This is a genomic window from Pseudomonas sp. Sample_14, from assembly GCF_004307515.1.
Taxonomy (GTDB): domain Bacteria; phylum Pseudomonadota; class Gammaproteobacteria; order Pseudomonadales; family Pseudomonadaceae; genus Aquipseudomonas; species Aquipseudomonas atacamensis.
Window position 1 is genome coordinate 1 of record NZ_RCOC01000019.1, and the last position, 52880, is coordinate 52880.

Genomic DNA, 52880 nt, shown 5'->3' on the forward strand with positions numbered 1-52880 from the left:
ACCCTGTGGGAGCGAGCCTGCTCGCGAATGCAATGTGTCACTCAGCAGTCGAGTGTCTGACACACCGCTTTCGCGAGCAGGCTCGCTCCCACAGGTGCTGCGTTTCAGGTTAATGCCCGCTGGCAGCAGGCCCGGCCTTGGCGGCAAACGGCGGTTTCGCCAGCCATACAATCAAAATCAGCCCCATGAATCCCCACCCTAGCAACGTGAAGTAATCCACGGTCGAAAGCATGTACGCCTGGCTGGTGAGGATCTGATCCATCTGCGCATACGCCGACTGGCTCGCCCCGCCCAACTGATTCAAGGTCTCGCGGGTGGCTGGCTCGAACGTGCTGATGCTTTCGCTCATATACGCATGATGCTGATCGGCCCGGCGAATCCAGATCCAGGTGGTCAGCGAGGCCGCGAAGCTGCCGCCCAGTGTCCGCAGGAAAGTCGCCAGGCCTGCGCCGTCAGCGATCTGGCTCGGCGGCAAGTCCGACATCAGAATGCTCAGGGTCGGCATGAAGAACAGCGCCACACCGATACCCATGAACAACTGCACCAGAGCGATGTGCTGGAAGTCGACTTCGTTGGTGAACTCGGCACGCATGAAGCAGCTCAGGCCGATCGCCAAAAATGCAATGCCGGCGAGCAGACGCAGATCGAACTTGTGCGCGTATTTGCCGACAAACGGCGACAGCAGCACCGGCAGAATCCCGATCGGCGCCACGGCAAGTCCCGCCCAGGTCGCGGTGTAGCCCATTTGCGTCTGCAACCACTGCGGCAGAATCAGGTTGATGCCGAAGAAGCCGGCATAACCCAGCACCAGCACGAGCGTGCCGATGCGGAAGTTGCGATGGGCGAACAGGCGCAGGTTGACCACCGGATGGCGGTCGGTCATTTCCCAGATCACGAACACCGCCAGGGCGACCACGGAAATCGCCGCGCCGACAATGATGAAATTCGACTCGAACCAGTCCAGGTCATTGCCCTTGTCGAGGATCACCTGCAACGCGCCAACGCCAATGATCAGCGTGATCAGACCGACGTAATCCATTGGCTGGCGACTGGTCACCACCGGCCGTTTCGCCAGTTGCGAACGCACCACCATCACCGCAAAGATGCCGATCGGCACGTTGATAAAGAAGATCCACGGCCAGCTGTAACTGTCGGTGATCCAGCCGCCGAGAATGGGACCTGCAATCGGCGCGACCACCGTGACCATCGCCAACAGCGCCAGGGCCATCCCGCGTTTCGCCGGCGGATACACCGCGATCAACAGCGTCTGCGTCATCGGGTACAGCGGCCCGGCGACCAGGCCTTGCAGCACGCGAAAGCCGATCAGCTCAGGCATCGAAGTCGAGATACCGCAGAGAAACGACGCCAGTACAAACAGCATCGTCGCCCACAGAAACAGCTTCACCTCGCCGAAGCGGCGGCTCAGCCAACCGGTCAGCGGCAGCGCAATCGCGTTGCTCACGGCGAACGAGGTGATGACCCAGGTGCCCTGCTCCGAACTCACCCCGAGGTTGCCGGAAATCGTCGGCAACGCCACGTTGGCGATGGTCGTGTCGAGCACTTGCATGAACGTCGCCAGCGACAGGCCGATGGTGCTGAGCAACAGGCTGGGCGGCGTGAAAGAAGCGTTATTGCTCATTGTGAATCCTATGAAACCTGATGGTCGCTGCGGCCTGATGAACACAGCCGGCCCTGTGGTAGCAGGCCCTTGTGGCGAGGGGATTTATCCCCGCTGGGTCGCGAAGCGGCCCCTCTTTTGGCTCAGGAAAAGCGGGCCTGCTGCGCAGTCCAGCGGGGATAAATCCCCTCGCCACAGATAACCCCTCACCACAGAGCCTGCTTCTGATCCGGTGTGCTCTCAGCGCTGTGCGGTCTTGCCTGCTGCTGCGCTGTTGTCGTGAATCAACTGGGCAATCATCGCGTCCGCTTCGGCCAGTTGGCGGTCATACACATTGGTGCTGAACGAGGCTTTTTGCGGCGGTTGCTGGGCCAGCACCGGGCCGCTCTGGTCGTGCAGATTGACCTCGACATTGGTCGACAGACCGACACGCAGCGGGTGCTTGGCCAGTTCTTCGGCATTGATGTGGATACGCACTGGCACGCGCTGGACGATCTTGATCCAGTTACCGGTGGCGTTCTGTGCCGGCAGCAAGGCAAATGCGCTGCCGGTACCGGCGCCGAGGCTGTCGACGGTGCCGCTGTATTTCACGTCGCCGCCATAAATATCGGCCTCGATATCGACAGGCTGACCGATGCGCATGTCACGCAGTTGGGTTTCCTTGAAGTTGGCATCGATCCACAGCTGATCCAGCGGAATCACCGCCATCAGCGCGGTGCCCGGCTGCACACGCTGACCGAGCTGCACGGTGCGCTTGGCGACGTAACCGGTGACCGGCGCGATCAAGGTGCTGCGAGCATTGGTCAGGTAGGCCTGACGCAGATCGGCAGCCGCCGACATTACGTCCGGATGGGACGAGACCACGGTGTCGTCGACCAGTGCGCTGGTGGTTTTCAGTTGCTGTTTGGCGTTGGCCAGAGCGTTCTGCGCCGAGGTCAGGTCGTCGCGGGCGTGGGACAGCTCTTCCTGGGAAATCGCCCCGCCCTGGGCGAGATTTTTCCGCCGATTGTAGTTGTCCTGGGCTTTCTGCACTTCGGCCTGCTGCGCGTTGACCTGAGCTTTCATGCCGTCGACGTTGCTATACAGGCCGCGCACCTGACGCACGGTGCGCGCCAGTTTGGCCTTGGCACTTTGCAGGCCGACTTCGGCATCGTTGGGGTCGAAGTTGACCAGCACCTGGCCTTCCTGGACCAGATCCCCGTCATCGGCGCCGATGCTGACCACGGTGCCGGTGACCAGCGGCGTGATTTCCACGACGTTGCCATTGACGTAGGCATCGTCGGTGCTTTCGTTAAAGCGCCCGATGAACTCGTGATAGGCCCAGACGCCGGCAATGGCGAGCAGGACCACCACGGCGAGGGCCAGCAGCATCACCTTGCGTTTGCGCGGGTTGCCGGTGTCCGGTGTGTTGTCTTGAGCTTGGGTGTTTTCGGCAGTGGCCATGACAAATACCTTGAATTATGGGTGCGACGAGGCTGGGCTGGCGTTGGCTGCGTTCAGGTTTTCACCCTGAAAGCCGCCGCCCAGCGCTTGCATCAGTTGAATCGACAGGTCGATCTGCTCGGCATTGAGGGTCGCCAGCTGACGCTGGGCCTGGAGCAATTGCTGCTCGATGCTGAGCACGTCCAGGTAGTTGCCGATGCCGGATCCGTAACGCTGGACGACGGTGTTGTAAGAATCCTGAGCAATGTCGGTGGCGTGTTGCTGCGCGCCGATCTGCCGGCCGATATCGCGCAGCTGATTGATGGTATCGCCGACATCGCCGAGGGCTTTCACCAGACTTTTGTTGTACTGCGCCACCGCCAGATCGTAATCGGCGTCGCGCGCATCGAGGTTGGCGCGCAAGCGTCCGCCATCGAAAATCGGCAGCGACACGGTCGGCGCGATGTTGAAGAAGCGACTGGCCGAGCCGAACATCGCATCACCCAGCAACGACTCGGCGCCGGCCGAGGCCGACAGATTGAGGTTGGGATAGAAACGGGTTTTCGCCGCATCGATGTCTTTGCTCGCCGCCTCGACACGCCAGCGCGCCGCGACCAGATCCGGGCGGCGTCCGAGCAGTTCCGCCGGCAACACCGACGGCACCGCCACGGCGCTGGCTTGCAGGACTTTCGGTCGAGCGATTTCGTTGCCACGATCCGGGCCTTTGCCGAGCAATACCGCCAAGGCGATTTTCGCGCTGTTCAGGCGTTTTTCCGCGTCGATCAGGCTGGCCTGAGAACTGGCTTCCAGACTCTGGGTCTGCTGGAACTGGTACTGGCTGTCGATCCCCGAACTCAAGCGGCGCTGGCTGAGGTCGAGCATTTGCCGGGTGCGCTTGAGGTCTTCGCTGGCGAGGTCGTAAACGATGTGCGCCTGACCGAGATCGCTATACGCACGGGCGACGTCAGCGGCAAGTGTCAGCTGCGCGGCCTGACGATCGACTTCAGCAGCGCGAGCCTCGCCGAGGGCGGCTTCCCAGGCATCGCGCTGACCGCCCCACAAATCGAAGTTGTAATTGAAACCGGCGCTGACATTGCGCACCGTCGCATAGGCGCCGCCCTGCCCCAGCGGATCCTGATCACGAGCCAGCCGCGAACGGCTGATGCCGGCGCTGGCGTCGAGGGTCGGATAACGCTCGGCATCGGCGGCATGGGCGGCGGCACTGGCCTGATGGGCGCGGGCTGCGGCGATCTGCATGTCCGGGCTGTCGTGCAGGGCTTCGCGGATCAGGCCGTCGAGCTGCGGATCGCCGAGGCTGCTCCACCAATCGCTTTTCGGCCACGCCGCTGGCGACAGGGTGATGCCATCGAGAGACTGCGCTGTCTTCAGGCTCTTCGCGTCGAGGCGCTGGCCTTCGGTGTCGAGGCCGCTGTAATTGGCGCAACCGGCGAGGATCATCGCCGATAGCAACAGCGTCAGGCTGCTGCGCAAAGTGTTAGCGCTCATTGTGATCACCTAGACGCTGGATGGTGATCGGATCACCGGCGGCCAGCAGGATTTTCTTCAGGATGTATTCCAGGGTTTTCAGCTCTTCGCGGGAGATCGCGCCGGCCAGTTCATTCATCGCATCGGCACCGATGTGCGGCAGGCGATCAGCCAGTTGCTGGCCCTGCTCGGTCAGTTTCAACTGCACCTGTCGCCGGTCGCCTTCGCTGCGCTGGCGAATCAGAAAAGCCTTCTGCTCGAGGCGATCGAGCATGCGCGTCATCGACCCGCTGTCCAGCGACAGATGGCGGCACAGCTCGGCCGGGGTATCGACGCCGAACTGGGCCATGATGATCAACACCTTGAACTGCGCGGCGGTGATGCCGTGGGGTTCCATGTGGGTGTCGATGATCCGGTCCTTGAGCAACGCGGCACGGCCGAGCAACAGGCCGAGGTGGCAATGTTTGAATTCTTCCGGGGTGAAATGCTTCATGGGTCGACCTGATAACTGCCTAGGCAGTGAATGTATGTCGAGATGTTACTGCTTAGGCAGCGAATGTCAACGCAATAGTTAGGGGGCTTGGTAATTTATTGACAAGTGAACTGGGTTTTATTGCGTGCGCAACCGCATTCGCGAGCAGGCTCGCTCCCACAGGGAAAACGCGTTCCAATGTGGGAGCGAGCCTGCTCGCGAAGGGTGCGACTCGGTTCAAATGAGCAGGTGCGCTCTAGAAATCCCGCTTGTAGAAAATATCCAGCGAACTCGCCACGCCGCTTGCCGCTTCGACGTAGACCTTCTTGCTCAGCTTGTAGCGCAGGGCGATGGTGCTGGCCGGTTCGAAGACGCCGACGCCGTAGCGCAGGCTGAGTTTTTCCGAGATGTTGCCGCTGGCGACGACGCTGGTGTCGTTGCCGCTGCCTTGGGTGTCGAGTTGGAAGTCCTGAATACCCAGATCCTTGGCCAGGCCGCTGGTGATCCCGGCGCTGCCCATCAGACCCAGACCCAATGCCGCTTGCGCGAGCATGTTGTTGTCTTCGCCGCTGGTGCTCAGCGGACGGCCCAGCACCAGGTACGACAGCGCCTGTTCCTGACTCATCGCCGGTTCGGAGAAGATCTGCGTGGTTGGCTGTTCGGCGCTGCCGCTCAGGCGAATACCGGCGATGACGTCGTCGGTCTGGCGGATCGCTTCGATGTCCAGATACGGCTGGTCAATCGGGCCGGCGAACAACAGGCGCGCACGCCGCACCGTCAGGCGCTGGCCATAGGCGCGATAGCGGCCGTCGTTGAGCCAGAGTTCGCCACGGGTGTCCATGTTGTCGCCGATGTGCACCTGACCTTGCAGATTCGCGGTCAGGCCGAAACCGGCAAAGCTCAGCTTGTCCTGGCCGACGATCACGTTGATGTCCATTTTCATCGCGATCGGTGGTTTGCCCTCTTCGGTCTGCGCGCCAACGATGATCGTGTCGTCGGAGACTTTTACCGTCGATGGCGGCAGTTCGCGCACGGTGATTTCGCCTTTCGGCACCAGTACCTTGCCGGCAACTTTCAGCTCATCGCCGGCCATGGAAATCTTCAGGTCCGGGGCCATTTCCAGTTTGGCGTAGGGTTCGACGCTGACCGGCAATTGCGAGCCCTTGAGCGCCAGATCGACCACCAGTGCCTGACCCCAGGCGACGTTGCCGTTGAGGCTGCCCTTGCCAGTCTTGCCGCTGTTCCAGCCACCGTCCAGGCGCACCGATTCGCCGGCGATCGCTGCAGTCAGTTGCAGATTCTGCAGCTCCATCGGCAGTTCGGCGCCGGACACTTCGCCGTCGCTGAGCTGCACGGTGCCGTTGACCAGCGGTGCGAGCAGGCCACCGGAAATAGTGCCGCTGCCGTTGAGCCGGCCGGTGAGTTTTTCCACCATCGGCACGAACGGCCGCGCCACCGATAGATCGAGGCCGGAAAGGCGGAACGAGCCGCTCAGCGGTTTGTTTTTCGGCAGCGGATTGAGCTGCGCCTGGACCAGCAATTCGCCGAGTTTGCCGCCGACAAAATTGAGCTCGGTGTCAACGCGCTTGGGCGTGAGCTTGCTGCTGAGTTTGAGGGTCTGGTAGGGGAAATCCAGCCACTGATCCTTGTCGCGCACGCGCAGGGTGCCGCCGCTGGCATCGACACTGACCACGCCGTTCGGGCCGCTCGCCGGCAAGTCCAGTTGCAGATCGGCGTTGAGTCGGCCCTGCCAGGCGAAGTCCTTGGGCAGCCACTGCGCAAGGCTTTCGATCGGGAATTGCTTGAGGTGATAACGCAGCTTCGGCTCGGGCATCAGGCGCTGGTCTTCGCCACACAGGCTGGCGTTGCCGGACAGCCAGCAATGCGCGCCGAAATTGATCTGGCCGTCCGCCAGGCGTTCCAGCTTGGCCGGGCTTTGCAGCTTCCAGTCCTGACCACCGGCCTGAATGTCGCCACTGGCCAAGCGTCCGCGCCAGTTGCCCTTGTCGAGATTGCCGTCCAGACCCAGCGCCAGTTTCAGCTTCGGTCCGATCAGGTCGAGGTTGAGTTTCTGGCTTTTGATATCGCCCTGAGCACTGGCGGTCAGGGTGCCGAGCGAGGTGTCGCCGGTCTGAATGCCGCTGCCTTTGAGATTGATCTTCGCCCGCTGCGCGCTGTCGAGCGTGGCGTCGAGGTTGAGGCTTTGCAGGCGATTGTCCTGGAAAGCCAGTTGCGAACCTTGCAGATCAAGCTTGCCCTGTGGCGCCTTCAGCGTACCGGCGACGTTGACCTGACCGTTGACCTGCCCGCGCAATTGCGGCCAGAGCTGGGCCAGACGCGGCAGCTTGATGTCGATCTGCCCGCCGAGTTTGTCCTGCAGGCTGCCCTTGCCGTTGATGCTGTTATCGCCGAGGCGGATCTGCAGAGCGTTGAGGTTCCAGCGCTCGCCCGCGCCGTCAGCCTTGGCCTGCAGAATCGCCGGTTGGCCGCGCAGTTTGCCTTTAAGGTCGAGGTCGGCGCTGAGGCTGAGCTGATCATTCTTCATCTCGCCTTTGCTCTGCAACGGCCCGGCCAGCGTACCCGGCAGCTCCGCGACCCAGTACGCCGGGTTGAGCGCCGACAGGTCCAGCGCGGTATCCCAGGCGATGCCGTCGGCGAAGCGCACATTGACGTGCCCTTCGGCCTTGCCCTGCCCGGCCTGCATGACCAGTTGCGGCAAGGCGATCTGTTCCAGACTGCCGCTGAACGGACTGCTCAGGGTGAACGCCCCCGCCGGGCCATCCAGCGCAGCGTCGAAATTACCGAGGTACTGGCCGTCGGTGTAGGACACTTCGCCGGTGAAGGTACGCAACATCACTTGCGGCTCGTCGATTTCCGGATAAAGCCGATGCCACGGGAAGTCTTGCCAGTTGATATTGGCCTGAGCGCTGAGGCCCTTGCTCCAGTCGACGTTGCCGGTGAGCTTGAGGCTTTGCTTGTCGTTGGCCGTCAGATCAAGACCGGCGATCTGCGCACCATTGGCGTCGACCTTGCCTTTGAGCAGCAGCGCCACTGGCGATTTTTCGGCGGGCAGCGTGGCGTTGCCGAGCAGTTGATAACCGTTTTTCAGGTCGCCTTCGCCCGTGAGCACAAGCTGATTGAATTGCAGGGTGTCCGGCAGATCGGCGCTGGGTTTGAACGCGTCGCTGGTGATGCGCACCTTGGCCGGCAGGTTTTCCGCCAGCGCTTGCAGTTCACCGTTCAACTGGCCGTCGAGGTAGCCACGGCTGTCGGCGTGCAGGTTGAGGGTTTTCAGCAGATCGCCTTCAACTTTCAGCGCCAGCGTCCACGGCTCGCTGCCGGGAGACGGCAAAGTCAAATCGCCCTCAATCGTCAGCGGCCAGTTGCCGCTCGGTTGCAGCAGGCCGGACAGGTTCAGGCTGAGCTCGTCGCGCTGCAATTTCACGCTGTCGATCTGCAGGCCCTGAGCGGTCCAGTGCGCCGCCAGTTGCAAGCCCTTGAGCTGTTCGCTGCCGTTGAACAACAGGCTGCCGACTTCGACATCGCCCAGTTCAATGGCCAACGGCAATTGCAGGTCCGGCAGTGTGATCGGGCCGCTCTCGGTGGTTTCTTCGCTCGGCGGGAATTGCAGGATCACCTGCTCGGCCTTGAGCTGATCGATGCACAAGGTCATGCGCGTCAGGCACAGTGGCGACCAGGCGAAGATCGCCTTGTTCAGCTCGACTCGGCTGGTGTCCTGCTGCCACACCAGGTGATCGGCGCTCCATTGCCCAGCGAGGCGACCGTGGAAATTTTCCACGCTCAGGCCCGGCACCAGGCCCAGCGCCCAACGACTGCCGGCCTGCGTGCCAAGCAGTGCGGCCAGGCTCAAGACGATCAACAAGACCAGCGCCAACAAAGTCAGCGCTGTTATTTTCACACCACGCTTCACAGCTCAGGCCCCATGGAAAAATGCAGCCGGATGCCGCCGTCGTCGTCCAGCGCGTGGGCCAGGTCAAGGCGGATCGGCCCGACCGGCGAGACCCAGCGCACACCCACACCGACCCCGGTCTTGAGGTCGGGCAGTTCAAGTTTGTTGAAAGAGTTGCCCTGGTCGACGAAGGTCGCGACCCGCCATTTTTCGGCGATCGAGTATTGATACTCGACGCTGCCAGCCACCATGTAGCGACCGCCAATCCGTTTGCCATCGGAATTTGTCGGCGACAGGCTCTGATAGTCGTAACCGCGCACGCTCTGATCGCCACCGGCAAAAAAGCGCAGCGATGGCGGAATCGAGTTGTAGCCGTTGGTGGCGCTGCCGCCGACCTGCACGCGGCCGAGCAAGCGGTGCTTGTCGAACACCGTGGTCAGGCCTTTGACCAGCGCGGTGCCATATAAAAGGTTGTTGTCCGAACCGAGGCCTTCCTTGGCGACTTTGCTTTCGAAGCTCAGGCGATAGCCGTTGCGCGGGTCGATGCGGTTGTCGCTTTTGAGGTACGAATAACTGATGCCGGGCATCAGCAACGTGCTCAGGCCGGAGTCGTCGCCGAGTTCGTATTCTTCACGTTGCCATTTCAGCGAGATCACCCGCTGCCAGCCGCTGGGCAACTTGCTGTGCCATTCCGGGCCGAAGGTCAGCAGTTTGCTGAGGGTGTCGGAGCCTTCGATGTCTTCGAACTGATAGCCGCCGGCCCAGCGCAGTTTGTCGGTCAACGGCGGGTCGAGCGGAATATCATAGAACAGCCCGACGTTTTGGCGTGGCGCGGAAAGCTCGGCTTCCCAGCCATAGCTGTCGCCCTGCGGGTTGACCCAGTGACGCGTCCAGTTGGCCTTGATCCGTGGGCCGACGTCGGTCGAATAACCGAGGCCCAGGCCCATCGTGCGCGGCTTGCGCGTGTCGAGTTTGACGGCGACCGGAATCACATCGTTCTGCGCTGCCGTCGGTGCGGCATCGACGCGCACGCCTTCGAAATAGCCGCTCGATTGCAGGTCGCGATTAAGTTCGGCGATCAGTTCCGAATCGTAGGGTTCGCCTGCCTTGAACGGCACCATGCGTTGCAGCAGGTCTTCGTCGAACGGCGTGTCGCCCTCGAAACTGACTTTTCCCAGCGCATAACGCGGGCCGCTGTCGTAGATCAATTCGATGTCAGCCACGCCCGCGCGGGGATCGACCATGAGTTTCTGGCTGGTGAAATGACCGCTGAAGTAACCGAAGCGCGAGGCCTGGTTCTGGATCACCCGTTTGGCGTCTTCGTAACGGCCATGGTTGAGCACGGCGCCGGACTTGAGCAGGTCGCTTTTCGGTACGCGAAAGGATTTCAGCGAGGCCGCCGGGCCGTCGACGCGCACGGTGACGTTGCGCAGGCGAATCGGCTCGCCGGGATCGATGTTCAGCACCAGACGCGGTTTTTCCCCGCCCTTGACGTCACTGTCGATCTGCGGCTGATAGTAGCCCAGCGCCTGCGCCGCTTTGCGCGCCTGCTCTTCGGCACCGCGACTGAAACGCAGCAAGGCTTCTTCGTCGCGATCGCCGAGGCTGCCGATATAGCCTTCTATATTGGCCTTGAGTTCATCGTTGGACGGCTTGATCCGTACATCCAATTCACTTTGCGCCAGCGCCGCGCAGCTGGATAACAGCATCAGCACGCCGCTGGTAAATCTTCGTGGAAACTTCATAGGCGCGGATGCTATCACGGGCTCGGGAGCCTGATAGAACAGGTAATTTGTGAAGAAGTTCGATCGTTATCCCGTTGCTGTTTGTAACACCTGCGGATTGGTGTGGAAAAATACGTGTTCGCGCACCGGCCCGACGGCAACCTCGCCGATCTCCTGATAACCCTGCCTTTTATAGAATTCCAGGTAGCGCGGGTTGCCGGTGTCGAGCACCACCCCTTGCGAGGTTTCATCGACCGCGCACCAGTTGTGCACGGCGGTGAGCAACTGTTCGCCGTAGTGCTTGCCCTGAAACTGCGGATGCACACCGAGCAACGGCAGCATGTGCACCGAGTCACCCGGCACGCATGCGGCGACGGCATCGTGGTATTCCAGATAACGCCGGGTGCAGCGAAAACCGGTGCTGAGCACCATGCGCAAGCGCCACGCCCAGCTTTCGGTAACGCCCAGGCGCCGTTGCGGCGGTGCGATCAGGGCAATGCCGATCAAGCGATCGTTGACCAACAGGCCGATCGCCGGCAGGTCCTGGAGAAAATGCTGTTTGACCAACTCGCGCACCGTCGCGCGCACGCGCTGTTCGTAGCCGGGACGCTCGGCTTCGAACAGGTAGCCGAAGGTCGGCTCGTGGCGATAGGCCTGATACAGCAACGAGCGGGCTTCGCGTGAATAGCCGCGGTCGAGCATGTGGATGTCGGCAACGGCGGACTGGGTTTCAGGCATTGCAGTGATTCTCCCCGGGGGCGCGCTCGGAGGCTGGCGCGCTTGTTGGTACGAACCTTGGGCGGGTGATGTGGTTCCCCTGACAGGTATAGACCAAGTCGGGATCTTCATCGATCTTGCCGGCCTCTTCGCGAGCAGGCTCGCTCCCACAGAGGCGCTGCATAGGGCATCACAAATCCCACAGGCCAAAATGATTTGTCCCACACTGGCCCATCTTCCCCATGTCAGCTAGCATCGCCCTTTTGCCAGGACTGCCGACCATGAAGATTGTTTCCTTCAACATCAACGGACTGCGTGCCCGTCCGCATCAGCTGGCAGCGCTGATCGAAAAACATCAGCCCGACGTGATCGGCCTGCAGGAAACCAAGGTCCACGACGACCAGTTCCCCCACGAAGACATCCGCGCCCTCGGTTACCACGTGCACTTCCATGGCCAGAAGGGCCATTACGGTGTCGCCCTGCTCTCGCGCAACGAACCGATCGCCATCCATAAAGGCTTTGCCACTGACGAAGAAGACGCGCAGCGGCGCTTTATCTGGGGCACTTTTGCCGATGCCAACGGCGTGCCGGTGACGATCATGAACGGCTATTTCCCACAAGGTGAAAGCCGTGACCATCCAACCAAATTCCCTGCCAAGGAGCGTTTCTACAGCGACCTGCAAGCGCTGCTGGAAAGCCAGTTCCACAATGAACAGCCACTGGTGGTGATGGGTGATGTGAACATATCCCCGGAAGACTGCGACATCGGCATCGGCCCGGACAACATGAAGCGCTGGCTGAAAACCGGCAAATGCAGCTTCCTGCCGGAGGAGCGCGAGTGGATGGCGCGCCTGAAGAACTGGGGCCTGACCGACAGCTATCGGCACCTCAACCCCGACGTGAGCGACATGTTCAGCTGGTTCGACTATCGCAGCCGTGGTTTCGAAGATGAGCCGAAGCGTGGCCTGCGCATCGATGTGATTCTGGCGTCCCATGGCCTGCTGCCACGGGTCAAGGATGCCGGCGTGGACTACGAACTGCGCGGCATGGAAAAACCATCGGACCATGCGCCGATCTGGCTTGAGCTGGCCTGATCCGCGAGTTGCCTGAGATCCCTGTGGGAGCGAGCTTGCTCGCGAAGGCGGAGTGTCAGTAATCAGATATGTTGCTGATACGCCGCCTTCGCGAGCAAGCTCGCTCCCACAATTGATATTTACACCCTTCAACCCCTGTCATATTTCGGTCACGCGCCTGACTTAATCTCCCCGGCAATCCCCTTGGCTTGATTCGGTGCCGGCATGACCCTGCGTGTTCTCTGCGTTTTCCTGTTGAGTGGCTGGCTGTCGGTGTCCGCCGCCGCCCTGCCGATCCCCGAAAACGGCCCGGCATTACGCATTCAGGGCTCCAACACCATCGGCGCCGAACTCGGCCCGGCGCTGGTCGAAGGCCTGTTGCAGGAACAAGGCCTGCTGAAAATCCACCGCGAAACCCCGGACACCGCCAACGAACAACGCATCGTTGGCCAGACCGCACAAGGGCAACGCGTGATCATCGAAGTCGCCGCCCACGGTTCCAGCACTGGCTTCACTGCATTGAAAAACGCCAGCGCCGATCTGGCCGCCTCTTCCCGTGAGATCAAGGACAGCGAACTGCTTGCCCTGCAAGCCCTCGGCGATCTGAAAAGCCCGGCGGCCGAGCAAGTCATTGCCATCGACGGCCTGGCGATCATCCTCAACCCGGCCAACCCGCTTGAGCAGTTGAACACCGAGCAACTGGCGCGGATTTTTGCCGGCGAAGTGAAAACCTGGGAAGAGCTCGGTAGCCGTGGCGGCGCCATTCATTTATATGCGCGGGATGATCAGTCCGGGACGTACGACACGTTCAAGGAACTGGTCCTGAGCCGGCGTGGGAAAAGTCTCAGCAGCGCGGCGAAGCGTTTCGAATCCAGCGAGCAGTTGTCCGACGCGGTCAGCGCCGATCCGCAAGGTATCGGCTTCATCGGCTTGCCTTACGTGCGTCAGGCCAAAGCCGTGGCGATTGGCGATGGCGCCTCGCAAGCGATGTTGCCGCTGAACAGTCTGATCGCCACCGAAGATTATCCGCTGTCGCGGCGCTTGTTCTTTTATCTGCCGCCGGACAGCCGCAATCCGTGGGCGCAGGCGTTGGCAACGTTCGCGCAAAGTCCACAGGGTCAGGGGATCGTCGCGACTAGCGGTTTTATCAGCCAGACCGTACAAGCCATGAGCGTGACGCCGAATGCGCTGATGCCCGAGGGTTACCAATCCCTCAGCCGGCATGCTCAGCGTCTGACAGTGAATTTTCGTTTTGCCGAGGGCAGCGCCAGTCTGGACAACAAGGCGCGGCAGGATCTGGCGCGGGTGCTCGACTATATAAAGCACAATGGCAAGACCGAGCGGGCGGTGACGCTGGTGGGGTTTGGTGATTTGAAGGATGACCCGGCGCGGGCTGATCTACTGTCGAAGCTGCGAGCAATGGCGGTGCGGCGCGAGCTGGTCAAAAACGGTGTGGTCATGCGCGAAGTACGCGGCTTTGGTGCGCTGATGCCGGTGGCGACCAACAGCGCGGATGAAGGGCGGATCAAGAATCGGCGGGTTGAGGTTTGGGTGTATTGATCCTGACGCCTGATCGTTCCCATGCTCCGCGTGGGAACGATCAGACTGAGGGGAATGCGAATGAGGCTACTCGGTATTACTGGCCGCTGCGCAGCATCTCCTTCGGCACATACTTGCCGATCTCGAACTTGCCAATCGCCGCGCGGTGCACTTCGTCCGGGCCGTCGGCCAGACGCAGGGTGCGCTGCATGGCATACATATAGGCCAGCGGGAAATCGTTCGACACCCCTGCCCCGCCGTGCATCTGAATCGCCCGGTCGATCACCCGTAAGGCCACGTTCGGCGCGACGACTTTGATCTGCGCAATCTCGCTTTTCGCCACTTTGTTGCCGACGGTGTCCATCATGTACGCCGCTTTCAACGTCAGCAGACGCGCCATGTCGACTTCCATCCGCGAGTCGGCGATCTTGTCGATGTTGCCGCCCAGACGCGCCAGCGGTTTGCCGAATGCGGTGCGACTCACCGAGCGTTTGCACATCAGTTCCAGCGCACGTTCGGCCATGCCGATCGAACGCATGCAGTGGTGAATCCGCCCTGGGCCAAGGCGACCCTGGGCGATTTCGAAGCCGCGTCCTTCACCGAGCAGGACGTTTTCGTACGGCACCCGCACGTTATCGAACAGCACTTCGGCGTGACCGTGCGGTGCGTCGTCGTAACCGAACACCGGCAGCGGCCGGACGATCTTCACCCCGGGGGTATCGACCGGCACGAGGATCATCGAGTGCTGGGCGTGACGCGGCGCGTCGGGGTTGCTCAGGCCCATGAAGATCAGAATCTTGCAGCGCGGATCGCAAGCGCCGGAAGTCCACCATTTCTTGCCGTTGATTACCCACTGATCGCCGTCACGCACAGCTCGGGCGGCCATGTTGGTTGCGTCGGAAGACGCCACATCCGGCTCGGTCATGGCGAACGCGGAACGGATCTCGCCGCGCAGCAGCGGCTCGAGCCAGCGCTGTTTCTGTTCTTCATTGGCGTAGCGCACCAACACTTCCATGTTGCCGGTGTCCGGCGCCGAGCAGTTGAACGGCTCCGGCCCCAGCAGGGAACGGCCCATGATTTCCGCCAATGGCGCATATTCGAGGTTGCTCAGGCCGGCGCCCAGCTCGGACTCAGGCAGAAACAAATTCCACAGCCCTTCAGCCTTGGCCTTGGCCTTGAGCTCTTCCATGATCGCGGTCGGCTGCCAGCGATCGCCCTCGGCGACCTGGCGTTCGAACACCGCTTCGGCCGGGTAAACGTAAGTGTCCATGAACGCAGTCACGCGCTCACGCAGTTCCTGAACCTTGGGCGAATAAGCGAAATCCATGGGTAGTTACCTTCTCGGGCAGAGGTTGTTCAAGTCATGCAATCGATGCTAGAACAGCGCTGATCATTTACCTAGCCTATTCTCGGCGTGTATAAACATTCATCACCAATATATGATCCGCTGATCGTCAGCCCAAAACACTTGCACTTAATAACAAGAGAAGCCGCGTTATGAATCTGAGCAAGGTCGACCTGAACCTTTTCATCGTCTTCGACGCGATCTACACCGAAGCCAACCTGACCCGCGCCGGGCAGATTGTCGGGATCACCCAGCCGGCGGTGTCCAACGCGCTGGCGCGGTTGCGCGAAACTTTCAACGACCCGCTCTTCGTGCGTACCGCTCAGGGCATGGTGCCCACGCCGATGGCGCAGAACATCATCGGCCCGGTGCGCAACGCCCTGTCGCTGCTGCGCGTATCGGTGCAGGAAAGTCGCATCTTCAACCCGGCGCAGGCGGTCAAGACCTACCGCATCAGCATGACCGACCTGACGGAAGCAATCATTCTGCCGCCACTGTTCCAGCGCCTGCGCCGCCTCGCGCCAACGGTGATCATCGAAAGCTTTCTGTCGAAACGCCGGGAAACCACCAAGGAACTCGCGGCCGGGCGTCTGGATTTCGCCGTGGATGCGCCGCTCAACACCGACCCGCAGGTGCGCCACGTCAAGCTGATGGACGACCGTTACGTCTGCGCCATGCGCAAGGGCCACCCACTGGCGGGCAAGGAAAAACTCAGCCTCGACGACTACCTGTCGCTGACCCACATCCATATTTCCAGCCGCCGCAGCGGTCTGGGTTATGTCGATCTGGCGCTGGGCAAAATGGGCATCCAGCGCAAGATCGCCCTGCGCTCGCAGCACTATTTGATGGCTTCGCAAGTGATGCAGCAGACCGACATGGTCATGACCGTGCCGGAACGCTTCGCCCGCCGCCATGATTTGCAGTCGTTCAATTTGCCGGTGAATGATGTGCCCTCGGTGGAAACGCATTTGTACTGGCACGAAAGCACCGACCAGGACCCGGCCAACCGCTGGATGCGCGAGCAGATGATCGAGTTGTGCCAGCAGGTGACGGCGCAGGAGAAGAAGCTGGAGAAGGTGTAGGGCTTTTTTACCGCGTTATCGTTCTTCGCGAGCAGGCTCGCTCCCACAATGAATTGCATTTCATCTGAAGGAACGCGGTCGAATGTGGGAGCGAGCCTGCTCGCGAAGAGGCCTGTACAGACACCCCAAAACCATCCCGCTTGACGTAAACGTAAACCACCGATTAGCTTAGCGCCATGCCCCTTTTCCGAGCGCTTTCATGAGCAGTCAGACCTACAGCATTTCCGACCTCGCCCGCGAGCTGGACATCACCACCCGGGCGATCCGTTTTTATGAAGAGCAAGGCCTGCTCAGCCCCGAGCGTCGTGGCCAGGAACGGATCTATTCGCCGCGCGACAAGGTCACTCTGAAGCTGATCCTGCGCGGCAAGCGCATCGGTTTTTCCCTGGCCGAATGCCGCGAGCTGATCGAACTCTACGACCCGTCCGGCGGTAACACCAAACAGCTCAACAGCATGCTGGCGAAAATCAGCGAACGTCGCGAACAGCTCGAACAGCAGTTGCTCGATATCGAACAGATGAAGCTCGAGCTGGACACAGCCGAAGAGCGCTGTGTGCAGGCGCTGGAGCAGACGCTCAAGAGCCAGCAGGCGATCTAGCAAATATTGGTGCCCCTGTGGGAGCGAGCCTGCTCGCGAATGCATTCTGTCATCCAACATTAACGGTGACTGATCCACCGCTTTCGCGAGCAGGCTCGCTCCCACAGGGTTCTTCGTGAACTCAAAAAACAGGCAGGTCCCGCCCATGTCCCTCCCCTCCCAAGTACGCCTGATCGAAGTCGGCCCGCGCGATGGCCTGCAGAACGAAGCCCAGCCGATCAGCGTCGCTGACAAGGTGCAACTGGTCGATGCCCTGAGTGCCGCCGGGCTTGGCTACATCGAAGTCGGCAGTTTCGTCTCGCCGAAATGGGTGCCGCAGATGGCCGGATCCGCCGAAGTGTTCGCGCAGATCCAGCGCAAACCCGGCGTGACCTACGGCGCACTGGCGCCGAACCTGCGCGGCTTTGAAGACGCGCTTGCCGCCGGGGTCAAGGAGGTCGCGGTGTTCGCCGCCGCCTCCGAGGCGTTCTCGCAGCGCAACATCAATTGCTCGATCAGCGAAAGCCTGGCGCGGTTTGCGCCGATCATGGAGGCGGCGAAACAACACGGCGTTACCGTGCGCGGTTACGTTTCCTGTGTGCTGGGCTGTCCGTATGAAGGCACGGTCGCGCCGGAGCAAGTGGCGATGGTCGCGCGCGAACTGTACGCGATGGGCAGCTATGAAGTGTCGCTGGGCGACACCATCGGCACCGGCACGGCCGGCGCGACCCGGCGCCTGTTCGAGGTGGTCTCGGCGCAGGTGCCACGGGACAGACTCGCCGGGCATTTCCACGACACCTATGGCCAGGCCATGGCCAACATCTACGCCAGCCTGCTCGAAGGCATTGCGGTGTTCGACAGCTCTATCGCCGGCCTCGGCGGCTGCCCGTACGCCAAAGGCGCGAGCGGTAACGTTGCCACCGAGGACGTGGTGTACCTGCTCAATGGCCTGGGCATCGAGACCGGTATCGACCTGGACGCCTTGATTGCCGCGGGCCAGCAGATCAGCGCAGTGCTTGGCCGCCCGAGCGGTTCGCGGGTGGCGAAGGCGCGCAGCGCGCAGTGAGGTGTTACCGCTGCGTCAGCGATGTGGGCAAAAGCGAGTAACACGGAAACAAATTGTCTGGCTTTGCCTGGAGTCGAAAAAGCCTGAAAAAGTTAAGCCATTGATTTTCAAAGGTTTTTAAAAGTTGGCACGACACCTGCTATCTCTATCGCATAACAAGAATAAAAAGCCGCAAACCAATAAAAACAAGACGAAACGACTCTGACATAACAAGAACAACACGGCAGAGACGCAGCTAACAGATTTTTTTGGAGAAGGTGTGCTTTTCAGGGTGCTCTCAGGAGTGACCCGCAACCGGGCAGAGAACAATAAAACTACCTTCAGGTAGCTCCCGAATCGGTTGGATCGTTAAACGAGAAAGCAGATCAGCGCTCAAAAAAATACGTTTGCTCTTGACCCCGGATGGGGGTCGCCAAAAAGCTGTACAGGGCCACGGTTGCCAAAAACAACAACAGACCGACCCTCAATAATAAAAAGAGCACGCAACGACAAATTAAAGGGGAGCTTCGGCTCCCCTTTGTGCTTTCTGCGATTCGTCTCTCTATCACTGCACCCCTGTGGGAGCGAGCCTGCTCGCGAAAACGGTGTGCCAGACACATTTGCGCTGAATGACACACCGCATTCGCGAGCAGGCTCGCTCCCACAGAAGTTTTGTGATTATCCCTCGATTGTTTTCAGCTCCTCGATACTGATCTCGCGCATCCTGAATTTCTGGATCTTCCCCGTCACCGTCATCGGAAACGCGTCGACGAATTTGAAGTAACGCGGTGTCTTGAAATGGGCGATGCGTTCCTTGCACCAGGCTTGCAGCTCCAGCTCCGAGGCGCTATGGCCGGGGTGGAATTTGATCCAGGCGACGATTTCCTCACCGTAGCGCGAGCACGGAATACCGATCACCTGCACGTCGGCCACCGCCGGATGGGTGAAGAAAAACTCCTCCAGCTCACGGGGATAAACATTCTCGCCGCCACGAATGATCATGTCCTTGTTACGCCCGGCGATGTTGACGTAACCCTCCTCGTTCATGCTCGCCAGGTCGCCGGTGTGCATCCAGCCGGCCTCATCGATGGCTTCGGCGGTGGCCTGCGGGTTGTTCCAGTAACCGAGCATCACGCTGTAACCGCGCGTGCACAATTCGCCAATGGTGCCGCGCGGCACGAGGTTGCCGGCGGTGTCGATGATCTTGCTTTCCAGTTGCGGCTGGGTGCGCCCGACCGTGGTGACGCGCAATTCCAGCTCATCCGCCGGCCCGGTCTGCAACGATACCGGACTGGTTTCGGTCATGCCGTAGGCGATCTGCACTTCGCTCATGTGCATCTCGTTGATCACCCGGCGCATGACCTCGATCGGACAAGTGGCGCCGGCCATGATCCCGGTGCGCAGGCTCGACAGGTCGAAGGTCTGCCGCTGCGGCTGATCGAGCATGGCGATAAACATGGTCGGCACACCGTACAGCGCCGTGGCTTTTTCTTCGGCCACCGCTTGCAGGGTCAGCGCCGGATCGAAAGCGTCGTTGGGGTAAATCATCGTGCTGCCATGGGTGACGCAACCGAGGTTGCCCATGACCATGCCGAAGCAGTGATACAGCGGCACCGGAATCACCAGACGATCGGCAGCCGTCAGGCCGAGGCTTTCGCCGACCATGTAACCGTTGTTGAGAATGTTGTAGTGACTGAGGGTCGCGCCTTTGGGGAAACCGGTGGTGCCGGAGGTGTACTGGATGTTCACCGGTTGATCGAAATGCAGGCTGGCACTGCGTTCACGCAATTGATCGGGCGAGACGCTGACCGCCAGATCGCTGAGCTGCGACCACGGCAGAAAACCGGGCGGCGGATTGGCATCGAGGCTGATCACGCCGCGCAGCTCCGGTAGGCGTTCGCTGCGCAGCTGACCGATGGCGTGCTCGGCAAATTCTGGCGCCAGGCTCTGGAGCATTGCGTGATAATTCGAGGTCTTGAACGCTCCGGCACAGACCAGCCACTGGCAGCCGGATTGCTTGAGCACGTACTCGAGTTCGGAGCTGCGATAGGCCGGATTGATGTTGACCAGGATCACGCCGATCTTCGCCGTGGCGAACTGGGTAATGCACCACTGCGCGCAATTCGGCGCCCAGATGCCGAGGCGCTCGCCGGTCTGCAAGCCCAGTGCGAGCAAGGCCCTGGCCTGCTCATCCACCGCGTCGGCCAGTTGCCGCCACGAATACCGCAGCCGTTGATGGCGCACCACCAACGCCTCGCCGTCCGGGTGTTGCGCGACAGTCTGATCGAAGCGCTGACCAATGGTCATCGCCAGCAGGGCGTGGTCCTGAGAGCCACGGCTGTAGCTGCGCTGCGGGTTTGCACTGGGTTGATCCATGACGACCCCTATTGTCTTTATTAGTGGGTTTTCCCGGTTTTGAATCCCTGTGGGAGCGAGCCTGCTCGCGAATACGCTGCGTCATTCACCCTTTAGGGCGACTGATACAGCGCTTTCGCGAGCAGGCTCGCTCCCACCAGAAACAAACCGATATCTGATCCTGAACTGCCCTTACTCTCGCCCAAGTTGACGCTTACGTAAAGCCGATTGACAGTCCAACTGTGGAAGCTTTACGTTAACGTAAAGCTGAGCGCCGATTCGTCGTGCGCTCCACCCGATAAAAAAGCCAAAAGGTGCCACATGAGCTATCCATCCCTGAATTTCGCCCTCGGTGAAACCATCGACATGCTGCGCGATCAGGTGCAGTCCTTCGTCGCCGATCAGATCGCCCCGCGTGCCGCGCAGATCGACCACGACAACCTGTTCCCCGCCGACATGTGGCGAAAATTCGGTGACATGGGCCTGCTCGGCATCACCGTGCCGGAAGAGTACGGCGGCGCGGGTCTGGGTTATCTGGCGCACGTAGTGGCGATGGAAGAAATCAGCCGTGGCTCGGCGTCGGTGGCGTTGTCCTATGGCGCGCACTCCAACCTCTGCGTCAACCAGATCAACCGCAACGGCAACCACGAACAGAAAACTAAATACCTGCCGAAGCTGATCAGCGGCGAGCACGTCGGCGCGCTGGCGATGAGCGAGCCCAACGCCGGTTCCGACGTGGTCTCGATGAAACTGCGCGCCGACAAACGCGGCGACCGCTTCGTCCTCAACGGTAGCAAAACCTGGATCACCAACGGTCCGGACGCCAATACCTACGTGATCTACGCCAAGACCGACCTGGAAAAAGGCCCCCACGGCATCACCGCGTTCATCGTCGAGCGTGACTGGAAAGGCTTCAGCCGCAGCAACAAGTTCGACAAGCTCGGCATGCGCGGCTCCAACACCTGCGAGCTGTTTTTCGATGACGTCGAAGTACCCGAGGAGAACATTCTCGGCGTGCTCAACGGTGGCGTGAAAGTGCTGATGAGCGGCCTCGATTACGAGCGCGTGGTGCTCTCCGGCGGCCCGACCGGGATCATGCAGTCGTGCATGGACCTGATCGTGCCGTACATCCACGACCGCAAGCAGTTCGGCCAGAGCATCGGCGAATTCCAACTGATCCAGGGCAAAGTCGCCGACATGTACACCCAGCTCAACGCCAGCCGCGCTTATCTGTACGCGGTGGCCCAGGCCTGCGAGCGCGGCGAAACCACGCGCAAGGACGCGGCCGGAGTGATCCTCTACACCGCCGAACGCGCCACGCAAATGGCCCTCGACGCGATCCAGATTCTCGGCGGCAACGGCTACATCAACGAATTCCCCGCCGGCCGCCTGCTGCGCGACGCCAAGCTCTACGAAATCGGCGCCGGCACCAGCGAGATCCGCCGCATGCTGATCGGCCGCGAACTGTTCAACGAGACGAAATGAATTTCGTCAGCTGCAAGGCGCAAGCTACAAGCTGCAAGAGATCCACGCTCTTGCCCCAACTTGCAGCTTGCCGCTTGTAGCTAGAAGCTGCTTACGGAGTAAGCCCCATGATTCTGCACACTCAGCTCAACCCGCGTTCAGGGGAGTTCGCCGCCAACAGTGCGGCGATGCTCAAACAGGTTGACGCGCTGCACACCCTGCTCGCTCAAGTCGCGCAGGGCGGCGGTGTCAAAGCTCAGGAACGCCACACCTCGCGGGGCAAATTGCTGCCGCGCGAGCGCATCAATCGCTTGCTCGACCCCGGCTCGCCGTTTCTCGAAATCAGCCAACTTGCCGCCCATGCGGTTTACGGCGAAGACGTGCCGGCTGCCGGGGTGATCGCCGGCATCGGTCGCGTTGAAGGCGTTGAATGCATGATCGTCGCCAACGATGCGACGGTGAAAGGTGGCTCGTATTACCCGCTCACCGTGAAAAAACACCTGCGCGCGCAGACCATCGCCCAGCAGAATCGCCTGCCGTGCATCTATCTGGTGGATTCCGGTGGTGCCAACCTGCCGCGTCAGGACGAAGTGTTTCCGGACCGCGAGCACTTTGGGCGGATCTTTTTCAACCAGGCCAACATGAGCGCCATGGGCATCCCGCAGATCGCCGTGGTCATGGGCTCGTGCACCGCCGGCGGCGCGTATGTGCCGGCGATGGCGGACGAAGCGATCATGGTGCGCAACCAGGCGACGATTTTCCTCGCCGGCCCGCCGCTGGTGAAAGCCGCGACCGGTGAAGTGGTCAGCGCCGAAGACCTCGGCGGCGCCGATGTGCATTGCAAGACTTCTGGTGTGGCCGACCATTACGCCGAGAACGATGAACACGCCCTCGCCCTCGCCCGCCGCAGCGTCGCCAACCTCAACTGGCGCAAGCTCGGCGAGGTGCAGCAGCGCACGCCGATTGCGCCGCTGTACCCCAGCGACGAGTTGTACGGCGTGGTTCCGGCTGACGCCAAGCAGCCATTCGATGTGCGCGAAGTGATCGCGCGGCTGGTCGACGGTTCGGTGTTCGATGAATTCAAAGCGCTGTTCGGCACCACGCTGGTCTGCGGTTTCGCGCACTTGCACGGCTACCCGATCGCGATTCTGGCAAACAACGGCATCCTCTTCGCCGAAGCCGCGCAGAAAGGCGCGCACTTCATCGAACTGGCCTGCCAGCGCGGCATCCCGCTGCTGTTTCTGCAGAACATTACCGGTTTCATGGTCGGCCAGAAATACGAGGCCGGCGGCATCGCCAAGCACGGCGCGAAACTGGTGACCGCGGTGGCCTGCGCCAAAGTGCCGAAATTCACCGTGATCATCGGCGGCAGCTTCGGTGCCGGCAACTACGGCATGTGCGGGCGCGCTTACGATCCGCGTTTCTTGTGGATGTGGCCGAACGCGCGGATCGGCGTGATGGGCGCCGAACAGGCCGCAGGCGTTCTGGTGCAGGTCAAACGCGAACAAGCCGAACGCAGCGGTCAGGCGTTCAGCGCCGAGCAGGAGACCGAGATCAAGCAGCCGATTCTCGATCAGTACGAAGAACAGGGTCACCCCTACTACTCCAGCGCGCGGCTGTGGGACGACGGCGTCATCGACCCGGCGCAGACCCGCGACGTACTGGCCCTGGCCTTGTCCGCGTCGCTGAACGCGCCAATCGAACCGAGCCGCTTCGGCGTGTTCCGGATGTGATGTTTTTTTGTGGGAGCGAGCCTGCTCGCGAATGCGCTCTGTCAGGCAGCGGATAGATCGACTGATACCCCGCTTTCGCGAGCAGGCTCGCTCCCACAAGAACCGTGGAGACGGATGAATATGAGCGACTTCAATACCCTCGAACTGCAAAACGATCCACGCGGTTTCGCGACGCTGTGGCTCAACCGCGCCGAGAAAAACAACGCGTTCAACGCCGAGATGATCCGCGAACTGATCCTCGCCCTCGACAAGGTCGCCAGCGATTCGAGCCTGCGCTTCCTGCTGCTGCGTGGGCGCGGCAAGCACTTCAGTGCCGGCGCCGATCTGGCGTGGATGCAGCAATCGGCAGAACTCGATTACCACACCAATCTTGACGATGCCCGCGAGCTGGCCGAGCTGATGTACAACCTCGCCAAGCTGAAAATCCCCACGCTGGCGGTGGTTCAGGGCGCGGCGTTTGGTGGCGCGCTGGGCTTGATCAGTTGCTGTGACATGGCGATCGGCGCCGATGACGCGCAGTTCTGCCTGTCGGAAGTGCGCATCGGCCTGGCACCGGCCGTGATCAGCCCGTTCGTGGTGCAGGCGATCGGCGAGCGGGCGGCGCGGCGTTATGCGCTGACCGCCGAGCGCTTCAGCGGGCAGCGGGCGCGGGAGATCGGCTTGCTCGCCGAAAGCTATCCTGCGGCGGAACTGGAGCAACAGGTCGAACAGTGGATCGACAACCTGTTGCTCAACAGCCCGGCCGCGATGCGCGCCAGCAAGGACTTGCTGCGTGAAGTCGGCAACGGCGCGCTGACCCCGGCCCTGCGCCGCTACACCGAAAATGCCATCGCGCGGATTCGCGTCAGCCCTGAAGGCCAGGAAGGCTTGCGTGCCTTCCTGCAAAAACGCCCACCGAACTGGCAAGCCGCATCAACCAAGGAGTCGCGTTGATGAGCGCACCTGTGATTACCACCCTGCTGGTGGCCAACCGCGGCGAAATCGCCTGCCGCGTGATGCGCACCGCCAAGGCTCTGGGCCTGACCACCGTCGCCGTGCACAGCGCCACCGACCGTGATGCGCGGCACAGCCGTGAAGCCGATATCCGTGTGGATCTGGGCGGCAGCAAGGCTGCCGAGAGTTATCTGCAAATCGATAAATTGATCGCCGCCGCCAAGGCCAGCGGTGCCCAGGCGATTCATCCCGGCTACGGCTTTCTATCGGAAAACGCCGGATTCGCCCGCGCCATCGAAGGCGCCGGGCTGATCTTCCTCGGCCCGCCCGCCTCGGCCATCGATGCGATGGGCAGCAAATCCGCCGCTAAGGCGCTGATGGAAAAGGCCGGCGTGCCACTGGTGCCGGGCTATCACGGCGAAGCGCAGGACCTCGACACCTTCCGCGAAGCCTGCGAACGCATTGGTTATCCGGTGCTGCTCAAGGCCACCGCAGGTGGTGGCGGCAAAGGCATGAAAGTCGTCGAGGATGTCAGCCAACTCGCTGAAGCCCTCGCCTCGGCGCAGCGCGAAGCGCAATCATCGTTTGGCGACTCGCGGATGCTGGTGGAAAAGTATTTGCTCAAGCCGCGTCACGTGGAGATTCAGGTGTTCGCCGATCAGCACGGCAACTGCCTGTACCTCAACGAGCGCGATTGCTCGATCCAGCGTCGGCACCAGAAAGTCGTCGAAGAAGCCCCGGCGCCGGGTCTGACGCCCGAGTTGCGCCGGGCAATGGGCGAAGCGGCTGTGCGTTCGGCGCAGGCGATCGGTTATGTCGGCGCCGGCACCGTGGAGTTTTTGCTGGATGCGCGCGGCGAGTTTTTCTTCATGGAGATGAACACGCGGCTGCAAGTCGAGCACCCGGTGACCGAAGCAATCACCGGGCTGGATCTGGTCGCCTGGCAGATTCGCGTCGCCCGTGGGGAAGCGCTGCCGATCACCCAGGCGCAGGTGCCGCTCAATGGTCATGCGATCGAAGTGCGTTTGTATGCCGAAGATCCGGCGAATGATTTCCTGCCGGCCACCGGGCGTCTGGACTTGTACCGCGAATCGGCGCAGGGACCGGGGCGGCGGGTAGACAGCGGCGTTGAGGAAGGTGACGAGATATCGCCGTTCTACGATCCGATGCTCGGCAAACTGATTGCATGGGGTGAAGATCGCGAACAGGCGCGCTTGCGTCTGTTGAGCATGCTCGACGAGTTTGCGATTGGCGGGCTGAAGACCAACATCAATTTCCTGCGCCGGATCATCGCGCATCCGGCGTTTGCGGCGGCAGAGCTGGATACCGGGTTCATTCCGCGCTATCAGGAGCAATTGCTGCCAGCGCCGGGCGCGTTGAGCGATGAGTTCTGGCAAGCGGCGGCGCAGGCGTTTGCGCAGAGTCTGCCGAAGCATGCGCGGGCGGATGATCCCGCCTCCCCCTGGTCTTGCAGCAGTGGTTTGCGCGCAGGTTTGCCGGCGCAAATCACCTTGCACTTGAGCTGCGAGGGACAGGATCGCGCGTTGACCTTGAGAACTGCGGCCCATGCAAAACTGCTGGGCGAGGCGCTGACCATCGAGCATGACGGCGTGCGCCGCACATTGCGGGCGATTCGTCAGGGTGGCGCGTTGTATCTGGAATGGGACGGCGAGTTGCGGCGCATCGAAGCGTACGATCCGATCAGTGCCGTTGAAGCCAGCCACAGCCATCAGGGCGGTCTGACCGCGCCAATGAACGGCAGTATCGTGCGCGTGCTGGTCGAAAGGGGACAGTCGGTTGAGGCCGGGGCGCAACTGGTGGTGCTGGAAGCCATGAAGATGGAACACAGCATCCGCGCGCCGCACGCCGGTGTGATCAAAGCGCTGTATTGCCAGGAAGGCGATATGGTCAGCGAAGGCAGCGCTTTGGTTGAACTGGAAGAGGGATGAAATAAAAGGATCGACCCTCGCCTTGAGCGAGGATCGATCCGCTCAGTAACGCGCCGTTGCCTGAACCACCACGCCGATGATCCGGCATTCATCGGTGAGCAGGGTTTTCGGCCAGGTCGGGTTGAGCGGCACCAGGTAGCGCTGGCCGGCCTGTTCGTCGAGTTTGCGGAAAATCGCTTCTTCGCTGTCCGGCCACTGGGCGATCACCAGTTTGCCAGGCACTGCCTCCAACTCTGGGTCAACCAGAATCAGCATGCCCTCGGCAATGCTCTGGCCGCTCGGCGCGGTCATCGAATCCCCCGTCACCGTCAGCCAGAACGCCGCACCGCCGCGAGCGTGGTAATCCGTCAGTTCGAAGCGCTGCTTCGCTGATGCTCCGGGATAGCTCGCCGCAGTGTCACGCACTTCGCACGGTGCACGCCAATCGCAGACCGGATAACGGAAGTACGGGTTGTACTTCTGCGCCAGCGGCATTTCGTCTTCCGGCGTCGGCTGCGGCTCGCGAATCACCAGAACGACTTCCAGGAAGTCCATTCCCAGCGCCTTGAGCACGCGGTTCATTTCGGTAACACCGGGTTCGCGACGCTTGTTCAGCCAATGACCGATCCCGCCCTGGGACATGCCGACGCGCTCTCCGAGCTCTGTTTGAGTGACTTTGAGTTCACTCATCTTGGCCTTGACCAACTCAATCCATTTATCCATGTGCCGCACCTTACGCGGACGTCTTCGACCGGCAAAACACATATTGTAGTATTTAAATCCTAGTCACAAATACAGGCGGTACTATCCTAGAGGAACGGACTTTCAATCGAACATGGAGTGACGTTTCATGATGAACATCAGCAGCAAAGACCTGCCCGATCTGCAAATCGACACCAGCTTCACCTCCCCTCAAGGCAATGCCGCCGCACAGCGCGCGCTGGACTACTACTTGAAACCGGCTGTTTCAGAACCCGAGACGGACGAACGTTTTTTCAATGTCAAAGGCCATCTCAGCGGCGAAGAAGCGCTGGTGCATGCCTCGGATCTGTTGCGATGTGCAGCCGCCACCGCGTTCAAGGCCGCAGAAAACCTGCAAGGCACCAATCGCGATCTGGCCTTTTCGGTGGTACACATGGTGGATATGGCGCGGGCGATGGTCGACCATTCGATCGACAACGACGAAGTCACGGCGGACAAGGTACGGGCGGGCAGGAAAGAATTTTCCCATCGCGCAGATAAAAACATTTGACTTGCAAATGATAATGATTATTATTGCAAGCAGCTGGTCGCGAGATCAGTCGATGGACCAGAGACCTTAGGTCGGTCTTCTGGACTATCTCCTCATCAGGCTAATCACGGTTTTTGACCCGGCTTTTTGCCGGGTCTTTTTTTGCCCGTTTTTCGGGCTTGTGTCTTCAGGCTAATGAAGTCTTTAGGTGCTGCAAATTCGATGGCGCGGATAATATCAAAAGAATATTGATTGGCAAGCCGAGCCCGGCCACATTGGGCAAAACTAATGGCAATCAGCACTTGAGAATCAATCGCATAGCCTCTAAGCTGCTGGCGCGTCACGGAAGACGCCCCCCCCGCTACACCCGCAATTCCCCTCGGTTTCAGCCCTGCCTGCGTGTAAAGTACCGGTCATAAAAATCCTGCTCTGGAAGCGATTATGACCGTGGCCAAATCTTCGTTCGACATCAGCGCCAATTTCGACAGCGGCAATATCCAAGTCATCGACATCAGCAACCCGCTCAATCCGGTTCTGGCCATCCGCCCGGACACCCGCAGCGCTCATTTTCAGTGGTTCCACTTCAAGGCCAGCGGCCTGCATGTGCATCAGGAACACTGGTTTCGTCTGGTCAATGCCAGCCAGTCCTCCTATAACAAGGCCTGGACCGGCTATCAGGCAGTTGCTTCCTACGACCACGTCAACTGGTTCCGCATCCCCACCAGCTTCGAAGGCGACAGCCTGCGCTTCTGCCTCGAAGCCGAACAGACCCACGCCTGGTTCGCCTACTTCGAGCCCTACAGCCGCGGCCGCCACGACTGGTTGATCGAACAGGCGCTGAGCAAGGCTGGCACCGAATTGCTGGCGACCGGCAAAAGTGTCGAGGGCCGGGACATTCAGCTGCTGCGCAAAGGCACCGGTGCCGAAGGCCAGCGCAAGATCTGGATCATTGCCCAGCAGCATCCGGGCGAGCACATGGCTGAATGGTTCATGGAAGGTGTGATTGAGCGTCTGGAGCGCCAGGACGATCCGGTATTGAACAAACTGCTGGCCAGCGCCGATCTGTATCTGGTGCCGAACATGAACCCGGACGGCGCCTTCCACGGCCACCTGCGCACCAATGCCATGGGTCAGGACTTGAACCGGGCCTGGCAGAACGCCAGCCAGGACATCAGTCCGGAAGTGCTTTTCGTCCAGCAGCAGATGGAAAAATATGGCGTCGATGCGTTTATCGACGTGCACGGCGACGAGGAAATCCCCCACGTCTTTACCGCCGGCTGTGAAGGTAATCCTGGCTTTACACCGCGCATCGAAAAGCTTGAAGAGCATTTCCGCAGCCATCTGAAGCACACCACCAAAGACTTCCAGACCACCTACGGCTACACCCGCGACGAACCGGGACAGGCCAACATGACCCTGGCCTGCAACAGCGTCGGGCAGAAATTCGACTGCCTGTCGCTGACCCTGGAGATGCCGTTCAAGGACCACGACGACCACCCGGACAAGATCACCGGCTGGTCGGGCAAACGTTCCAAGCAACTGGGCAAGGATGTGCTGACCACCCTCGCCGACATGGTCGACACCCTGCGCTGATCCCCTCCTCTGTAACGACAAAAGATCGCAGCCGACCTGCGATCTTTTGCGTTACAGGGTCAGCCGCGATCACGCCCGCGCAACATGCTGTCGAGCACTTCGTCACGGCGTACCCAGCCATGGAACAGCGCCGCCGCCAGGTGCAGCAGCACCGTCAGAAACAGCAGATACGCCAGATAGCCATGGGACTTGCGCAGCACCGCAAACAGTTGCGCGTCAGCCGGCACAATCGACGGCAGATGCAGCGACGCCGTGAGCATCACCGGCTCGCCCGAGGCACTGATCATCGCCCAGCCGAGCAGCGGCAACACCAGCATCAACGCATACAACAAGACGTGGGAAGCCTTGGCTGCCAGCACCTGCCAGCCCGGCAGATCATCCGGCAGTGGCGGTTGGCGGGTGGTGAAGCGCACCAGCAGGCGCACGATCACCAGCGCCAGAATCGCGATGCCCAGCGGCTTGTGCAAATGAATCAGCCATTCATGGCGAGACGACACCGAAGTGACCATGCCCGCACCGATAAACAGCATGGCGATGATCATCAGCGCCATCAGCCAGTGCAGCAGGCGCGCCAGCAAAACGAAATGCGTCGGTTGCTTGCTCATGGACGAACCTCCTGTTTGGCGGCGGGCAACTGGCTGACTTCGCTGGTGCGACGCAGGTAGGAATCGGCGTAGCCGGCAGAACGCGCGGCCAGCAGTGGATCTTCCGAGCCTTGAATCCCGGCCGGCAGCACCAGCGGGTCGTAGTTGATGTCGCGGCATTCACCGCTGAGCTGCGGCTGGGTTTTCTCCAGCACCAAAGTCCCGGCGTTCAGCACTTTGCGATTTGCGGGCCAGGTCTTGCTGGCATCGTTGACCGGGTCGTCGGCGTTGGCCAGGGTGATGTTCAACTGGAAGCGCAAGGGTGCGGCGGCCAGGCGTTGCACCAGGTCCTTCTCGAGAAAGTCCGCGCCTTCAGGGGCCGTGGCATCTGCCGCGTCCTGCGCCAACGGGGTCATGCTCCAGCGCACGGCCTGTTTTTTACCGTTGCCATCGACCAGATAGAACGCATTGATGCTGTTATAGGTTTCGGTGGCGTAGCTGGCCGAAGGCTTGGCGGTCTTCACCCACGTCAGAAACGGCACGGCTTCCGGATGTGCGGCAAAAAATGCCGGCACCTTCGTCGGGTCTGGCTTGCCGGTGGCTGGATCCGGCGACTGCGCCTGCTGCAATTGGTAAAACGCTTCAGGCGTGCCCACCGGAAACACCGGCATGCTGTTCATGCCGGTGCGCCATTGCTGACCGTTCGCCTGGGTGAAGCGCAGCGCCAGACTGCGGATCGGTACGGCGCTGTCCGGCGCATAGGGATTGCCGGCCGGCAAGGCAAAACGCCCCACCACCGGTGTCTGCGGCAGGTTGAACACTTGTGCTGTAGAGAATGCCCGCGCCTCGCCGCTGCTTTCGAAATGGCCGATCACGCACACGCCCTTGGCGTGATTGCGACGAAAGCCGGGATGCACGCCGTTGTTCTTTTCCAGCACATCAACCAACGCTTTTGGCGTCAATCGTTGTGGGTCAAGGTTGCCATGCACGTAGGCAAACGCCCCGGCCACGGCGGCGACAATCACAGCAATGGCGCCCAGACGTAAAACCAGGCTCGCGGCGCTCAGTGGCTGGCGCGGCGGCCTGCCGGGCGGTGCAGCGTTGGGGGACGAGCGATCAACCATGAATATCTCCAGGCCATCGGCCACAAGTGGAAAGAGTCAGCAAGACGCACCCCGTCCGGGTTTATTCCACGGCGCGGTATTTATTTTTGCGCACGGGGAATAACCTGCGCTGACGGGCGTCTTCCTAGTCCACAGCGTAGCGACCAGCAGAAATTCATGAGCGAATTCGACGAACAGTTGAGAGAAATCATTCCCAGATTGCGCCGCTTCGCCGTGTCGTTGACGCGCAACAGCAGCAGCGCTGACGATCTGGTCCAGGCCAGCCTCGAGCGGGCGCTGTCGGCCTGGGGCGAGAAACGCGCCGAAGGCGACTTGCGCGCCTGGCTATTCGCAATTCTCTATCGGCAATTTCTCGATGCGCACCGTCGCTCGCGGCGCTATGCGCGAATGCTGGAATTTTTCACCGGTCGCGACGATGCCGAGCCGTCGGTGGAACGTACGGTGATTGCCCAGTCGACCCTGCAAGCCTTCGAACGCCTGCCCACCGAACAGCGCGCTTTGCTGCTGATGGTCTCGGTGGAAGGTCTGTCCTATAAAGAGGTCGCCGAGATCCTCGGCGCCCCGATCGGCACCGTGATGTCGCGCCTGTCCCGCGCCCGCCAGGCCTTGCGCCAACTCAGCGACGGCGAAATCAGCAGCCCTTCCTTGCGGATACTCAAATGATCAGCCTGCCTCCCAGCGAACGTGATTTGCACGCCTACGTCGACCACCAGCTCAGCGACGCCGATCGGCGCGTACTTGAGACCTGGCTGGCCAGCCACCCTGAAGAAGCGGCTCAGGTGCGCGCCTGGCAACGCGACGCCCAGCAGTTGCGCGCAGCGCTGAGTGGCGCCTTGCAGCAACCGGCCAATCCGGCGCTCGACCCGATGATGATTCGCCAGCGCCGCCGCCAGCAGTCCCGTCGGCATCTGGCCAGCGCGGCGGTGTTGCTGATCGCCGTCAGCGTCGGCGGTTTCAGTGGCTGGCAGGCCCGGGAAATGACCCTGGCGCGCCCTGCGCAATTGCCGATGACTGACGCGTTGCAAGCCTATCGTCTGATCGCCCAGCAAGGCGTACTGCCCGCCGATTACAAGGTCGACAGCGATGGCGACATGCAGCGTTGGCTCGACCGCTACTTCAGCGGTGCCGGGCGCTTGCCGGACTTGAAAGCTGCCGGATTCGAGCCGGTCAGCGGGCGCTTGCTCAGCACCGATGAAGGCGCGGCGGCGATGGTGATGTATGAGGATGGCAGCGGTCACAAAGTGAGCTTTTACCTGCGTCCACCGGGGCCGAAAAACACCCTGCTGCCGCGTGGCTCGCGCAGCGATGGCGATCTGCAGGCCGATTACTGGTCAGGGCCGGGCTACAACTATGCGGTGGTCAGCCCGACCGACTCGCCGGCAGCGCAGTTGCTCAAGCAATCGCCACCGTTCTGATGATGATATTTCATGGAGCCGACGCCCGAGCTCTGGTTACACTGGGGCCACCGCGCTCGCTGGGGAGCCGGTCTGAGAAACCAGGAGCCTGTCCCGCGTGCCCGCCCGAACGCCGAAACGATCACGACTGAGCCAACGCTGGCCGTTGCTGCGCCGCCTGTTCGGCAAAGGCCTGCCCGCCAGCGCCGGGCACGATGCTCATGCCGCGACCATCCGCGATTATTTCCGCGACAAGGCCAAAAGCCGGGGCTACACCCTCAGCCGCAGTCAGCAGCAAGTCATCGACTGCATGGCGCAGCAAGCCAGCGTGCTGCTCGGCGACAGCGGCCACACACCGCCGAGTCTGTACCTGTACGGCGCCGTCGGGCGCGGTAAAAGCTGGTTGCTCGACGGTTTTTTCCAGGCACTGCCGATCACGCGCAAACGCCGCCTGCATTTCCATCAGTTCTTTGCCCGGTTGCACGACGGCATGTTCCGTCATCGCCAGGAGGAAGACGCGCTGGAAATCACCTTGGACGAACTGCTGGAAGATTGCCAGGTGCTGTGTTTCGACGAATTTCACGTGCATGACATCGGCGATGCGATGCTGATCACGCGGCTGTTCAAGGCCCTGTTCAAACGGCAGATCATGCTCCTGGTGACCTCCAACTATGCACCCGAGGGCCTACTGCCCAATCCACTGTATCACGCGCGCTTCAAACCGGTGATCGAGCTGATCAACACGCGCATGCAAGTGATGGAAGTCGGCGGCGCCCACGACTACCGCGCACTCAACCGCCAACACACGCATCAAGTGTTTACCCAAGGACATTACGTATGGCCGGCGACGGCAGCTCAACGTCAGACACTGGACCTGCCACCAGCCGACGCGCCGGCCCTTGCCCTCGAAGTTGGCAAGCGCCAGCTTCAGGCCCGTTTTTGCCAAGGCCGGCGAGTCGCGTTCACCTTCAACGATCTGTGTGAACAGCCAACGGCAGTGATGGATTATCTGCAACTGTGCCAGCGTTTCGACCAGTGGATCATCGATGACCTGCCGCAGCTCGGCGAATGTCCGATCGCCGTGCAGCAGCGCTTCATCAATCTGATCGACGTGCTCTACGATCAGGACAAACACCTGACCCTGCTCGGCCAACTGCCGCTGGGCCAGAGCCTGGAAGGTCACGCCATTGACCTGGCGCGCACGCGCAGCCGGTTGGGGCAGTTGCAGGAAATCCACGCTCCCAACTGACTCCCTACCCTGTGAGAGCGAGCCCCGTGAGAGCGAGCCTGCTCGCTCCCACAAGGTCCCGGGACAACTCAAAATCCGTTCAGCATCCGCTTTACCGCTATCATGTCGCCCATTCCAGCGCCCCCCGCGTCGCTCCACCGATCAATAGCGAAACCAGACATGCACACCCTTGCTCAACTACGCGCCGGCGAGCTGTCCGGCATCACCCGCCTCGACCTGTCTTGCGGGCTGACCGAATTCCCCAACGAAATTTTCCAACTGGCCGAGACGCTGGAAGTGCTCAACCTCAGCGGCAACGCGCTGAGCAGCCTGCCGGACGACTTGCATCGCCTGACCCGCCTGCGCGTGCTGTTCTGCTCCGACAACCAGTTCAGCGAACTGCCGGCCTGCCTCGGCCAGTGCACCGCGCTGACCATGGTCGGCTTCAAGGCCAACCGCATCGTCAATGTGCCCGCTGCCGCCCTGCCGCCGCAGCTGCGCTGGCTGATCCTCACCGATAACCGCATCGAAAGCCTGCCCAGCGAACTCGGTGAACGCCCCGCTCTGCAGAAGCTCATGCTCGCCGGCAATCGGCTGCAAACGCTGCCAGACTCCCTGCGCCACTGCCATCGGCTGGAATTGCTGCGCATCGCTGCCAACCAACTCAGCGAACTGCCGCAGTGGTTGCTGACCTTGCCGAGCCTGACCTGGCTGGCCTACGCCGGCAATCCGCTGGAGACCGAAGCCGATGCCGCTGCCCTTGAGGCCACGCCGCTGATCGACTGGTCGGCGCTGCGCCTGGAGCAGCAACTGGGCGAAGGCGCTTCCGGGGTGATTTCCAAGGCAGTCTGGCAGCGCGACGACGGCACGGCGCAGGCGGTTGCGGTGAAGCTGTACAAAGGCGAGATGACCAGCGACGGCTCGCCGTTGCATGAGATGAACGCCTGCATCACCGCAGGCCTGCACCCGAACCTGATCCGCGTCGAAGGGCGCATCAGCGGCCATCCCGATCAACAGCAGGGGCTGGTGATGCAACTGATTGATCCGAGCTTCGGCAATCTCGCCGGTTTGCCCAGCCTGGACTCGTGCTCGCGGGATGTTTATGCCGAAGGTTGCCGGTTCCCCGCCGAGGTCGCCCTGCGCGTCGCCAAAGGCATCGCCTCAGCGGCCGAGCACCTGCACCGCCAAGGCATCACCCACGGCGATCTGTATGGCCACAACATTCTGTTGAACGATCGTGGCGATTGTCTGCTCGGGGATTTCGGCGCGGCGTCGTTTCATGCCACCGGCGATGATGTGCAGACGCGCGCATTGCAGCGCCTGGAAGTCCGTGCGTTCGGTGTGTTGTTGGGGGAATTGCTGGAGCGTGTCGACTCAGGATTGAGTACGGAGCGGCGCGCGCAACTGGAGGCGCTGGAACGACGTTGCTGTCAGGCCGATGTGCTGGGGCGGCCGGGGTTTAGCGAAGTAATCGAGGTGCTGGAGAATCTTTGACCGCTGCGCAGTCATTCGCGAGCAGGCTCGCTCCCACAATGGAATGCATTGCAAATGTGGGAGCGAGCCTGCTCGCGAAGAGGTCATTACTGGCGCGAGAGATCAGCCAGCCAGACCGACGAACATGTCCTGCACGTCATCATGGTTGTCGAGGCCTTCGAGGAACGCTTCGACTTCAGCCATCTGCTCGTCGCTCAAGCCGCTGACCGGGTTCTTCGGCTGGTAGCCGAGCTTGGCCGAGAGCACGGTGAAGCCTTGTTCCGGCAGGGCTTTCTGCACGGCGTCGAGGTCGGTCGGGTCGGTTAGGAACAGCGTCGCGCCCTCTTCACCCGGCTCGAAATCCTGGGCACCGGCTTCGATCGCAGCCATTTCCGGATCGGCATCCGGGCTGTCCGGCGAGGCTTCGATCATGCCGACGTGGTTGAACATCCACGCCACCGAACCGGAAGCGCCCAACTGGCCCTTGCGGAACGCCACGCGGATTTCCGCGACGGTGCGGTTGATGTTGTCGGTGACGCATTCGACGATCAGCGGCACCTGATGCGGGGCAAAGCCTTCGTAGGTCACGCGATGGTATTGCACGGTTTCACCCAGCAGACCGGCGCCTTTCTTGATCGCGCGATCGAGGGTTTCTTTTGGCATCGAGGCTTTCTTCGCCTGCTCGACCACCAGACGCAGGTGTGCGTTGGTGGCGGTATCGGCACCGTTGCGTGCAGCAATGGTGATTTCCTTCACCAGTTTGCCGAAGATCTTCCCTTTGGCGTTGGCTGCCGCTTCTTTGTGTTTAACCTTCCACTGTGCGCCCATTACTCACTCTCTTGATCTGTGGCGCCGAGACATCTATTGGCCGACGCGTGGCGGCAAGTTTATACGGCCTAAAGTCGGCAATCGACCAAAAAAACAGCCGACGGAATCGACATCTTCACCAAAGCATGTAGGGGGATTCTGAAAAGCGCCTTTGACATGACCATTCAGGCCGACGGTTTCGTACCCTTGAAACCCCGTATCGCCTGACAGGGCCTGCTCGAATGCTCAATGACAAGGAAAGTCCATTCACCCTTACGCTGACCGACAGCGGATTGCGCCTGCCGGTGGTGCGTTTTCGCGGCGAGGAAGCGCTGAACCAGCCTTACCGTTTCGACATCGAACTGCTCGCACTTGCCCCGGCCATCGTCCCGGGATCCTTCCTGCACAGGCCAGCCTTTTTGCGGCTCAGTGAGCAGCACGGGTTCCACGGCGTCATTTCCAGCGCCAGCTGCGAACATCGCGGGACCCATCGGGTCGGCTATCGACTGATTCTGGTGCCGCATCTGCAACAACTGGCGCAAACGCACAAGCGCCGCGTGCTTACTCACCTGAGTACGCCGCAGATCATCCAGCAACTGCTCGAAGAACATGCCCTGCCAGCGCACAGCTACCGCATTGAAATGAGCGTCGGTCACTACCCGGCAAGGGCGTTTTGCATTCAGTACGAAGAAAGCGATCTGGCCCTGCTGCAGCGGCTATGCGAAGAAGAAGGCATCCACTATCACTTCGAACATGGGCCGGACGGACACGTCGTGGTGTTCGCCGACGACAGCCTGAGTCTGCCGCAGGAACCGGTCGAAATCCCTTTCAATGCTGATGAGCAACCACCATCGCCCTGCGTCAGCGCACTCTATCAACAACATCGCGCGGCGCCCGTGCCGATGCTGCATGCGGTGCGCAATCGTGGCCAGCCAACCGGCAACGCCGAAGCCGCCAACGAGGTCTCGACCGAGTTGCCGATGCCCGCGCGATCGCCGGAACGTCTGTACGCCGAACAGCGCAGCCGGCGCCATCTGCAACGCCAGCGCTGCCAGTTGCGTTCCATTCACGGGCGCAGTGATTGCAGCGATTTGCTCAGTGGCCGACTGCTGCTTGTGGCCGATCACCCGATCCATCATTTCAACGAACAATGGCTGATATGCGCCGTGCGCCACCAAGGGCAGCACCCTTCGATCCTTGATCCGACGCCAAGCGTTCAGCGTTATCACAACGACTTCACTGCGCAGCCCTGGTCGACCGATTTCCGTCCGCCACTCAAACAAGCTCGCCCGAATATTGCCGGTTATCACTTGGCGAAAGTCGCGGGTGCGCCTGGGCAACCTGCGCAAGTGGACGAAAACGGCTGCCTCGCTGTAAGCCTGTGGCCGTCTGCGGATAAATCCGCCAGCGACGCCCTGTGGCTGCCGATCGCCATGAGCCGGTTCAGCGGCCCCGTCGCCATCGATCAATTACCGCGTGCCGGCAGTGACGTGTGGGTGAGTTTCCTCGACAGCGATCCGGACCGACCGATCCTGTGCCTCAGCCACGCACGCCAGCCACCGGAGCGCGAATCAGCGCCCGCGCGCGACAGCCTGTTGCTCGACTGGCTGAGCCACCGCGCCGAGCATTGATCGGCGCCTCAGCCTTTGTCCGCCTTGCCCGCCGCCGCCGCGAATTTCGCCAGGCGCACGTCCAGATGCCGAGGCCGGCGCCCGTGATCTTCGGCGCGCTCCTTGCGGCGGATGGCGTTGCGCACCATCAGCGAGCCGAGGTAGCGAATCGGTTCCGGCGGGAAATAACCCAGCGGCCCATTGACCAGCGGAGAACGGGTCCACGGGTTATCCAGGCCCTGCACCAGCGCGGCGAGAATCTGCCCGCCCATGTGACACGGGCCGACGCCGCTGCCGGAATAACCGAAGCCGTAAAACACATTGCCCGCCGAGCTCATCTGGCCGAAAAACGGCAAACCGGTCACCGAACGATCCGATGGGCCGTTCCACGTCGCGTCGATTTTGACCTCGGCGAAGGCCGGGAAGAAATCCGCGAGACTGCGCTTGAGCAATCCGGCATAAGGCGACGGCTGATCGAACACCGGCAGCATCCGTCCGCCATAGGCGAAGGTGTTGCCGCCCTTGCCGAGCATGATCCGGCCGTCCGGGGTGTTGTGGTAGTAATGCACGAAAATCCGCGAATCGAGGACGCTGACGCCGCTGGTCAAACCGATTTGCTGCAGCAGGTCCGGGCGCGGTTCGGTGATCAGCATGTCACTGGAAACGATCGCCACACTGCGCTCGAACTGAGGAAACGCGCGGGCCATCCACGCATTCATCGCCAGCACCACGCGGTCGGCGATGACCTTGCCGCTGGGTGTGTGGATGCGTGCCGGGCGGCCCTCTTCCAGACCGGTCATCGCCGTGCCTTCATGTATCTTCACGCCCAATTGCAGCGCCACCCGGCGCAGACCGCGTACCAGCTTGCCCGGTTGCACGCTGGCAGCCGCCGGGGAAAACCAGCCCTCTAGGTGTTTTGCTGAGCCAGCCATGCGCTGCACATCGGCGAGCGGGCGCTGGCTGAACGAGTTGATGCCATTACGCTCCAGCGCCGCGATCACCGCATCAGTTGCGCCGACCTGGGCGCGATTGGTCGCGGTGTACAGCGTGCCGTCGAGGCGGTAGTCGGCATCGACGCCGTACTGCTCGCAGAACTCGCCGATCGCATGGATGCTGCGCTCCGATTCCCCGACCAGACGCACCGCTTCTTCGACGCCGAACAAGCGCTCCAGGGTGAAATACTTGGCCGACCATGACAGTGCGCAACCACCGTTACGGCCACTGGCGCCGGCACCGCAGATGTCCGCCTCGATCAGCAGCACCTCAAGCTCCGGGTTTTGCTGCTTGAGCATGATCGCCGTCCACAATCCGGTGTAACCACCGCCAACAATGCACACATCCGTGCGCACCTCGCCTTGCAGCGGTGGACACTGCTCGGATGGGTCGGCCTGCAAGGCTTGCTCGAGCCAGAACGGTCGCATGGGAAATCTCCAGTCAGAAAGCCACGACGCAGCCTGCCGCGCACCGCGCAGCAGGCCACGGGGCGAAGGGTTTCAGGAACGCAGCGGTTTGACGCTCAGCGGGCAGTTGGGGATCGCCGCGCGCGGCTCCATCACGCCGACCGGCCGACTGTTCCAGTGCGGAATCAGCACCAGCGCCGAGAACAGCGCGCATCCGGCGAAGACGATAAACACCGTCACCGAGTCGAAGTAGCCCGGCAGCAAACCGCCGAGCACCGCGCCAACGGAGCCGCAGCCGTTGACGAAACCGGCGGCGGTGGCGCCGGCCTTGGCCTTGCCGAAATCGATGGCCGCTGCACCGCTGATCATCGAGTCCGGGCCATACAACGTCAGGCCCATGACGAACAGCAACGCGACGACCAACAACACGCTGCCGGTGTTCAGCGCGGCCATGAACAACGCCAGCGTCACGGTCAGCGCCAGCAGACTCAGCACGCAGGCCGGCATGCGTCGGGCGCCGAAGAGTTTGTCCGAGGCCAGGCCGATCATGATCGGCCCGAGCAATCCGGCCAGTTCAAACGCGGTGGGAATGATCGCCGCGCCGACCTTGCCGACACTGGGCATCTGTTCGAAAACAATCACAGGACCCCACAACAGAATCGCGTAGCGCGCCGGTTTCAGCAGGAAATACGCCAGGCCCAGCACCAGCACCGTGCGGTTGCGCAGTATTTCCTTCAACGGCTCCCACACGCTGAGTCTGCTGTTGGCTGCGGTTTCTTCGGCGGTCAGTTCCGGCTCGGGCTCCACCGCCGGCAAGCCGACGTCTTCCGGTTTGTTACGCTGGAAGATAAAGAACAGCACGGCGACCACCGCGACCACCGCCGCGCTGGAAATGAATGCCGCGTGCCAGGTGCCGACCAGCGTGTAGGCCCACCAGCCGGCGAACGGCGAGGCGACCAGACCACCAAACGCGTAACAGGAACTCCACAAGCCGAGCACCCGCCCGCGCTGCTCAGACGGGAAGAAGCTGCCAAGATTTTTACACAGCCCGGACCAGCCAGTGGACTGCGCCAAACCTTGAATCAACATGCACGTGGCGAAGATCGGCAATGTAGCGAAACTGCCCATCACCAGCGCCGCAGCGGCGGATATCAGCAAACCGCCAAGCACGACGACTCTTGGACCGAAGCGATCGGCGAGCATGCCCCAAGTGAACTGTCCGAGGGCATACGCCGCCAGATAGATCGCGTCGAGGTTGGCCATGGCCATTTTGTCGAGGGTGAAATCAGGGTCCTCGGCGATGCCCAGTTTGGCTACCGAAAAGGCTTTGCGGGTGAAGTAGAACGCGGCGTACGCGAGCCAGGTAATAGCGAAGATCTGCACGCGCCAACGCGCCAGGGTGCCGATGTGCTTGTTCATGGTGGTTCTGACCTCAGGGTGTGAGTGTGCCGGCAGAATCGATTAAGAAAAACGCCTGTGTTTTTTATTGTTGAGCACTGCGTTACCGCCCCTTCCCTTCGGCGATAGCGGTCAGATGAGTCTGCTGTTGCACGCACAGGCTCATGGGCCGGCGCTGCTGTTCGACCGAACAGTCAGCGATGGCGTGAGCCGATCAAAGCAATTACTGTTTAATAAATAAAATCGATTTATCGTATTTCACACATAAGCTGAGCTTGTTACTGGAGCCACCATGTCCGTCTCTCACGCCCAACTCAAAGCGTTCCACGCGGTGGCCGTCCATGGCAGCTTCACCCGCGCCGCCGAGCGGCTTTATCTGACGCAACCGGCGATTTCCGACCAGGTACGCAAACTCGAAGAACGCTTCGGCGTGCTGCTGTTTCACCGCAATAAACGTTCCGTGCGCCTGACCGACCTGGGCGAGCGCCTGCTGGCGATCACCCAGCGCCTGTTCGTGATCGAAGCCGAAGCGCAGGAATTGCTGCAGGAATCCCAGGCCCTGCAGACCGGCAGCCTGATTCTCGCAGTGGATGCGCCGATCCACGTGTTGCCGCAGATCGCGCGGTTCTGCGAACGCTACCCGGGGATCAGCGTGAAAATCGAAACCGGCAATACCGATGAATCGCTGTTTCGCCTGTTCAACTATCAGGCCGATCTGGCGCTGCTCGGCCGCGACGTGACCGATGAACGCTTGCTGTGCGTGCCGTTGCGCAACGATCCGATGGTGGCGTTCGTTTCGCGCAATCATCCGTGGGCCGAGCGCGAATCGATCTGTCTGGCCGATCTGGATGACACGCCACTGGTGCTGCGTGAGATCGGTTCAGTAACCCGGCAGACGCTGGAAGAAGAAATGGCTCGAGCGGGCTTGCGCATACGCCCGGCGATTCAGGTTGAAGGTCGGGAAGCGGCGCGCGAAGCCGTGGTGGTGGGGATCGGGGTTGGTGTGGTTTCAGCGGCGGAGTTCGGCGCCGACTCACGGGTCTGCGCGTTGCCGATCACCGACTGCACGAGGCGCCTGACCGAAACCCTGGTGTGCTTGCGCGAACAGAGTTCGCGGCGGGTGGTGGCGACGTTTCTCGATATGGTTCGCGAGAGCCTGACCTGACTCACTCCCTGTCCTGATCGTTCCCACGCTCTGCGTGGGAATGCCTCAACGGACGCTCCGCGTTCGGCTATTGGATGGGACGCAGAGCGTCCCGGGCTGCGTTCCCACGCAGAGCGTGGGAACGATCACGGTGCGGCTAGCGCCAGATCAAAAAACGCCTGAATCAAGCGCAACTCGCGCCGGCGCTCCATGCAGCCAATCATGTGCCGGTTCACCAGCCCTTCCCCGGCAATCGGGACCGCCACCACGCGCGGGTCATGACTGACCTCCACCGATGACACCACACCGACCCCCAACTCGGCCGCGACCGCTTCGGTCACCGCCTCGCGACTGTCCAGCTCCAGCAACACCCGCGGCTGAATCGACGCCTGCATACACGCCTGGTCAAACGTGCGCCGGGTAATCGAAGTCGGCTCGCGCAGGACCATGATCACTTGGTCCAGCTCCTTGAGCTTCACTTCCCCGGAGCGATTCGTCCAGCGATGCCCCGCCGGCACCAGCGCGCAGATCCGCGATTCGCTCAGCGCTTGCAGATGCAGGCCCTTGCGCGGCTCGACCTCGGTCAGCACCGCGACATCGGCGTGTTCCGACAACAGCGCCGCCAGGGTTTCCTGCGCGTTGCCCAGACGCAGGTTCACGGTGATGCCCGGATAGCGTGCGCGCAGGCTTGCCAGCATCGGCATGACCATGTGCGGCCCATCCGCCGCCACCTCCAGACGCCCGGTCAACAATTGCCGATTGGCCTCGAGCAGCGTCTGCGCTTCTTCCGCCAGGCCGAACATGGCGCGGGTGATCGCTGCCAGTTTGGTGCCCTCCTCGGTCAGTTCCACCCGTCGCGCGGTACGCCGCAACAAAGTGATCTGGTAGTGCTCTTCCAGTGCCTTGATGTGTCCGGTGACCGCCGGCTGGCTGATGAACAACCGCGCAGCCGCGCGGGTGAAGCTGCCTTCGCGGGCCACGGCATCGAAGGCGCGCAGCTGAAACAGATTCATGGATAACCCTCACTGATGGCTGGCATAACAACAAACAATTTGATTGATGCAGCGGCGAATTGCAACGTAGGCCCCGTAGCTTCATCCCACAGCGTTTTCGCGAGGACACACGAATGAGTACCGCCGCACCGATTCTGCTCACTCCCGGCCCGTTGACCACTTCGGCCCGCACCCGTCAGGCCATGATGGTTGATTGGGGTTCGTGGGATGACCGCTTCAACCAGCTGACCGCCAGCCTGTGCGAGCAATTACTGGCCATCCTCAACGGCGCCGCCAGCCACCATTGCGTACCGTTACAGGGCAGCGGCACCTTCGCTGTCGAAGCGGCGATCGGCACGTTGGTGCCGCGCGACGGCAAAATCCTCGTGCTGATCAATGGCGCGTATGGCAAGCGTCTGGCGAAGATCTGCGAAGTGCTCGGCCGGTCGTTCAGCACCTTCGAAACCGCCGAAGACGAACCGACCACCGCCGCCGACGTCGACCGCTTGCTGCGCGCCGACGCTGACATCACCCACGTGGCGCTGATCCACTGCGAAACCAGCACCGGCATTCTCAATCCGCTGGCCGAGATCGCCAAGGTCGTTGCGCAACATGGCAAACGTCTGATCATCGACGCCATGAGCTCATTCGGCGCATTGCCCGTGGATGCGCAGAAAGTACCGTTCGACGCGCTGATCGCCGCCTCCGGCAAGTGCCTGGAAGGCGTACCGGGGATGGGTTTTGTCTTCGCCCGCAAGGAATCTCTGGCCGCATCTGCCGGTAACTCGCACTCGCTGGCGATGGACCTGTACGACCAGCACGCCTACATGATGAAAACCGGGCAATGGCGCTTCACCCCGCCCACCCATGTGGTCGCGGCGCTGCACGAAGCGCTACTGCAATACAGCGAAGAAGGCGGCCTGCCAGCGCGGCATGCGCGTTATGCGGCCAACTGTCAGGCGCTGATGGAAGAGATGAACAAGCTCGGTTTGCGCAGCTTCCTGCCGGCGGCAATTCAGGCGCCGATCATCGCCACGTTCCATGCCCCGCAGGATCCGCGTTACCAGTTCAAGGACTTCTATGAGCGGGTCAAGGCCAAGGGTTACATCCTCTACCCCGGCAAACTGACCCAGGTCGAAACCTTCCGCGTCGGCTGCATCGGCCACGTCACCCCGGACGAAATGCGCCAGGCCGTAGCAGCAGTGGGTGAAGTGCTGCGGGAAATGGAAGTACTCGATATCTGAGCCCCACCACAAATCCCCTGTGGGAGCGAGCCTGCTCGCGAAAGCGTCGTCCCAGGCGACACATAGGCTGATGTCAGACCGCTTTCGCGAGCAGGCTCGCTCCCACATTTTGATCTCATATTCAAATCAGGAACTGATTGCCATGAACTACACCAATCCAAGCAAGCTGCAAGCCGCGATCCTCGACTGGGCCGGTACCGTGGTCGATTTCGGCTCGTTTGCGCCGACGCAGATCTTCGTCGAAGCCTTCGCCGAGTTCGATGTGCAGGTGTCGATTGAAGAGGCCCGTGGGCCGATGGGCATGGGCAAGTGGGACCACATCCGCACCCTCTGTGATCAGCCGCAAGTGGCCGAGCGTTATCGCAAGGTGTTCGGTCGCACGCCGACCGACGATGACGTCACCGCTATCTACAACCGCTTCATGCCGTTGCAGATCGAGAAAATCGCCGAGCACTCGGCCCTGATTCCCGGCGCGCTGGACGCCATCGCCCAACTGCGCGCGCAAGGCATCAAGATCGGTTCCTGCTCCGGCTACCCGAAAGCAGTCATGGACAAAGTCGTCGAACTCGCCGCCAGCAACGGCTACGTCGCCGACCACGTGGTCGCCACCGACGAAGTGCCAAACGGTCGTCCATGGCCGGCGCAAGCGTTGGCCAACGTGATCGCTCTGGGCATCGACGATGTTGCAGCGTGCGTGAAGATCGACGACACCGTGCCGGGCATTCTCGAAGGCCGCCGGGCCGGCATGTGGACGGTTGCGCTGATTTGCTCGGGCAACGCGCTGGGTCTGGATTATGAGGGTTTCCGCGCGCTGGGCAGCGATGAACTGGCCAGCGAGCGCAAGCGCATCCACGCGCTGTTCGCAGATTCGCGGCCGCATTACATGATCGACACCATCAGCGATCTGCCGAAAGTGATCGCCGACATCAACAAGCGTCTGGCCAACGGTGAGATGCCGCAAAACGCCTGAGGCTGGAAAACTAAAACACCGCTGATGGTAATCAGCGGTGTTTTTTTTGCACGGCCTTGAATGAAGACATCGCTTGGTTATGACTTATTCGGAAATAAGGTTACCTTGCGCATCGTACGCAAGACCATCGGGATGTTTAACACTTCCGTCCGGCAATTGTTCAGTTCCATCTTCCCAGACAATACGGCCATCCGGATATTCAACGGTATTATCCGGCCAGACGATTCGCCCGTCCGGATACTCTACCCGGCCGTCTTCATATTGAATGATGCCGTCGGGACGCTTGATCGAAGTTTTATCTACAGCGACTACGCTGCCGTCAGGCAGTGTGGTGGAGCCATCGACATTGACTTTCGCACCAATTGTTTGAATCAGCGTTATCAAGGCCACAGGATCGATGTTGATGTTAAGGGTCGGCCATGGCATTGGCGGACGCTTGGTGTCAACCGGGGCCACTGGTTTGGTTGGCGCCACTGGCTTGGTCGGCGCTACCGGCTTGGTCGGGGCCACTGGCTTGGTTGGCGCAACTGGCTTGGTCGGCGCCACTGGCTTGGTCGGCGCTACCGGCTTGGTCGGCGCCACTGGTTTGGTTGGAATTACTGGCTTGGTTGGCGCAACTGGTTTGGTTGGCGCAACTGGCTTTGTTGTTACCGGCTTTGACGTAGTGGTAGTAGGGCGAGGCTTCGAGATCGGACTTTTCATATTCACACTCAAATTGATAAATATAGTTTTGATCTTTAATAACAAACTAAAGAGCCGAGCCGACAATAATCACGCACAACCAACTATTCAAACCAAAAGAAACCACAAGATATAAACAACATAGAGTTACGCTGCGCAGACCAACGTACAACAATAACTTTCAATAAGCAGAAGTCATAAACCGTAAAACTTGCACTTCGATTGATTGCAAATATCATCACGCCGCAGGTTGGCATGTATTGATCGCGACCATCGGCTACATCGCTGCAAATCCGCGCCGTCCCTGCAGGCCACCCGTGTGGGCAAAGACCAGACGCGTGCCGACCGCGAACTCGCCTGACTCGACATGCTGCTTGAGCGCCAGCAAGGCCTTGCCGGTGTACAGCGGTTCCAAAGGGATGCCGCTGGTTTGCTCGGTCTGATCGATGAAGGTCAGCAACGCCTGGTCAACTTTGGCGAAACCACCACGGCTGGCATCGATCAGTTGATAGTCCGCCGCAGGCTCGGTGGCGTGCGCGAGGATCGACTCGATGTTCGGCGCTACGCCGTGATCATCCGGCACTGCCAGAGCACCGTACACCACGCGCTTGCCTTGCTCGGCGAGCGCCAGTCCGGCCAGTGTCGTGCCGGTGCCACAGGCCAGCCACCAGGCGTCGAAACCATTCCAGCCCAGCTTGGCCAATTGCTCTTCGGCCTGCTGTCTGATCGCTGCGCAACCCAAGGCGCCGGCCAGTCCACCACCGCCCTCGGGCACCGCATGCAGCGTCGGAAATTGCCCTTGCCATGGCACCCAGAATCCCGCTTCGTGCCGCGCGCGGTAGCCGGCGTAACCGAGCCAATGCAACTGCATGCCGAACGTTTGCAAATCCCGCACCGTCGGCGTGTCTTGCGGGTGCCCGCGCAGCAGCCCCACGGTTTTGAATCCCAGCCGCTTGCCCGCCGCCGCCAGCGCGTGCAGGTGATTGGAATGCGCACCGCCAAGGCTGATGATGCCCTCGGCGCCGGCACGCTCGGCGGCTTTGAGATGTTCAACGAGTTTGAACCACTTGTTGCCGCTGATCAGCGGGTCGATGCGGTCCAGGCGCAGGATCGCGACCTCGATGCCGGCGTCTGCCAGCCAGCCTAGACGGAGCGGTTCGAGGGGGGCTTGGGCTAGCCAGTCGGGGGGAGGCAAAAGCATAAATGCCGGCTCTGTCTGCAGAGCCGGCATCTTAACAGCAGTGGCAAAAAACCTGCTGTTTGCAAGCGAACCTGCTCGCGAAGGCGTCGTGTCAGGCGAAATCCTCATAGCTGACGCTCCGCTTTCGCGAGCAGGCTCGCTCCCACAGGTGATGCGGTGCGCTTACAACTCAGCCGCCAGCCGCGAACCCTGATTGATCGCGCGCTTGGCGTCCAGCTCCGCCGCGACATCCGCGCCGCCGATCAAGTGTACGTTCTGCCCGGCCTCAACCAGACCATCGTGCAACTCGCGCAACGGATCCTGCCCCGCACAGATCACGATGTTGTCCACCGCCAGCAGTTGCGGCTCACCGCTTTCGCCGATGCGAATGTGCAAGCCTTGGTCATCGATGCTCAGGTATTCGACGCTGTTGAGCATCTGCACCTGCTTGTTCTTCAGACCGGTGCGGTGAATCCAGCCGGTGGTTTTACCCAGACCGTCGCCGACCTTGGTTTTCTTGCGCTGCAACAGGAACACCTCACGGGCCGGCGCATCCGGCGCCGCATTGATGCCCGCCACACCACCACGGGCCTCCAGTTGCGTGTCGATGCCCCACTCTTTCCAGAACGCCGCGCGATCCAGACTGGTGGCCACGCCTTGATGAACGAGAAATTCCGAGACATCGAAACCGATCCCGCCAGCACCGATTACCGCGACACGCTTGCCGACCGGCTTGCGCTCGAGGATCACGTCCAGATAACTCAGGACCTTGGCATTCTCGACGCCCGGAATCGCCGGCACGCGCGGGGCGATACCGGTGGCGAGGATGATCTCGTCGTAACCGCCGTCAACCAACTTGGCCACGTCGACCCGGGTGTTCAGGCACACCTCGACATTCGTCGTTTGCAGCTTGCGGTTGAAGTAGCGCAGGGTTTCGAAAAACTCTTCCTTGCCCGGTACGCGCTTGGCGATGTTGAACTGGCCACCGATCTCGCTGGCCGAATCGAACAGCGTCACCTGATGACCGCGCTCGGCGGCCACGGTGGCGGCGGACAAACCGGCAGGGCCGGCACCGACCACGGCGATTTTCTTGATCTGCTGCACCGGCAGGTAATTGAGTTCGGTCTCGTGGCAGGCACGCGGGTTGACCAGGCAACTGGTGAGCTTGCCGCCAAAGGTGTGGTCGAGGCACGCCTGGTTGCAGCCGATGCAGGTGTTGATTTCGTCGGCACGCCCTGCGGCGGCCTTGTTGACGAAGTCCGGATCGGCGAGGAATGGTCGGGCCATGGAGACCATGTCGGCATCGCCCTCGGCAAGAATCTGCTCGGCAATTTCCGGGGTATTGATGCGGTTGGTGGTGATCAGTGGGATGCTCACCGAGCCGCGCAACTTGGCCGTAACCTTGCTGAACGCTGCACGCGGAACCTTGGTGGCGATGGTCGGAATCCGCGCTTCGTGCCAGCCGATACCGGTGTTGATGATCGTCGCGCCCGCCTGTTCGATGGCTTTGGCCAGCATGACGATTTCATCCCAGGTGCTGCCACCTTCGACCAGATCGAGCATCGACAGGCGGAAGATGATGATGAAATTCGGCCCGACCGCTTCGCGCACACGACGGACAATTTCTACCGGCAGGCGCATGCGGTTTTCGTAGCTGCCACCCCAGCGGTCGGTGCGGTGATTCGTGTGCGCGGCGAGGAACTGGTTAATGAAGTAACCTTCCGAGCCCATGATCTCGACGCCGTCGTATTCGGCGGTTTGCGCCAATACCGAGCAGGTGACGAAATCGCTGATCTGCTTTTCGATGCCCTCTTCGTCCAGCTCTTTGGGCTTGAACGGGTTGATCGGCGCCTGAATCGCGCTCGGTGCTACTTGTTTCGGGCTGTAGGCGTAACGCCCGGCGTGAAGAATCTGCATGCAGATCTTGCCACCCGCCTCGTGCACCGCGCGGGTGACGATGCGGTGCTTGAGCGCCTCTTCTTCAGTTGTGAGCTTGGCCGCGCCGGAATACACGCCGCCCTCGTCATTCGGGCCGATGCCGCCGGTGACCATCAGGCCGACACCGCCACGGGCACGTTCGGCGAAGTACGCCGCCATGCGCTCGAAGCCGCCCGGCTTTTCTTCAAGGCCAGTGTGCATCGAGCCCATCAGGGTACGGTTGCGCAGCGTGGTGAATCCCAGGTCCAGCGGGGCCAGCAAATGCGGGTAATGAGCGGCGGTCATCGGTAACTCCACAACGAGCGATCACGGAAAAGTTGCGGGAGCTCTGCGTCCCCCGTCAGTCATGTTCGACAGACTAAGAGTCGCACCGCTGTCACTCAATGACCGTAACTGACAAGTTATTGATCCAAATGCGCAGCGCCCCTTGGCAATCAGGGCCATGGGCCCTACCCTAGGCGCCACACTCTGTACCCGGCTGTTGTTGGTTTTCATGCGCAAACTTCTGTATCTGTTTTTCTCCATGGCCCTCGTTGCCGCCCTGACCACCTACGCCATGTGGGCGGCAGACCGGCCGGCGGGACATTACCTGTCGGACCTGCGCATCAAGCTCGCCGTCAATCAGGGCACGCCCGCCGACCGTGGCAATCTGCTCGGCATTCAGCCCGAACTGTTCCCCACCGATTACCAAAGCTCCGCACGCCTGCACCGCAAACTCGCGGCGTATCTGCAGCAGGCCCGCGATCAGGGCTTGCTCAACGAAAAAACCGTGGTGGTGTTGCCCGAGCACGTCGGCACCTGGCTGATGATCAGCGGCGAGAAAGACGAGTTGTATCAGGCGCCAACGCTGGCGGAGGCAATGAACTGGCTGGCGGCGAGCAATCCACTGCTGTTTGCCCGTGCCTGGCTGCGGGCCAAGGGCGAGCAACGTCTGGATGACGCTTATCTGCGGATGAAAGCGAAGGCCATGGCCAAGGATTACCAGGCGCTGTTCGGCGGTCTGGCCAAGGAGTTCCAGGTCACCCTGGTGGCCGGCTCCATCGTGCTGCCGGAGCCAAGCATCCGCGACGGCCGGCTCAAGCCCGGCAGCGGCGCCCTGTTCAACAGCAGCGTGGTTTTTGGTCGCGACGGCATACCATTGGGCCAGCCGCAGCGGCAGATGCATCCGATCTTTGATCAGCAAGGTGTGATTCAGGCCGAAGACAAACACGCCATCCAGGTCGTCGACACACCGGCCGGACGCTTGGGCATCCTGATCGGCAGTGACAGCTGGTATCCCGGCAACTACCGCACCCTCGATGAACAAGGCGCGCAACTGGTGGCCGTGCCGGCGCAGGTTATTGGTCAAGGCGCCTGGGACAAGCCATGGCGCGGCTACAAGGGTTCGAGCACGCCGGGCTCGGTCAGCCTCAAGCCCGGCGACCTCAGTGAAGGTCAGGCCTGGCATCGACTGACCCTCACCGCACAACCACCAAGCAGCCACGCGATTGCCGGCATGAGTGTGTTCATGCGCGGGCAGTTCTGGGACAAGCCGAGTACCGGCACAAGCTTTCTCAGCAGCAACGGCCAGCAGTTCGCCGATGGCGAGGCCCGTGGTGCGCGCTTGCTGAACGTCTGGCTGTAAACCATGAAGCCGCAGCCGATGCGCCTCGGGGATCTGTCGGTGGGTTTCGTCCATAGTCTGGCCGACGCCGTGCGCAGCCACGACGTCGATCCGCTGCCTCTGCTTGAACAATATGGCCTTGATGCCGCGCGACTGGCCGAGGCCGGGGCGCGCTTGTCGATCCCGCGATACATGCGCCTGGGCCATGCGGCGATTCAACTGACCGGCGATCCGGCCCTGGGCCTGCGCATGGGCCGGATGATCCGCTTGAATCAGGCCGGTCTGGCCGGCATCACTGCGGCGCAAGCGCCCACCGTGCGTGAAGCGGCCCGCTGCCTGACGCGCTTCGAGCCGCTGTACGGTTCCAACTATCGCGGGCAGTCCAGTTTCCACGAAGACGCCAACGGTGCGTGGCTGCGCTTCTACTCGATCAGCCCGTACAACGCCTATAACCGCTTCGTGGTCGACTCGATCCTCGCCGGCTGGCTGCATCAGTTGTCGAGCCTGTGCGGCGAAACGTTGCGCGCGGAGAGAATCGAAATCGAATTCGAAGCGCCGGATTACCGCGACGCCTACACAATGCTTGGCGACTGCCCGATCCAGTTCAGCGCCGAGCGCAATCAACTGCGCCTGAGCCTGAGCAGCCTTGCCCTGCGCAATCCCGAACATTGCCCGAGCACCTGGCGACATCTGCTGCAATTGTGCGAGCGGGAGCTGGAACAACTGACCCGCACCCGCAGCCTGCGCGAGCGCATCACTCAGTTGCTCGGCCCGCTGCTCAACGGCGGCCGCGAGCCGGATCTTGAAGAAGTCGCGGCACGCCTGAAACTGCCGACCTGGACGTTGCGGCGCAAGCTCACAGAGGAAGGCACGCAATTTCGCGCGATCCTCAATGACACACGCCGCGACTTGGCAATGACCTACATCCGCGACACCGAACTGGCGTTCGGCGAAATTGCCTACCTGCTGGGCTTTGCCTCAGCTGAAGCCTTCCAGCGTGCATTCAAGCGCTGGAGCGGGCAGACGCCCGGCGAATCCCGACGAAATTACCGCTCGGGAGCTTGAAGTTCAGAGCTCCGTCGCGTCGTCAGCCGGCTCTGGTTGATCCAGTTCAAAGGCCTGGTATTCGAGCAGTTCTTCCTGATACTCATCCATCGTATAAATCCCCCAAACCGCTCGCTGTGAAAATGGCCTGATCAATCGACCTGTGCCCCGAGCATAAAGTGCCCGTATGAAGGAAAAGTGAAACGCAGCCTTCATGAATAAAACGTAGCAGGTGGCTGGGGATTTATCGCGGCGATGATGTCGCAGGTATGTAACCAGATCTGAAGCCAACCCGAAAACCACTGTGGGAGCGAGCCTGCTCGCGAAGGCGGTATCTCAGTCTGATCATCTGTCGACTGATACACCGCCTGCGCGAGCAGGCTCGCTCCCACAGGGTCTCGCTTGGTTTCTTATTGGCCCGACGCAGGCATCGCCGGAATCGGCTCGGACGGTGGAGGAATATCCGGGTTGGTCGGTGGCGTGATGGTTTCGCTGGCCGGCGCGGGCTCTTCCACGGGCGCTGGCGCCGGCGTAATCGGCGTCGACTCCGCTGGCGGTACCACCGGTTCGGAACTCACCGGCGCGGCTTCAACCGGGGCCGGTGCAGGTTCCGCAGCCGGCGCAGGGACCGGTTCTGCTGCCGGTGTCGGCACCAGAGGCGCAGGTGCAGGTGCCGCTTTTGGTTCTGGCACACCAAGATCGGTTTTCGGCTTTTCTTCGATGTGTGCAGCTTTCTTCGCATCGGCGGGCAGGAACTGCTCTACCAGAGTGAAGAAGCGCTCGTAGAACTTCTGCGCCGTGACCGTCTCACTGGCGACCTTGACCATCGAATCATCCGAGGAGCCGATCGGCATCGACACCGAGCCCAACACACCAACCCCGAGGCTGGCCGAGTTGTTGGTCTTCTTCAACGCATAACGATCCTGCAAGGCGTTGGCGAACACCGTCGCATGATGGCCGGCGCTGCCATCTTCGGCGCAGACCACGTTGAAGCTGATCTCGAGATGGGTCTCGCCGGTCTGCTGGAAGCTCTTGTGACCGCTGACCAGCTTCGGATCACTGCTGGTAATGATGTAGCCCTGACTGAGCAACGCGCGCCGGGCCGCTTCGCAACTGGCGGTGTCGGTCACCGGATAATTGCGCGAAAAGGTGCCGGAGTCATCGAAGTTCTCATGCTCATAGATCGGCTTGTCCTTCGAACAACCGGCCACCGCAGTCAACAAAAGCGCCAGCCCGACAACACGCATGGGAGTGAAAATCAACATTGAACATCCTGAGGGAAAACAGTCCGGGGCGTATTGTGCAACAGATCGCCGCCCCATGGCGCATGGAATAGTGTCAAGAATCGGTTACAACTTTACCGGTCATGAGCGCCAGGAAAAAGCCGCGTGGACAAATGATCGATCAACGCGCGCAATTTCGCCGTGGCTTGTCGGCTCGACGGCCATAACACCCCAGAACCGACCGGCGTGTTCTAAATGCAAAAGAAAGGTAAAAATTCAAGATCAGGTCGGCTGTCAGGCCGCCTTCGCGAGCAGGCTCGCTCCCACAGACAGGCAAAAGCAAAAGATCGCAGCCTTCGGCAGCTCCTACACAATGAGCGCAAGCTCGAGTGCTTTTGATCTTGATCCACCGGCGACGTCGGAAGGCTGAGTGGAGGGATTGATCCGGGGGTGGGAGCGTAGCGACCGTCTGGCGCAGCCAGACACAGCGGAAGGAGGTGCAGCGAAGCAAACCGGAGCCGCTGCGCCCGGATCGATCCCGCAGCGAAGGAACCCGAGCCTGCGAGGGCCGAACGTAGGAGCAAGCCTTTTCGGTTA

Annotated in this window: 42 protein-coding genes and 1 pseudogene; 21 read left to right on the plus strand and 22 right to left on the minus strand. The window is 61.3% G+C overall.

Features of this window, described 5'->3' with window-relative positions; translation table 11 throughout:
- Nucleotides 1-109: 109 nt before the first annotated feature.
- The 7 genes from D8U61_RS04155 to D8U61_RS04190 all read right to left on the minus strand — a co-directional run bounded on the left by D8U61_RS04155 (nucleotide 110) and on the right by D8U61_RS04190 (nucleotide 11369).
- Entirely contained in the window at nucleotides 110-1639 is a 1530-nt protein-coding gene (locus tag D8U61_RS04155) for a DHA2 family efflux MFS transporter permease subunit (RefSeq protein WP_024013426.1), read from the minus strand.
- Between the two features lie 219 nt (nucleotides 1640-1858).
- Nucleotides 1859-3061, minus strand: a complete 1203-nt coding sequence (locus tag D8U61_RS04165; protein ID WP_130926463.1) for an HlyD family efflux transporter periplasmic adaptor subunit — start codon at nucleotides 3059-3061, stop codon at nucleotides 1859-1861.
- Nucleotides 3062-3076: 15 nt separating this feature from the next.
- On the minus strand, nucleotides 3077-4546 hold the full coding sequence (locus D8U61_RS04170) for an efflux transporter outer membrane subunit (RefSeq protein WP_130926464.1): 1470 nt from the start codon (nucleotides 4544-4546) through the stop codon (nucleotides 3077-3079).
- Nucleotides 4536-5018, minus strand: a complete 483-nt coding sequence (locus D8U61_RS04175; protein WP_024013429.1) for a MarR family transcriptional regulator — start codon at nucleotides 5016-5018, stop codon at nucleotides 4536-4538. Before D8U61_RS04175 ends, D8U61_RS04170 begins: the two co-directional genes overlap by 11 nt.
- A gap of 235 nt (nucleotides 5019-5253) precedes the next feature.
- Nucleotides 5254-8928, minus strand: coding sequence for a translocation/assembly module TamB domain-containing protein (locus D8U61_RS04180; RefSeq protein WP_130926465.1), 3675 nt, complete (start codon nucleotides 8926-8928; stop codon nucleotides 5254-5256).
- Nucleotides 8925-10652, minus strand: a complete 1728-nt coding sequence (locus tag D8U61_RS04185; protein WP_130926466.1) for an autotransporter assembly complex family protein — start codon at nucleotides 10650-10652, stop codon at nucleotides 8925-8927. The genes D8U61_RS04180 and D8U61_RS04185 overlap by 4 nt, the downstream gene beginning before the upstream one ends.
- Before the next feature lie 66 nt (nucleotides 10653-10718).
- Nucleotides 10719-11369, minus strand: a complete 651-nt coding sequence (locus tag D8U61_RS04190; RefSeq protein WP_125927397.1) for a GNAT family N-acetyltransferase — start codon at nucleotides 11367-11369, stop codon at nucleotides 10719-10721.
- A 260-nt stretch (nucleotides 11370-11629) separates the two neighbouring features.
- Between D8U61_RS04190 and xthA the strand changes: the two genes are divergently transcribed.
- Nucleotides 11630-12442, plus strand: coding sequence for an exodeoxyribonuclease III (gene xthA, locus D8U61_RS04195; RefSeq protein WP_073471316.1), 813 nt, complete (start codon nucleotides 11630-11632; stop codon nucleotides 12440-12442).
- A 204-nt stretch (nucleotides 12443-12646) separates the two neighbouring features.
- Nucleotides 12647-13981: a phosphate ABC transporter substrate-binding/OmpA family protein gene (locus tag D8U61_RS04200; protein ID WP_130926467.1), complete on the plus strand. Its 1335-nt coding sequence runs from the start codon at nucleotides 12647-12649 to the stop codon at nucleotides 13979-13981.
- Between the two features lie 76 nt (nucleotides 13982-14057).
- Here the strand turns inward: D8U61_RS04200 and D8U61_RS04205 are convergent, their stop codons facing one another.
- Nucleotides 14058-15287, minus strand: a complete 1230-nt coding sequence (locus tag D8U61_RS04205) for an acyl-CoA dehydrogenase (protein ID WP_130926468.1) — start codon at nucleotides 15285-15287, stop codon at nucleotides 14058-14060.
- Between the two features lie 170 nt (nucleotides 15288-15457).
- Between D8U61_RS04205 and D8U61_RS04210 the strand changes: the two genes are divergently transcribed.
- The 3 genes from D8U61_RS04210 to D8U61_RS04220 all read left to right on the plus strand — a co-directional run bounded on the left by D8U61_RS04210 (nucleotide 15458) and on the right by D8U61_RS04220 (nucleotide 18030).
- A complete protein-coding gene (locus D8U61_RS04210) occupies nucleotides 15458-16387 on the plus strand; it encodes a LysR family transcriptional regulator (protein WP_125927395.1) in 930 nt (309 codons plus the stop codon).
- A 199-nt stretch (nucleotides 16388-16586) separates the two neighbouring features.
- A complete protein-coding gene (locus tag D8U61_RS04215; protein WP_016775309.1) occupies nucleotides 16587-16985 on the plus strand; it encodes a MerR family DNA-binding transcriptional regulator in 399 nt (132 codons plus the stop codon).
- A 145-nt stretch (nucleotides 16986-17130) separates the two neighbouring features.
- Entirely contained in the window at nucleotides 17131-18030 is a 900-nt protein-coding gene (locus D8U61_RS04220) for a hydroxymethylglutaryl-CoA lyase (protein WP_130926469.1), read from the plus strand.
- 657 nt (nucleotides 18031-18687) lie between these two features.
- Here the strand turns inward: D8U61_RS04220 and D8U61_RS04225 are convergent.
- The gene (locus tag D8U61_RS04225; RefSeq protein WP_130926470.1) at nucleotides 18688-20385 is read right to left on the minus strand and encodes an AMP-binding protein; all 1698 of its coding nucleotides are present in this window, start codon (nucleotides 20383-20385) and stop codon (nucleotides 18688-18690) included.
- 300 nt (nucleotides 20386-20685) lie between these two features.
- On the opposite strand from D8U61_RS04225, the gene D8U61_RS04230 reads away from it, so the two are divergent.
- The 4 genes from D8U61_RS04230 to D8U61_RS04245 all read left to right on the plus strand — a co-directional run bounded on the left by D8U61_RS04230 (nucleotide 20686) and on the right by D8U61_RS04245 (nucleotide 26443).
- Nucleotides 20686-21849 carry an isovaleryl-CoA dehydrogenase gene (locus D8U61_RS04230; RefSeq protein ID WP_024013438.1) on the plus strand — a complete coding sequence of 388 codons (1164 nt, stop codon included), beginning with the start codon at nucleotides 20686-20688 and terminating at the stop codon, nucleotides 21847-21849.
- Nucleotides 21850-21956: 107 nt separating this feature from the next.
- The gene (locus D8U61_RS04235) at nucleotides 21957-23561 is read left to right on the plus strand and encodes a carboxyl transferase domain-containing protein (protein WP_130889190.1); all 1605 of its coding nucleotides are present in this window, start codon (nucleotides 21957-21959) and stop codon (nucleotides 23559-23561) included.
- 120 nt (nucleotides 23562-23681) lie between these two features.
- Nucleotides 23682-24494: a gamma-carboxygeranoyl-CoA hydratase gene (locus D8U61_RS04240; protein WP_130889191.1), complete on the plus strand. Its 813-nt coding sequence runs from the start codon at nucleotides 23682-23684 to the stop codon at nucleotides 24492-24494.
- The gene (locus tag D8U61_RS04245; protein ID WP_130926471.1) at nucleotides 24494-26443 is read left to right on the plus strand and encodes an acetyl/propionyl/methylcrotonyl-CoA carboxylase subunit alpha; all 1950 of its coding nucleotides are present in this window, start codon (nucleotides 24494-24496) and stop codon (nucleotides 26441-26443) included. The genes D8U61_RS04240 and D8U61_RS04245 overlap by 1 nt, the downstream gene beginning before the upstream one ends.
- A gap of 42 nt (nucleotides 26444-26485) precedes the next feature.
- Here the strand turns inward: D8U61_RS04245 and D8U61_RS04250 are convergent, their stop codons facing one another.
- On the minus strand, nucleotides 26486-27145 hold the full coding sequence (locus D8U61_RS04250) for a S24 family peptidase (protein WP_038861876.1): 660 nt from the start codon (nucleotides 27143-27145) through the stop codon (nucleotides 26486-26488).
- A 130-nt stretch (nucleotides 27146-27275) separates the two neighbouring features.
- Here D8U61_RS04250 and D8U61_RS04255 point away from each other — a divergent pair, with 130 nt between their 5' ends.
- The gene (locus D8U61_RS04255) at nucleotides 27276-27674 is read left to right on the plus strand and encodes a DUF3077 domain-containing protein (RefSeq protein ID WP_125927407.1); all 399 of its coding nucleotides are present in this window, start codon (nucleotides 27276-27278) and stop codon (nucleotides 27672-27674) included.
- A gap of 104 nt (nucleotides 27675-27778) precedes the next feature.
- Here the strand turns inward: D8U61_RS04255 and D8U61_RS04260 are convergent, their stop codons facing one another.
- A complete protein-coding gene (locus D8U61_RS04260; protein ID WP_125927390.1) occupies nucleotides 27779-27997 on the minus strand; it encodes a hypothetical protein in 219 nt (72 codons plus the stop codon).
- Nucleotides 27998-28094: 97 nt separating this feature from the next.
- Here D8U61_RS04260 and D8U61_RS04265 point away from each other — a divergent pair, with 97 nt between their 5' ends.
- A complete protein-coding gene (locus D8U61_RS04265; RefSeq protein WP_122698442.1) occupies nucleotides 28095-29246 on the plus strand; it encodes a M14-type cytosolic carboxypeptidase in 1152 nt (383 codons plus the stop codon).
- A 59-nt stretch (nucleotides 29247-29305) separates the two neighbouring features.
- On the opposite strand, the gene D8U61_RS04270 is transcribed toward D8U61_RS04265, so the two are convergent.
- Together D8U61_RS04270 and D8U61_RS04275 are read right to left on the minus strand one after the other, a co-directional pair.
- Nucleotides 29306-29851: a cytochrome b gene (locus D8U61_RS04270; RefSeq protein ID WP_024013443.1), complete on the minus strand. Its 546-nt coding sequence runs from the start codon at nucleotides 29849-29851 to the stop codon at nucleotides 29306-29308.
- Nucleotides 29848-30954: a catalase family peroxidase gene (locus D8U61_RS04275; RefSeq protein ID WP_130926472.1), complete on the minus strand. Its 1107-nt coding sequence runs from the start codon at nucleotides 30952-30954 to the stop codon at nucleotides 29848-29850. Before D8U61_RS04275 ends, D8U61_RS04270 begins: the two co-directional genes overlap by 4 nt.
- Before the next feature lie 156 nt (nucleotides 30955-31110).
- Here D8U61_RS04275 and D8U61_RS04280 point away from each other — a divergent pair, with 156 nt between their 5' ends.
- The 4 genes from D8U61_RS04280 to D8U61_RS04295 all read left to right on the plus strand — a co-directional run bounded on the left by D8U61_RS04280 (nucleotide 31111) and on the right by D8U61_RS04295 (nucleotide 35070).
- On the plus strand, nucleotides 31111-31617 hold the full coding sequence (locus tag D8U61_RS04280; protein ID WP_016775320.1) for a sigma-70 family RNA polymerase sigma factor: 507 nt from the start codon (nucleotides 31111-31113) through the stop codon (nucleotides 31615-31617).
- Nucleotides 31614-32369: an anti-sigma factor gene (locus D8U61_RS04285; RefSeq protein WP_122508109.1), complete on the plus strand. Its 756-nt coding sequence runs from the start codon at nucleotides 31614-31616 to the stop codon at nucleotides 32367-32369. Before D8U61_RS04280 ends, D8U61_RS04285 begins: the two co-directional genes overlap by 4 nt.
- A 97-nt stretch (nucleotides 32370-32466) precedes the next feature.
- Nucleotides 32467-33597 carry a cell division protein ZapE gene (gene zapE / locus D8U61_RS04290; protein WP_130926473.1) on the plus strand — a complete coding sequence of 377 codons (1131 nt, stop codon included), beginning with the start codon at nucleotides 32467-32469 and terminating at the stop codon, nucleotides 33595-33597.
- A 159-nt stretch (nucleotides 33598-33756) separates the two neighbouring features.
- The gene (locus tag D8U61_RS04295; RefSeq protein ID WP_130926474.1) at nucleotides 33757-35070 is read left to right on the plus strand and encodes a protein kinase; all 1314 of its coding nucleotides are present in this window, start codon (nucleotides 33757-33759) and stop codon (nucleotides 35068-35070) included.
- A 102-nt stretch (nucleotides 35071-35172) separates the two neighbouring features.
- Here the strand turns inward: D8U61_RS04295 and D8U61_RS04300 are convergent, their stop codons facing one another.
- Entirely contained in the window at nucleotides 35173-35877 is a 705-nt protein-coding gene (locus D8U61_RS04300) for a YebC/PmpR family DNA-binding transcriptional regulator (RefSeq protein ID WP_073471330.1), read from the minus strand.
- Nucleotides 35878-36098: 221 nt separating this feature from the next.
- On the opposite strand from D8U61_RS04300, the gene tssI reads away from it, so the two are divergent.
- The gene (gene tssI, locus D8U61_RS04305; protein WP_130926475.1) at nucleotides 36099-37487 is read left to right on the plus strand and encodes a type VI secretion system tip protein TssI/VgrG; all 1389 of its coding nucleotides are present in this window, start codon (nucleotides 36099-36101) and stop codon (nucleotides 37485-37487) included.
- 8 nt (nucleotides 37488-37495) lie between these two features.
- Here tssI and D8U61_RS04310 read toward each other — a convergent pair whose 3' ends face one another.
- Together D8U61_RS04310 and D8U61_RS04315 are read right to left on the minus strand one after the other, a co-directional pair.
- Entirely contained in the window at nucleotides 37496-38887 is a 1392-nt protein-coding gene (locus D8U61_RS04310) for an FAD-dependent oxidoreductase (protein ID WP_130926476.1), read from the minus strand.
- Between the two features lie 72 nt (nucleotides 38888-38959).
- Complete coding sequence (locus D8U61_RS04315; protein ID WP_130926477.1) at nucleotides 38960-40285, minus strand: MFS transporter; 1326 nt, start codon at nucleotides 40283-40285, stop codon at nucleotides 38960-38962.
- A gap of 271 nt (nucleotides 40286-40556) precedes the next feature.
- On the opposite strand from D8U61_RS04315, the gene D8U61_RS04320 reads away from it, so the two are divergent.
- Nucleotides 40557-41429: a LysR family transcriptional regulator gene (locus D8U61_RS04320; RefSeq protein ID WP_024013451.1), complete on the plus strand. Its 873-nt coding sequence runs from the start codon at nucleotides 40557-40559 to the stop codon at nucleotides 41427-41429.
- A gap of 125 nt (nucleotides 41430-41554) precedes the next feature.
- Here D8U61_RS04320 and D8U61_RS04325 read toward each other — a convergent pair whose 3' ends face one another.
- Entirely contained in the window at nucleotides 41555-42421 is an 867-nt protein-coding gene (locus tag D8U61_RS04325; RefSeq protein WP_130926478.1) for a LysR substrate-binding domain-containing protein, read from the minus strand.
- 113 nt (nucleotides 42422-42534) lie between these two features.
- On the opposite strand from D8U61_RS04325, the gene D8U61_RS04330 reads away from it, so the two are divergent.
- Together D8U61_RS04330 and phnX are read left to right on the plus strand one after the other, a co-directional pair.
- Nucleotides 42535-43644: a 2-aminoethylphosphonate--pyruvate transaminase gene (locus D8U61_RS04330; RefSeq protein ID WP_130926479.1), complete on the plus strand. Its 1110-nt coding sequence runs from the start codon at nucleotides 42535-42537 to the stop codon at nucleotides 43642-43644.
- 142 nt (nucleotides 43645-43786) lie between these two features.
- Nucleotides 43787-44614, plus strand: coding sequence for a phosphonoacetaldehyde hydrolase (gene phnX / locus D8U61_RS04335; protein WP_130889198.1), 828 nt, complete (start codon nucleotides 43787-43789; stop codon nucleotides 44612-44614).
- A gap of 84 nt (nucleotides 44615-44698) precedes the next feature.
- On the opposite strand, the gene D8U61_RS28195 is transcribed toward phnX, so the two are convergent.
- The 3 genes from D8U61_RS28195 to D8U61_RS04355 all read right to left on the minus strand — a co-directional run bounded on the left by D8U61_RS28195 (nucleotide 44699) and on the right by D8U61_RS04355 (nucleotide 48698).
- Nucleotides 44699-45316, minus strand: coding sequence for a hypothetical protein (locus tag D8U61_RS28195; RefSeq protein ID WP_277751627.1), 618 nt, complete (start codon nucleotides 45314-45316; stop codon nucleotides 44699-44701).
- Nucleotides 45317-45572: 256 nt separating this feature from the next.
- Complete coding sequence (locus D8U61_RS04350) at nucleotides 45573-46496, minus strand: pyridoxal-phosphate dependent enzyme (protein ID WP_130926480.1); 924 nt, start codon at nucleotides 46494-46496, stop codon at nucleotides 45573-45575.
- 162 nt (nucleotides 46497-46658) lie between these two features.
- The gene (locus tag D8U61_RS04355; RefSeq protein WP_130926481.1) at nucleotides 46659-48698 is read right to left on the minus strand and encodes an NADPH-dependent 2,4-dienoyl-CoA reductase; all 2040 of its coding nucleotides are present in this window, start codon (nucleotides 48696-48698) and stop codon (nucleotides 46659-46661) included.
- A gap of 208 nt (nucleotides 48699-48906) precedes the next feature.
- On the opposite strand from D8U61_RS04355, the gene D8U61_RS04360 reads away from it, so the two are divergent.
- Together D8U61_RS04360 and D8U61_RS04365 are read left to right on the plus strand one after the other, a co-directional pair.
- Entirely contained in the window at nucleotides 48907-50037 is a 1131-nt protein-coding gene (locus tag D8U61_RS04360) for a nitrilase-related carbon-nitrogen hydrolase (protein ID WP_130926482.1), read from the plus strand.
- Nucleotides 50038-50040: 3 nt separating this feature from the next.
- Complete coding sequence (locus D8U61_RS04365) at nucleotides 50041-51081, plus strand: AraC family transcriptional regulator (protein WP_056788764.1); 1041 nt, start codon at nucleotides 50041-50043, stop codon at nucleotides 51079-51081.
- Nucleotides 51082-51470: 389 nt separating this feature from the next.
- Here D8U61_RS04365 and D8U61_RS04380 read toward each other — a convergent pair whose 3' ends face one another.
- Nucleotides 51471-52325: a DUF2242 domain-containing protein gene (locus D8U61_RS04380; RefSeq protein WP_110645465.1), complete on the minus strand. Its 855-nt coding sequence runs from the start codon at nucleotides 52323-52325 to the stop codon at nucleotides 51471-51473.
- A 92-nt stretch (nucleotides 52326-52417) separates the two neighbouring features.
- Nucleotides 52418-52541: pseudogene (locus D8U61_RS28020) on the minus strand (LysR family transcriptional regulator); the annotation flags it as partial.
- Between the last annotated feature and the right edge of the window lie 339 nt (nucleotides 52542-52880).

What these genes read in the sequence shown, in the direction of transcription:
- D8U61_RS04155 (WP_024013426.1), bottom strand. Translation starts at nt 1,639, where the DNA reads ATGAGCAATAACGCTTCTTTCACGCCGCCCAGCCTGTTGCTCAGCACC.
- D8U61_RS04165 (WP_130926463.1), bottom strand. Translation starts at nt 3,061, where the DNA reads ATGGCCACTGCCGAAAACACCCAAGCTCAAGACAACACACCGGACACC.
- D8U61_RS04170 (WP_130926464.1), bottom strand. Translation starts at nt 4,546, where the DNA reads ATGAGCGCTAACACTTTGCGCAGCAGCCTGACGCTGTTGCTATCGGCG.
- D8U61_RS04175 (WP_024013429.1), bottom strand. Translation starts at nt 5,018, where the DNA reads ATGAAGCATTTCACCCCGGAAGAATTCAAACATTGCCACCTCGGCCTG.
- D8U61_RS04185 (WP_130926466.1), bottom strand. Translation starts at nt 10,652, where the DNA reads ATGAAGTTTCCACGAAGATTTACCAGCGGCGTGCTGATGCTGTTATCC.
- D8U61_RS04190 (WP_125927397.1), bottom strand. Translation starts at nt 11,369, where the DNA reads ATGCCTGAAACCCAGTCCGCCGTTGCCGACATCCACATGCTCGACCGC.
- xthA (WP_073471316.1), top strand. Translation starts at nt 11,630, where the DNA reads ATGAAGATTGTTTCCTTCAACATCAACGGACTGCGTGCCCGTCCGCAT.
- D8U61_RS04200 (WP_130926467.1), top strand. Translation starts at nt 12,647, where the DNA reads ATGACCCTGCGTGTTCTCTGCGTTTTCCTGTTGAGTGGCTGGCTGTCG.
- D8U61_RS04205 (WP_130926468.1), bottom strand. Translation starts at nt 15,287, where the DNA reads ATGGATTTCGCTTATTCGCCCAAGGTTCAGGAACTGCGTGAGCGCGTG.
- D8U61_RS04210 (WP_125927395.1), top strand. Translation starts at nt 15,458, where the DNA reads ATGAATCTGAGCAAGGTCGACCTGAACCTTTTCATCGTCTTCGACGCG.
- D8U61_RS04215 (WP_016775309.1), top strand. Translation starts at nt 16,587, where the DNA reads ATGAGCAGTCAGACCTACAGCATTTCCGACCTCGCCCGCGAGCTGGAC.
- D8U61_RS04220 (WP_130926469.1), top strand. Translation starts at nt 17,131, where the DNA reads ATGTCCCTCCCCTCCCAAGTACGCCTGATCGAAGTCGGCCCGCGCGAT.
- D8U61_RS04225 (WP_130926470.1), bottom strand. Translation starts at nt 20,385, where the DNA reads ATGGATCAACCCAGTGCAAACCCGCAGCGCAGCTACAGCCGTGGCTCT.
- D8U61_RS04230 (WP_024013438.1), top strand. Translation starts at nt 20,686, where the DNA reads ATGAGCTATCCATCCCTGAATTTCGCCCTCGGTGAAACCATCGACATG.
- D8U61_RS04235 (WP_130889190.1), top strand. Translation starts at nt 21,957, where the DNA reads ATGATTCTGCACACTCAGCTCAACCCGCGTTCAGGGGAGTTCGCCGCC.
- D8U61_RS04240 (WP_130889191.1), top strand. Translation starts at nt 23,682, where the DNA reads ATGAGCGACTTCAATACCCTCGAACTGCAAAACGATCCACGCGGTTTC.
- D8U61_RS04245 (WP_130926471.1), top strand. Translation starts at nt 24,494, where the DNA reads ATGAGCGCACCTGTGATTACCACCCTGCTGGTGGCCAACCGCGGCGAA.
- D8U61_RS04250 (WP_038861876.1), bottom strand. Translation starts at nt 27,145, where the DNA reads ATGGATAAATGGATTGAGTTGGTCAAGGCCAAGATGAGTGAACTCAAA.
- D8U61_RS04255 (WP_125927407.1), top strand. Translation starts at nt 27,276, where the DNA reads ATGAACATCAGCAGCAAAGACCTGCCCGATCTGCAAATCGACACCAGC.
- D8U61_RS04265 (WP_122698442.1), top strand. Translation starts at nt 28,095, where the DNA reads ATGACCGTGGCCAAATCTTCGTTCGACATCAGCGCCAATTTCGACAGC.
- D8U61_RS04270 (WP_024013443.1), bottom strand. Translation starts at nt 29,851, where the DNA reads ATGAGCAAGCAACCGACGCATTTCGTTTTGCTGGCGCGCCTGCTGCAC.
- D8U61_RS04275 (WP_130926472.1), bottom strand. Translation starts at nt 30,954, where the DNA reads ATGGTTGATCGCTCGTCCCCCAACGCTGCACCGCCCGGCAGGCCGCCG.
- D8U61_RS04280 (WP_016775320.1), top strand. Translation starts at nt 31,111, where the DNA reads ATGAGCGAATTCGACGAACAGTTGAGAGAAATCATTCCCAGATTGCGC.
- D8U61_RS04285 (WP_122508109.1), top strand. Translation starts at nt 31,614, where the DNA reads ATGATCAGCCTGCCTCCCAGCGAACGTGATTTGCACGCCTACGTCGAC.
- D8U61_RS04295 (WP_130926474.1), top strand. Translation starts at nt 33,757, where the DNA reads ATGCACACCCTTGCTCAACTACGCGCCGGCGAGCTGTCCGGCATCACC.
- D8U61_RS04300 (WP_073471330.1), bottom strand. Translation starts at nt 35,877, where the DNA reads ATGGGCGCACAGTGGAAGGTTAAACACAAAGAAGCGGCAGCCAACGCC.
- tssI (WP_130926475.1), top strand. Translation starts at nt 36,099, where the DNA reads ATGCTCAATGACAAGGAAAGTCCATTCACCCTTACGCTGACCGACAGC.
- D8U61_RS04310 (WP_130926476.1), bottom strand. Translation starts at nt 38,887, where the DNA reads ATGCGACCGTTCTGGCTCGAGCAAGCCTTGCAGGCCGACCCATCCGAG.
- D8U61_RS04315 (WP_130926477.1), bottom strand. Translation starts at nt 40,285, where the DNA reads ATGAACAAGCACATCGGCACCCTGGCGCGTTGGCGCGTGCAGATCTTC.
- D8U61_RS04320 (WP_024013451.1), top strand. Translation starts at nt 40,557, where the DNA reads ATGTCCGTCTCTCACGCCCAACTCAAAGCGTTCCACGCGGTGGCCGTC.
- D8U61_RS04325 (WP_130926478.1), bottom strand. Translation starts at nt 42,421, where the DNA reads ATGAATCTGTTTCAGCTGCGCGCCTTCGATGCCGTGGCCCGCGAAGGC.
- D8U61_RS04330 (WP_130926479.1), top strand. Translation starts at nt 42,535, where the DNA reads ATGAGTACCGCCGCACCGATTCTGCTCACTCCCGGCCCGTTGACCACT.
- phnX (WP_130889198.1), top strand. Translation starts at nt 43,787, where the DNA reads ATGAACTACACCAATCCAAGCAAGCTGCAAGCCGCGATCCTCGACTGG.
- D8U61_RS28195 (WP_277751627.1), bottom strand. Translation starts at nt 45,316, where the DNA reads ATGAAAAGTCCGATCTCGAAGCCTCGCCCTACTACCACTACGTCAAAG.
- D8U61_RS04350 (WP_130926480.1), bottom strand. Translation starts at nt 46,496, where the DNA reads ATGCTTTTGCCTCCCCCCGACTGGCTAGCCCAAGCCCCCCTCGAACCG.
- D8U61_RS04355 (WP_130926481.1), bottom strand. Translation starts at nt 48,698, where the DNA reads ATGACCGCCGCTCATTACCCGCATTTGCTGGCCCCGCTGGACCTGGGA.
- D8U61_RS04360 (WP_130926482.1), top strand. Translation starts at nt 48,907, where the DNA reads ATGCGCAAACTTCTGTATCTGTTTTTCTCCATGGCCCTCGTTGCCGCC.
- D8U61_RS04365 (WP_056788764.1), top strand. Translation starts at nt 50,041, where the DNA reads ATGAAGCCGCAGCCGATGCGCCTCGGGGATCTGTCGGTGGGTTTCGTC.
- D8U61_RS04380 (WP_110645465.1), bottom strand. Translation starts at nt 52,325, where the DNA reads ATGTTGATTTTCACTCCCATGCGTGTTGTCGGGCTGGCGCTTTTGTTG.